Origin of the sequence: Clostridium algidicarnis, from assembly GCF_000703125.1 — a bacterium.
In the GTDB taxonomy this organism is placed as follows: Bacteria; Bacillota; Clostridia; order Clostridiales; family Clostridiaceae; genus Clostridium_L; species Clostridium_L algidicarnis.
The window spans coordinates 1,665,970-1,723,640 of sequence record NZ_JNLN01000001.1 but is presented as its reverse complement, the minus strand read 5'-3'; the positions used below and the strand labels follow the sequence as shown (position 1 = coordinate 1,723,640).

Here is a 57,671-nt window from a genome sequence, read left to right as displayed (position 1 = left end):
TTAATTAAATTTATATGATTTTGTTAGCAATTAGGCAATTTTATATAATGCTATTGTTGTATTTTATCACATAATGTCACGTGGTGTAAACATTTGTATTATTTTTCTTTTTCCCCATTAAACCTTTCCCATGACATATAACCCCTATGTAATTTTCAATTACTTTTAACTAATAATTGTATCATTGCCATCTTTAGCTATTCATTATATAATTTAAAATAAAGAGCTATTTTTGGGAGGTGAGATAATTATGATAAACAAATTTAAAAGTGCTGAAAACCTAAAGGTACTCTATGCAAGGTCTGTATGTATGACTTATGGCAATACTTTGCGTAGGGATATAATGTGTAGTTGCCTTTAAACATTATGAAAAAGGCAACTTAAATATAAGCTTACTTTGTTTAGATGTATCCTTAATAAAAATTCATATATAACACAGGCTTTATTTCCTTAATTTAAAATAAAGATTTAAGGGGCTGAGTCTTGTGAAATATGTAAATGTTCAAACCGTTTTACCAGATAGTTTAATTGAAGAAATTCAAAAGTATATTAATGGTGAATACATATATATTCCATCTAGAGGGGACACACGGAAAAAGTGGGGAGAAACTTCCGGAACACGTGATTATATAAAAAAGAGAAATGAAGATATAAAAATCAAGCATAATAATGGACAGACATTTCTAAATTTAGCTGAAGAATTTTTCCTTTCCGTTGACAGTATTAAAAAAATTGTGTATTCAAAAAATAAATAGAACTAAGATGAAAGCTACTTCTCTTATAACAGGTGGTAGCTTTTTTATCCGATGGCTACCATCCGTAACACCCCTATCCTCTTCAATGTGGGGGATGACGGCTGCTACGCCCCTGGATAAGTTCTTCTAAGACTCAGATAGAGAGGATGTATTCCTTATAAGCAAACTCCACCTGAGTCTAAGAATCACTTGATGTAGAAAACAATACAGAAAAGTTCTTTATCTTTTATCTTAGTACGCTAAAACCTTATAATTAAGCAAGGCTATAGATAATCCTGTAGCTCCATGTACATGAAATATTAAGGAGTGTGATAATAAATGACAAATAAGGATGTTACCAGGGAAATGAAAATCAACAAGTCTTGTTTTGACATATTTCCAGAATTGGAATCTGAAAGATTAATATTCAGGGAGGTAAATTCAAATGATGTAGAAGATATATTTAAAATTTACAGTGACCCTAGGGTGGCTAAATATGATTGGTATAAACCAATTGCTACTATGGATGATGCTCTTTCTATAATAAAGCGTTACAAGGATGAATTTCAAGATAGAGAAGAGATTACCTGGGGGATTATAAAAAAGGATGATAATAAGCTCATTGGTTATTGCTACTTAGGGGATTTTGATAATGATTCAATAAGAAGTGAGATAGGCTATGGATTTAATCGCAAGGAATGGAATAAAGGATATGCAACTGAAGCTATAAAGACTTTAGTAACATTTGGGTTTGAGATTATGAACCTTAACAGAATAGAGGCTACTGTAACTCTTGGTAACAATGCTTCTGTAAAAGCTTTAAAGAAATCTAACTTTACCAAAGAAGGTATTTTTAGAGAAAGAACTATTATGAAGGGTCAGTTTCCCGATGATGTTATACTAGCTATAATAAAAAAGGATTATATTATGAAATATAGACATTTTAAAAGTAATATAGAAAACTTATTTGAGGATTATACAAAAAATCATTACTTTTCAGGAGTAGGATTTGTGAAGATTGGGAATGAAATAATTTATGGTGGAGCAAAAGGGTATGCTCATAAAGGATATAAAATTGAGAATACCTTAACTACTAAATTTGACACAGCCTCAATAACAAAACTTTTTACTACTGTTGCCATTTTGCAACTAGTTGATAGTGGTAAACTAAATTTAAGTGACAAAATACTTGATATTATAGATATTGGTGAAACAACTATTTCAAACGAAGTAACAATACACCACTTATTAACTCATACTTCTGGTATCGCTGATGATGCTGATGAGGAAGCTAATGAAGACTATGAAGATATTTGGAAGGATAAACCATGCTATACTACTCGAGAAACTGTTGATTTTCTACCAAATTTTATTCATAAAGAACCAAACTTCAAACCTGGAGAAGGTCATAGATACAATAATGTGGGATTTATATTACTTGGTTTAGCTATTGAAAAGGTTACTTGTATGAAATATATAGATTATATAGTTGAGAATGTATTTAAAGTTGCTAACATGGCAAATACTGAATTTTGTTCTTTCGATGGCATATTTGAAAATATTGCTGAGGGTTATGGAATGATTGAAAATGAAAATGGAGAATTTATTGGTTGGAGAAAAAATATCTTCTCATATCCACCAATAGGGTCCCCAGATAGTGGAGCATACACCACAGTAGAGGATTTAGATAAATTTATACATGCATTAAAGGATGGATATTTATTGTCACCTAAATTAACTAAGGAAATATTTAAAGATCGAATATTAGTAGAAGATAATGAAATTGTTCGCTATATTCAATGTTATGGACTTGATTCATTTTTTAATAAAAAATATAACTCCCTATCCTATGGTAAGGATGGAATAAATGTAGGCGTTGCAAATATACTAAAGTATTATCCAGAAAATGATATGACAATAGCTATAATGTCTAACCAAGGGGCAAATGTATGGAAAATGTGTAGTGATATACAAGATATAATATTTGAAAATAAATAAGATATATCCATATAAAAAACAGCTAACCTTATTTAAAGATTAGCTGGTTTTTATATAGTTAAAAATGATTTAAAAATCTAAATTGATGTGACAATATCCACCTGGATTTTTCTTTAAATACTTTTGATGATACTCTTCTGCATCATAAAAGCATTTAAGAGGTTCTATTTCAGTAACTATATCTGCTTCATACTTTTCTTGTTGTTTATCTTTAGTCTTTAGTATTGTGTCTAAATCTTTCTCATCTAAATAATATATTCCAGTTCTATATTGAGTTCCTTTATCATTTCCTTGTCTATCCCTTATAGTTGGATCTATTATAGACCAGAATCTATTTAAAAGCTCTTCTAATGTTATAATACTTTCATCGTACTTTACTAGACAAGCCTCTGCATGACCTGTGATTTTTGTGCAAACTTCTTCATAAGTTGGATTTACTCTATCCCCATTTGCATATCCAACCTTTGTTTCCATTACACCTTTTATTTTTAACATGTATGCTTCTATACCCCAAAAACATCCTCCACAAAGGACTATTTCTTTCATGTTTTATCCTCCTCATATTAAAATTAGATTTTAAACAAGTTTTCCATATCTTCTTCTGTCATAGTACTTAAGAGTACTTTATCATGGTTTTCTCCATCAAGAACACTTTTTATTATTTCTTTTTTCTTTTCCTGAAGATCATAAATTTTTTCTTCTATGGTTCCCTTTGTTATTAGTTTTATTACTTCTACAGTTTTTGTTTGGCCTATTCTATGGGCCCTATCTACAGCTTGATCCTCTACTGCTGGATTCCACCAAGGATCAAAGTGTATTACTAAATCCGCTCCTGTAAGATTGAGCCCAGTTCCCCCTGCTTTTAATGATATTAAAAATACCTGTGCATCTCCCTCATTAAACTCATTAACCATGCCCATTCTCTTTTTAGATGGTACAGATCCATCTAAATACATAGATTTTATATTACTTTTGTCTAATCTTTCTTTTATACTTTTTAAGATTGTAGTAAACTGAGAAAATAGCAGAACTCTATGACCATTTGAAAGACTTTCCTCTAATATTTCATCTAAGGTAATATATTTCCCACTATCTCCAGTATAATTATCTAAAAAGCTTGAAGGGTCACAACAAATCTGTCTTAGCCTTGTAAGCAAAGAAAGTATCTTAATCTTACTTCTATTAAAGCCTTTTTCTTTTATTTCTTCTTTTATTTCTTCCTTAAAGGAGGTCACATAAGAAACATAAAGCTTCTTTTGCTCTTCTGTCATATCTACTATTACTTTATGCTCTATCTTTTCTGGAAGTTCTAAAGCCACATCTCTTTTAAACCTTCTTAATATAAAAGGTCTTATAAGCTTTAATAGTTCGTTTAATACTATCTCATCTTTATCTTTTACTATAGGTATTTCAAATTTCTTTGAAAATCTTCCTTGAGTCTTTAAATATCCTGGCATAATAAAGTCAAAAATTGACCAAAGTTCTGTTAGTGAATTTTCAATTGGTGTTCCTGTTAATGCAAACCTTTTTTGTGCCTTTAATTCCTTAACGGACTGTGCATTTAAAGATGATGGGTTTTTGATTTGCTGTGCTTCATCTAAAATACATATACTAAATATTATGTCGTTGTATTCCTCTATATCTCTTCTTATAAGTGGATATGAAGTTATAATTACATCATATTCTAATAATCCTTCTCTTTGAATTAGCCTTTCGTTTTTGCTACCGGAAACTACAAGTATTTGAAGATTTGGTGCAAACTTTTCAAATTCACTAAGCCAATTATATACTAAAGATGTAGGACATACTATTAAAGCTGGAGTATTAAGTGCCCCCTCTTCCTTTTCTGATGCAATATAGCTTATAGCTTGAAAGGTTTTCCCAAGCCCCATTTCATCTCCTAAAATACCACCAAAATCACAGTATGAAAGAGTCTTAAACCACTTAAATCCTATTTTTTGATAATCTCTTAGGTTACCTGTTATTCCTTTTGGTAATTCATAATTCGAATTTTTTATATCTTTCATAGCATTTACTAAATCTTCAAAGGTTTTATTTTTCGAAATAAAATTAAGATTATTAACCTTTATATTTTCATCTATATAAAGGGACGCATATTTAGGTAATATAACCTTACCTTTAGATAATTTATCTGCATCAATATCTAAGGTTTGCATTAATAAATTAAAATCGTGAATTTCTCCTGAATTTAATGGAAGAATATCACCACTTTTAAGCTTATAATATTTCTTTCTTTGTTTTAATGAATTAAATAAGCTTTTAAGTTCTGATTTATCCATGCCTTCTACTTCAAAGTCAAACTCTAATAAATTTGCATTATTTAGTGATATAGAAGACTTGAAACTCTTAGATGACATTACCTGAATATTTTTAAAGCTATCTGAGTAATAAACTTCACCAAGTGAATTTATATTTTCTATTCCTTGGGCTACAAAATCTATTATCATATCTTCGTCTTTTAAGTAATATTTATTATTTTCCTTTTCAAACCCCATATCCTCTAATGTTCTAAGCGCAATATTTTCTTCATTAAGTTTTCTTATAACCACAATAGCCTTGTTATCTTGATCCTTATCTTTTAAATTAAATGAGGTATCTCCATATTTAAAAACTATATCACAGCTTACATAGTCTTTGTCTTTATCTAAATAAAAACTAATTTCTAAAGCCTCTTCTTTTATAATACTTTCTAAGCTTTCATCTGCTATTATGCTTTCACTTATAAATCTAAGTTTCGGTATAATATAAGTTGCTACCTCACTAATTTCGCTCTTTTTAAAGTTTATATTGTTACTACCCTGTTTTTTCATAGTTTTGTATATAGGCATAAGTGATTTTATCTGCTCTTTAGAAGGTAGGTATAAATCCCCCTTATACATATATATCTTGTTTTTTCTATCTACGGATTCTGGAATACCCTCATTTAACTTTAAGCTTAATACATCATCAGTCATAGAAATATTAAAATTAAGTGGTATATCCTTAGTGAATACATTTATACTTTTGTAATCTTTTCCTTTAAGAATAGCATTTATTTTCAATCCACTTTTTAACCTTAAAAATCTAATTAACTGTGACTCTGTTAAATAGGCTCTCTTACCACTAAAAAATATTGATTTATTCACATACATATTGGTATTTACGTGATTATTATTATCATATATTTCTTTAATCAGTAAAAGAACATCATAATCTTCTTTTGAAAAATATTGAGTTTTAGGATAAAATTCAAATCCTTTTCCAAAATAAATTGACTGTTCATTTAAAAACACACTTTCTATAAATTCCTTTAAATTTTTAACCACATAAAGTCTCTCAAGGCCTACCTTAAGTTCTAATGCATATGGTTTATAGAAATCATCGTTAATTTCTATTAATGCTTCCATATTAATAAGTTCATTTGCTTTATAGTTATCCTTTGATTCTTGCCTATAATAATTTAGTAGCTCTGAGCCATCATCTTTAAGTAATTCTCTCATTCTACTTTTTTGCGTAGTACCTTCTCTATTAATCTTTATGAATACAGCCGCAATATGCTTACATTTTCCATATTCAGTGAAATCCAAACAGTTGCAGCTAGAATACATAGCCCCATTTCTCCTATTTGTTAAAATATTTACCTTATAATCTTTTAGATCATAAGCTGACTCCACTGTAGAAATAACAGAAAACGTATTTTGTGAATCCTCTAAAACATCAATTTTCCTTACCTTATTTCTGTAATACATATCAAGACCTGTATTATAAACTATATCTCCTAGTAAATCTTTAATGTCATTATCATCAAAACTAAAAATCATAAGTTGCACCTCTATTAATTCCTTAGGTAACTTCCATAAAGTATCCATCTTTAAGGATACCCTTAATATTTAAAATAGTAAATATATATCAGTATGCCTTTTTATATTTCCCTAAATATTTACTTATATTTAGATTTTCTATTATTTACCCTATAAAATTATACCATAAACTATAGCACAATGAATAAATTTAATGCTTATTACTGTTAATCCTTTTTCTAAACCTTCATCAAGTCTAAGATCTTATTAGAAATAAGTTTAAACATATTAAAAATAATTTTAAACTTATTAAAACTTGTAGTAAATATCTCCTTACTATATTCATTAATATGAAAATTATTGTATCTTTTGAAAATCGTCCTTAATTAATGACTTTCCTTACATTATATGATAAAATTCTCATATAAACATGTACTAAATAAGGGGGTTAATTATATGACCAAAACTAAGAAAAAGGTTAAGTCTATAAGATTTAAAATTTTAACAGTTCCAATTATTATAATCTTTATAATAATTGCGTGCCTAGCTTCTGGCTCTGTGATAATTTCAAAATCCAAACTATTATCCCAGATGGAAGTGGATGGGTCAAACATAGGTACTCAAATTTCTAAGCAAGTTGAAAATAATAGCCTTGCTCTAGATATTCTAAATGAAACTATAGATGATAAAATTAAAAATTTAGGTTCATTTATTTCTATTAACATGGGCTCTGTTAATAACGACTATTTACTTTCTATAGGAAAAGAATTTAAAGTAGATGAAATCTCTGTAACAGACCCTTCTGGTGTAATAATTTATTCTAACATACCTGCAAATATAGGACTTTCATTTGATAAAGATCATATATACTATCCTGTGCTTAAAGGTGATCAAAACTTTTTAATTGAAAATATAAGAAAGAGCCGTGAAACTGGAGATTACTATAAATATGGTTGTGTAAGAACTGCCGATGGTGGCATAATACAGCTTGGTATCGCTGCTAATAACATCCAAAAGTTAACAGACGATCTTGAAATCCAAACATTACTAGATACTACAGTAGAGGATAATGCCATAGTTTATGGTGCATTTATGGATAATAATTTAAAAATAATAGCTCATAGTGATAAAGATGAAGTAGGCTCAACTTTAGACGATGAAAAAATCAAATCATCTATAACTGATGGAAGTACTTACTCATCTATACAGAATTACAAGGATGATTTAAATGTTTACAATGTTATAGTACCCGTAAATAAAAATGGGGTCCATGTAGGTGCAGTAAGTATAGGCCTTTCCATGGATAATCTTAACAAAACTATCTATGATACTATTTCATTTATACTAATTATTAGCGTAATATCTTTTGCAATAGCTATAATAATAATGTTTCAAATATCTAGAAGTATTATTAAACCATTATCTAATTTAGTTTTAGCTTCTACAGATATCTCTAATGGTAATCTAAACAGTAAAATAGATATACATAGTAATGATGAGATTGGTATATTAGCCAATAGCTTTAATCATATGGGTGAAAGCTTAAAAGTTGCAATTACATCTATAAAAGAAAATACATCAACCGTTAATGATATGGCATCTAATTTAAAGTCTATTTCAGAACAGACTTCTTTAGCCACTGGAGAAGTAACCATGGCAGTTCAAGAGGTTGCAAATGGTACAAGCCAGCAAACTAATGATCTTCTAGATATTTCTACTAGTATGTACAGCCTAGCTGAAGAATTAGAAGTTATTGAAAAAAAGGTTACTGAAGTTAAAGATAGTTCTATTCTTACAGAAGAAAAAGCTGTAGTTAGTAAAGATCAAATAAACTTACTTTTAGAATCTATAAACAATGTAAATACTTCTTTTAAAACTATGGTTAACAAAATTAACAGTTTAAATATAAGTGTTTCACAAATAGGGAATATAACAGATGTTATAAATGGTATTTCCGATCAAACCAACCTTTTAGCACTTAATGCTGCTATAGAAGCCGCTCGTGCTGGTGAAGCTGGAAAAGGATTCTCAGTAGTTGCCGAAGAAGTAAGGAATTTAGCCGAACAATCGAAAGATTCCACAGAAAAGATACAGACATTAATTAAATCAATAAGCAATGAAACTACAGACGTAATTACAACTTCAGATGAGGTTATCATTACAGTTGAAAATCAAAATCAAATAGTGAATGATACCTTAAGTGCTTTTAACGATATACTATCTTCAATTCATAATATATCTCCACTTGTGGATAATACCAACACCGCTTTAAAATCCACATTAAAATCAAAAGATATAATATTAGAAAAGATAGACACCATTACCGCTGTAGCAGAAGAAACTTCCGCCTCTTCGGAAGAAATTTCAGCTTCCTCCGAAGAAATACTCGCAAGTTCTGAAACTGTATCAAAATTTGCATCAGACCTTAATATAGTTTCAGAAAAATTAAACATTGAAACAGATCGATTTAAAGTCTAAATGAAATATTTACCTAAATAAAAAATACATACTGATAAAGTTACTTTATCAGTATGTATTTTATTTCCAGCACCCCAGAGGTGCTTACATTAAATTACAGATTGTTTCTTTTGTTTTTTTATGATTATTATTCCAGCTATAATCATAATCATTGATATTACTATCAAAGATTCAAATCCTATGATGTTACCTGTCTTAACAAGTTCTTTTGTATCAATCTTAGATTCAGATTTTCCATCTTGAAGAATCTTTATTGCATTTTCTTTTATATTAACATTGTCTGTCTTTTTAATATTAGCATTTACATCTTCCACGTGTGTGTTATCTGTTTCTTCTTTTAATTCATTGTTTACTTCTGTATTATTATCTTTTTGTTCTTCTTTTACTTCATTATTCCCTTCAGTAACACTATCTTTTTGCTCTTCTTTTACTTCAGTAACATTATCCTTTTTCTCGTCTTTTAATTCATTGTTTACTTCTGTATTATTATCTTTTTGATCATCTTTCACATCTTTTACTTCTTCTGCTTCTGCTTCATTTCCTAAAAGAGTTATAGATTTATAAACAGATTTTTTGTTATATATATCTCCTAAAGCAAGTATTGCTTGTTCAGTACTCATTTTACTTTCTGTTCCCCACTCACTCTTAAATTCAAAGTGATCACCAGTTTTAAATGTCAAAAGTGCATCTAAAAGTGTATTACCACTTTTAATCCACTTGTTAGAGAAGATATCCTCTTCATTTGCTATAAGAGCTTGTATCACTGCAGATAATGTATATGGATTTTCATTTCCATAAGATTCAAATCCGCCACTTTCTAATTGCATGCTACTTATATATTCTATAGAAGAATTTATTATTTTTTCTACCCCTTTTATATCTTTATGGTTTGCCAATGCTGTCATAACCATAGTTGTAGTATCTACATCCGAATAATGACCGTCTTTTGCCATAGATATTATATAATTCACAGCCTTTTCTTTATCATAATCAGCCTTTGACATATCTAGTGCAATCATTGCAAATGCTTGCAAAGTTGGCCAATCTTCATCACCATTTGAAATTACAAATGCGCCATTTTCATTTTGTGAATCCTTAAGCATCTTAACATAATTCTTACCCTTGTAATCTTTTGGATTTTCTCCTGCTGCAATAATAGAAATTATGTTATTTATAGCATCACTAACATTGTCCACTTCAAAAACTTCTATCTTATCTTTTACATTTATATTCTTTGATATATTGCGTAATCCTAATGCTTCTCTAAAACTATAAACGTCTTTTTTTTCATAATATCTAGTGATTTCCATTAGGATATCTTCCAGTTTTACTTCTAGCTTTTTATCTGAATCTATACTAGATAAGAAATAATCACTACAATGTTCTATTTCAAATACTATATATCCATCCTTTGATGTATGTGGTCCACTAATCTTTTCTATATTATGAGTATCGTCATTATAATAATATAAATAAACAGGCTTCACACTATCATACTTCATTGTTATCTTAGCTTTAGCTGGTAATATTCCATTATCTTTAAAGGATAATATTTTAGCATCATTATAATCTTTTAAAATAGATTCTTTGTTTTGGCTATCTTTATTTAAATCAATATTTATAGCCTTTATATTTTCCTTTTTTATGTCTTTTGTTTGAAATTCCCATGTCATATCCTTATTTATGAATTTTAAAATTTTACTCTTTCCTAGGGACTTTTCAAATATATCCGAAGAAATGTTTCCATCCTTATCCATACCTATTGTAATATCTTTTACAACTGGATCTTTAATACCTTCACCCACTTTATTTTCATCATAGGTTGTCTCTAAAATTTGTTCCTCTACCGGAAGGGATACTACATAAGTGTTTGGTACAACGTCTATATGCTTATCTCTTTTACCAATCCTTATATTATATATAGCATTTGGTGCTTTAAAATTAACCTTCCCATTATCATCAGTTTTAAAGTTTCCAATACCTTCGATATTAACATCAATGTTTTTCAAAGCTGTCTTATCTTTTTGCTTTAACACAGTTACCTCGTGATTCTCATCTAAAGACTTCAATGATACTACTGGTATATCTGTATATAGTTTAAACTCTTTGTCAAATTCATAATGAGTCATATAAAATACTATCTCATCATAATTAAATTTTCCTTGTGCATCTTTTATATTAGTAAAACCACTTGCTCCTATCATAGGTTGTCTAATATCTAAGCCTCTTTTTACATAATAACTCCACCCAAGATTCTCACTTTGATTTTCTCCGAGTATTCCAGTTACTATGTACCCTTCTCCATTTCCGGTTCCATTAACATTTTCTTTGCCTACAGCCTTCATTAAGACTTCAAGAACATTACTTTGGGAAATGCTTGACTCTACAATATTATTAAATAAAGTCTCTTTGTTACCTTCAACTCTTACCCTTATCTTTTCATAAGGAGGCATGTCTACTATAAAGCTAACTTCTTTTTCTGATTTAACACCTTCTAGTTCTGCTACAACTTTCAGCGTATATTTCCCTGCCTTACTTATATCGCCACCTAAGAAATCTTTTCCATTTAATGTAGACTTCCAGGTTCCTTCATCTGTTGATATATCTATATTTATAGTTTCTGTATATATCTTTCCTTCTTTTACGCCTTCAACTGATATAACTGCTGGTTCTTTTATTTCACTCATAGAATCATTTTTTATTTCAAATATTGATTGTCCATAATATAGGTCAACTAATGCCCCAATTACATGTGACGTAGCTACCATTTCATATGCTCCACCTTCAAACTTTGCAAAGCCACCATATTTATTATTACCTCTTGGTGCTGCCTTAAATTTCAAAAGTGCATCTAGCATACTTTTATCTTTAATCCATTCCTTAGAAAGAGGATTTATATTATTCGCAACTAAGCCCTGAATTACTATAGCTAAAGCCCTTGATTTATTACCTGATTCAAAGGTTCCGTCAGGTTTTTGCGAAGCTTTCATTGTAGTAATAATTGTACTTATAGCATTATCAACCCCTTTAATTTCAGGGTGAGAAGCTAATGCTATAAGGGCCATACCATTAGACTCTATATTGCTATAGGTATTACTTGTATTTTTATTATTAAGTATTAAATCTATTAATGCATTAATAGCAAGTTCTTTATCATAATCAGCTTTTGCAGTTTCTAAAGCTATTATAGAATATGCTAGTATAGCAGGCGCATCAATATCTAATTCTTCATTCATTATGAATTGGCCTTGAAACTTTCCAACTTCTTTTCTTTGGGATTTAACTAGCGATTTTATATAATCTTTCCCTTTATAAGCTTTAGGATCTTTCCCTGAACCAACCAATGCCAATATATTTTGAGCATATATCAACGAAGATTCTCCTATTTTTATATAAACCTTGTCTAATATCTTTTGATCTACATTAACCTTACTTAAGGCAATTGGAACCATAGATTCTACAGTTTCCATTTCATAAAACTTCTTTAAATTTTCGATTTCATTTTTTATTTTTGCCTTATCTTCCACACTTATGTCTTCTAATGAACTAGGCTTTTTAATATTAAAGCTTTTTGCTATCTTTATATTCTGATCATTATCTAGTTGTGCAAATACTGTTATAATACCTTCTTTGCGTGCTTTTAAAAATCCATCGTTATCAATTGAAGCTAGCTTTTTATTATCCACACTCCAAATCAAATTTGCATTTTTAATATCTTCGCCATCCTGGTCTTTTACCATAGATTTTAAAGGTATGCTATCTCCAATTTCTATAGATTCTTCAGTATTTAATATTTCTATAGATTTTGCTACAGGAGAATACACACTTATACTTATATCACTACTTATATCTTCATTCCCTTTTATCAAAGCATGAACATTAGTTGTTCCGTGAATTTTAGCTTTTAATATACCTTTTTCGTCTATGGATGCAATATTTTCATCATCTATAGTCCATATAATTTCATTACCTTGTACTATATCTTTATCTTTATCTAAAATCTTTGTTTCTAAAGATAGAGTTTTACCTTCTTTAATAGAAGTATTAGCTGCTACTATCTCTATAGAATTCGCTTCTTTTTGTTCTTGCTTTACTGTCTTATATGCTGACTTGCCCGTTTCCATACTCTTTAAAGCTAGTATTGAAAGAGATGTGGCTTCATTTTCTGAAACTTTTCTATAAGTACTATTGAATATAAACTTGTCTTCTTCTTTAAAAGATAATAGAGCTGTTAAAAGATTTGTACCATCTTTAACCCATTCATCCTCTAGTGGATTTTCCCCAAGTGCTACAAGGGCATGTATTACCATAGCTGTAGCTACTGCATTTCCTTCTGAATCTGAATCATCATCTGCTAAAGAATTAATTGAAAAACTACCATCATAAAGCTGTTCACTTTTTAAATATTCCTTTAACTCTTCAATTAACGCATTAACACCTTCTACATCTTTATGTGAAGATAAAGCAATTATTGCAAGAGATGTTTTTACAACATTGTCATCAAAACTCTTACCTTCTTCAGATTCTTTTGCAAAGCTCATTAATAACTTAACTGCTGATACTTTATTATATTCAGCCTTAGTCATGTCCATTGCAATAATGGCATTTGCCATATTTTCAGGATATGAATCTTCCTGCTCATTATTTACTACAAAAAGTCCACTTTCTGTTTGTCCATCTAAGACTTCTTTTACATAATTTTTGCCTTCATAATCTTCAGGATTCTTACCTGCTGCAACTAAATTTATAATATTCTTTGGATAAGTTTTAAGACTCTTATATTCATAAATATTTATTTTATTTGAATCTATATTTTCCCCTAATAAATTTAAGGCTAATGTATCATTATCTTCATACTTTGAAAGTGACTTTATATTACCTTTTGTTGTTTCTATAGCTTCTTCTATTAAATCTTCCTTGTCTTCTGCCAAAGCTTTAACCGGAACATATGATATGATATTTAAAAGTATAGAAAAAATTAAAACGATACTTAAAGATTGGAATTTATTTCTTTTCATACTAACACCCTTTCTTTGTTTAAGATTAAAACGATTTTTTAATTTCAGTTTTTAATACCTCCTTATTAGATAAACTCATTTACCTAAATTTATGTTATTTATATAAAAGGTCCTAGTTAAAAGCAAAATGCACCTATCACTTAGCTTTTCACTGTGAATAGGTGCATTAAAATTATTCTATAATAATAAAAAACCTTAGCTTTAAAGGCTAAGGTTTAACTAATATATACAAACCCTATATAAATATACTTATAGTATAATAGTAAACTTATATAGAAATCTTAATATCTTGTGTTAAACCTTTAATCGGAAGGCCCCTACTACACTTTCAACTAGTTAGATGTCCTGACTTATGGTTCATAGCATCCTTCCGCCTTCCCAGAAAAATAAATTCCAGTGACTTTATAATAACATTGAAGTAGCTCCCCAAATACAGTGGCCGTACCGTCCAGGATTTTAACCTGGTTCCCTTTTAACTTATATAATCTTATAAATTCGTAGTTGATTTAGTCTTATTTAATTTTCTATATCTATTTTAATATATTTAATAGTTTATTCAAAACTTGTTAACTTTTATATAAGCAATCTAGCTCCTTGCTATAAGGTCTAACTTCTATTTACTCTTTATATATTAACAATATATTAACGACTTTAAAAAAACTCCCAAAGGAGTTTTTTTTAAGTTATATAAACAAGATTCTAAACTTCTAACAGCATCTTAATTATTTCCATAAATGCATACCTTATTTTAAATTAGACATCTCAATAGACTTTTTAGTACAGTTTCTCATAGCTGAAATAACTGCTGTTCTTAGTCCCTTTTCTTCAAGAGTTGCTACAGCCTCTATGGTTGTGCCACCTGGAGAACAAACCATATCTTTTAAAGCTCCTGGATGCATCCCTGTTTCTAATACCATTTTTGCAGACCCGTATACTGCTTGAGCTGCGAACTTATAAGCTTGGTTCCTTGGCATGCCATCTAATACTGCAGCATCCGCCATAGCCTCTATAAACATATACACATAAGCTGGCGCTGATCCACTTACAGCGGTTACCACATCCATTAATTTTTCACCAACTATTTCTGCTTTCCCAAAGCTTTCAAATATAGTAACCATATACTCTAATTCTTCTTTAGTTACCATGTCATTAGGACATATTGCAGACATACCTTCTCCAACAAGTGCTGGAGTATTAGGCATTACTCTAATTACCTTTAACTTTCTCCCAAATGTTTCTTCTGTGCCCTTAATATCTTTTCCCGCTGCAATAGTTACAATTATTACATCTTCTTTTACTACATCTTTTATTTGATTAATTATCACCTTGTATAAATTTGGTTTTACGGATAATATTAATATATCTGAAATTTTAGCAACCTCATTATTATCAGTAGTTGTATTAATATTATACTTTTCTTTAGCTGCGTTTAAACTTTTCTCATTTAAATCTCCAACTATTATGCTATCTGAAGAAACTATATTACTTTTAATAATTCCTCCCACCATAGCAAGTCCCATGTTTCCACATCCTATAAATCCTATTGTCTTTTTCATAATTACATCCCCTTATATTTTAACAGAGCTACACTATGCAAAGGTTTGTTCAGTTCTGTCAATTATTTCATTTTGTAATACCTTATCAAGATTATTGAAATAGTCACTGTATCCTGCAACTCGTACTATAAGATTTTTGTATTCATCAGGGCTTTTTTGTGCCTCTATTAGTACTTCTTTGTTCACTACATTAAATTGAATATGGTGTCCATCTAATTTAAAGTATGACCTTACTAAATCTGCCATATTATTAAGACCCTTTTCTCCCTCTACAACGGATGGTGTAAACTTTTGATTTAACAAAGTTCCACCTGTTTTTAGATGATCCATCTTAGCTGCTGATTTAATAACTGCTGTAGGCCCTTTTAAGTCTGCCCCTTTTTCTGGTGAAATCCCTTCTGAAAGTGGAACATAAGCCTTTCTTCCATTTGAAGTTGCTCCTATAACCGATCCAAAATAAACATGGCATGTAGTTGGGAGCATATTTATTTTAAACACTCCACCCTTACCATTTTTCCTACCATCTACTTCTTTAAAGAATGCTTCAAATATCTCCTTCATTACGTCATCTGCATAGTCATCATCATTTCCGTACTTAGGAGTTCTGTCTTTTAAAAGTTTTAACACATCTTCATGGCCCTCAAAATTATCCTTTAATGTTTCAGCCAATTCATCCATAGTTATATTCTTTTTATCAAATACTTGATACTTTATAGCTGTTAGAGCATCTGTGATTGTACCTATGCCGACACCTTGTATATAACTAACATTGTATCTAGCACCACCTGCATTATAGTCTTTTCCATTGGAAATGCAATCAGACGTTACAATTGAAAGAAATGGTACTGGCATCATAGTTGCATATATTCTTTCAATAACCCTATTACCTCTTACTTTAATATCAATAAAATGCTTAAGTTGTTTTTTGTATGCTTCAAATAGTTCATCATAAGTTTTAAGTTCATTAACATTTCCTGTTTCAATTCCTAACTTTTCACCAGTCATAACATCAATACCATTATTTAAAGTTATTTCCAATATCTTTGGTAAATTAAAGTATCCTGTAAGAATATATGCTTCCTTACCAAAGGCACCGGTTTCAACACATCCACTATTTCCACCACATCTAGCATCTTCTAAAGATTTGCCTGCATTAATAAGTTCTTGAATTACAGCATCAGTATTAAACATAGATGGTTGACCCCATCCTTTTCTTGAAATCTCACAAGCTCTTTTAACAAACTTTTGTGGACTCTTCTTACTTATTTGAACATTTGAACTTGGTTGTAAAAGTTTCATTTCATCTATAACATCTAATAGAATATAACTTACATCATTAATTCCATCTGACCCATCAATCTTCACTCCACCTACATTAATGTTAGCAAAGTCTGTATAGGTTGCACTTTCCTTTAATGTTATTCCAACCTTTGGTGGTGCAGGTTGATTATTAAATTTAACCCAAAAGCATTGTAATAGTTCTTCTGCCTCATCATGAGTTAATGTACCCTCTTCAATTTCTCTTTCATAAAAAGGATTTAAATGTTGATCTAATCTTCCTGGATTATAAGCATCCCATGGATTTAATTCAGAAATAACACAAAGATGAACGAACCAATACATTTGAAGCGCCTCTCTAAAGTTTCTTGGAGCATTTGCTGGAACATGACTACACACCTTAGAAATTTCAAGAAGCTCTTCCTTAGCTACTAAATCAGTTTCTTTTTCTGCAAGTTCTTTTGCATACTCAGAATAACGTTTACCTAGTATCATTATTGCATCGCAAGCTATACTCATAGCTTCCAACTGATTCTTTTTATCTAAAGCTTCATTATCCTCGTTAAAATCAAGACTTTTTATGGACTCGTCAATATCTTTTTTAAAATCTAAGAATCCTTTTTTATATATCTTATCATCACAAACCGTATGTCCAGGACCTCTTTGTTCCATAAACTCTGTAAATATACCTGCCTTATAACAAGCTTTCCATTCTTCTGTCATATTTTCTAATATCTTATGTCTTATTGATCTCTTTTCCCAAAAAGGAATTATAACGTCTTTTTGAATCTTTACATCTTCATCTTTGACCTTAAAGGATATATTTTCACGCTTATTCATTATTTCCATATCCGTAGTAGTGTGACAACATAATTCCGGATAAGTAGGTGTACATGCTGGCTCTTCACCTCTTTCTCCAACTATTAATTCACCCTCATTTATGCAAAGTTTCTTTGTAGACATAAATTCTTTCAACACTAAAGCTCTAAGAACTGGTATAGGAACCTTACCTTCGTAAAGTTTATATACTCTATCTACTACCTGTGCTCTTTCCATAGAAATACGAGGAACTGCATTTAAACTCTCTTTTCTTAATCTTTTTACTCTGCCAGTTATCATAATTATTATCCTCCTATTTTTACTTTAATACCTGCCTTGATAAATTTATTTTTTATTTCTTCCATCCTTGCATCAGATGGCTTTTCCATGCCAGATAGCTTATACTTCATGTCTAATCTTTTATATTTATCCATACCCATTTTGTGATATGGTAATAAATTAACCTCTATTATGTTTAATTTTGATAAATAAGTAACACTCTCATCTATATTTAAATCATCATCATTAATACCTGCAATAATAGGTATCCTAACTAATACATTAGCTTCAATCTTTGATAACCTTTTCAAATTTTCAAGAATTAGTTCATTGCCAACCCCTGTGTATTTTTTATGTCTTTTAGTATCCATGATTTTAATATCATATAAAAATAAATCTACATTATCTTTTATTTCATCAAAACTTTCAAAGGATGCCTCACCACTTGTATCTATGGCTGTATGAATCCCTCGAGTTTTACAAGCTTTTAATACTTCATTTAAAAAATCTTTATATAACATGGGCTCTCCACCTGAAAATGTTACTCCCCCTCCTGATTCTTCATAAAATACTTGATCTTTTATAATTTCTTTCATAATCTCTTTAACTGATACATCTTTTCCTACGTATTCTTTAGCACTTGTAGGACAAAAGTCTGAGCATTTTCCGCAAAGTATGCATTTGTGTTTATCTGTTACTGGATACCCACCTTTGATTTCAATAGCATTTTCAGGGCATCTTTTAATACATACACCACACCCAGTACACCGCTCCTTAAAAAACAGGATTTCATGTTTTATATTTTGACTTTCTGGATTATGACACCACCAACAATTTAAAGGACATCCTTTTAAGAAAACTGTGGTACGAATTCCCGGACCATCGTGTACGGAGAACTTTTGGATATTTATTGTAGTTGCTAAAGTCAATGAAATCACCTCCCGTAAGTTAAATATGTAACAATAACTCCCTGTGTTATTGAATAAGTCCTAGTATAACCCCACTAATTATTTAATTAAATGTCGCACCATTCTCTACTTTTTGAGAATATTAGGTGTGTGAACAGCTATAAGCTTAACGGTTTTACTAGTATGGTTAGACCAGTTGTGAAAGGTTTTAGAACTGTAGTGAGCACTATCTCCTGGAAATAATTCAAACTGCTCATGGTTAATAACTAATGTTAGTATACCTTCTATAACATATATAAACTCTTCACCTTCGTGATTATAAGTTTCAACATCTTCCTTACTATTAGTAGGAAGTATTTCTATATATCTTGGCAAAAGCTCCTTATTTTCTATGTCATTAGTTAAATTATAATATATAAATTGGTTGCTATTTATTTGGAATACTTCTTTTTCATAACTACGAATTATTGGCTTTTTGCTTTGATTTGGACTTGATAAAAAATAAGATAAATCTACACCTAAAACTTCTCCTAAATTACTTAAGGTATCAATAGCTATAGTTGTTAATCCTCTTTCTAATTGGGACAAAAACCCAATAGACATTCCAGATTTAACACTTAAATCTTTAAGAGTTAAATTATTTTTAGTTCTTAATTCCTTTATCTTTTTACCTACATCATCCATCATAATCTTTTACCTCATTTCTCTATTTGTATTACTTATACCACGACTCTAAATTTGAGGTAAAATATAAGTGTGGAGCCTTACCATATTTCATATACATGAAGCATTTTTCACTATATAATATATATATGTCATTTATTTATTATGATGACTCCATTAAAACAAATACATACATTTATATTCCTTGCTCATATCAACCTTATGCCTACGTTGTGGTGTTAAAGGTTTTATCTGTTAATTAATTATATCATAATATATTAAATTTGCTTTGTCTACATCTTTTCATATATTTGAAAACTAATCTTTCTCCATAAAAAAAAAGGGACCTTGAATATTTTCAAGATCCCTTTATCTTATTAGAATATTATTATTAAAGAGCCAACTTATGACATAGTCTTTTAATTTATGCTCTTCATATTCATGCCACTTATCCAGTTCATGGTGATTCTCAAATAATACACTTTTAAAACTTCTAAAGGCTGAATCACCACTTAAAGCCTCTTTAAGTTTATCTTCAATCTCCTTAGAAACTATATTTTCATTTACAAAACTTATCATAGCATTGTTTATATAGTCTTCTGGAATAGTAGGTATAATTATGTATCTACCATTGTTGTCTTTTTTAATTTTAAATGCCTCTTCTACCAATTCTTTTTGCCAATCTTCTAATTTTGATTCTTCAAAGCTTCCTTTAGCTATACCCTCTAATTCAGAAGGAATGTTGATAACCTCACCTGTATTAGTATCTAAATATTCTTTCCCTAGCTCATCTTCATTAATTGAAAATGATTCTAAAAGTAAATCTAAATCAATATTAAGTTCTTTCATTTCTTTATATACTCCTATTTTTTTAATTTATAATATATTAAATATTGTCTTTTTGCTCTATAATATTTAATATATTATAGCATATAAAATTATATCTTTACTAATAAATATATACCTACAATTAAAAAGGGACTAGAATAAGCGTCTAGGTCCCTTTTAACTTTCATTCTTAATCAACTTCTAAATCTTATGTTTTTATTAATCTTTAGAAGTTAGTTTCATCTGTTCTTTCTTTATTTGTTAATATTTTTTCCACTCCAACTAGTATTAAAGCTATACCAGCTATGCAAAATGTAATTAAACTTATGCCGCCTGTTTTAGGAAGTCCCCAAATGTTATTTTCCTTAGGCTGCTCAACCTTTTGATTTTCATCTACATTTGCTGTAAATATCCACTGTGACTTAATATATTTATTTTGATACTTATTATCCGTTTCTTGTCCTTGAAGATACACCTTAATATCTATATCCTTACTCTCCCCTTTTTGAAAATCCCCTAAATACAAGTTTTCCTTTGAGAAGTCGCCTAAACTTCCACTATATAATTCTTCATTATCATAATCCACAGTCATTTGAAGCTGTTTAAATAAGTCTCCTTCTATATCTATTTCACTGTCTTTTTTATGGGTTAAATACAACTTAATATTATTATCCTGTGAGTTTTTTATAGTTATTTTAGAGGTTTCAATATCTCCTGGGTCAATATCTTTAATATCAAATAAGTCTTCAGAGCTTATATTAAATCCATTTGAATCACTATTTAATTCAATAACCTGTGCATATACCTGGGTCTTTACAAGTGCAATCATAAAAAAAGATATTAAAATAAATAATTTTATAACAATTTTATAATTTTTCTTCATAATCCTCCTCCTCTAATTCCATGGAAGGGAATTTAAATTCCATATACTTTTATACATTTCATTAGATGACTGCACCCCTTCTGCATAAACCCTTAATTTTAATCTCTTTCCTTTATAATCTGAAATATTATCTTCTTTATAGTCTACATTAATATTAAGTTTTGGAGTTGTAATTTCCCCTGATTCTAAAATACCTTTATAATAATAAAAGTCTTCAGAAAAAATCCACTTCTCCTTTGAAATTTCACCCATATTAATAATTACATTTTCTAAACTTAAAGAGGTATCTATCCACTGACCATTTATTTCTTCTTGCCAAACCGGTATTAATTTAACTCTTACATATGACTTTTTTGTACCCATATTCTTTATCTGAATATCCTTTACCGGAGGATTAAATTCTTCTATAATCTTTATATCTACGGTTCCCGCTTTAAGACTACTTTCAGTTTCTTTAGCATCTGTAAAATATGCCACAGTATTAAACTTAGCACCGATGATTAAAAGAGTTACTATAACTAGTGTAAATGTTAAAATTACACCTTTCTTCTTCATAGCTCCCTCCTTTTTAGATTTATTTTAAAACTATACTTAAGTTATATTCTAAATTTGACCATTACCTCCTCTAATATAAATCTAATTACAACATTATATTATTAGTACGATAATGGTCATATACTATTATCTAAATATTACTTTGCTTTATATCCTTCTAGTTCACTTTTTACTGCATCAGAAATATTCCATGCAGATAATATTGCATCATTAGAAGCTTGTATAGCTTCTACATCTAACTTCATATTAAAGGTATCTCCTTGATAGTCATTTCCAGTTCCTTCTCCATCTAATTCAACCTTTAACTTCATAAGTGCCTTCTCTGCTGTCATATCATTACCATCTTTATCTTTACTTCCATCTAATATCTCTTTGTAATAATAATAAGTATGTTCTTGACCTTCATTTGTTTTGGTTTCTCCCATTACCCAGTTAGAGTCTGGACTTAACTTTACATTCCCAATCATTTCACCCATCTTATCCCAGTTCATTTTAGTAACCTTTACTCTTACATACGCTCTTTTAGTCCCAAGATTTGGAACATCAAAATTAAACACGTTAGAATCTCCAGGATTCCAATTTTTGATTAGTTCTAATTTTTCACCATTTACATCTTTTTCACCTTGTTTTATTCCAACTGCAACTGTACCTGCCTTAAACTTACCATCAGTTTTAGCATTTCCTGTAAACCATGCTAATGTTCCCCCTGCTATTAGCGCAACTGATATTGTAACCACTGATAGGCTAGCTATTAATTTCTTTTTCATAATGAATACCCCCTAATTTTTATTTTTAATATTTACTCTTTAAAGCTCTTATCTTTTTTAATAACTTTTATTATTTTTATGGATTCATGTATTATCAGTATCCCACCTATAAGTGGTGCTAATATATAAACTCCAATCTTTTCATTTAAAAATTTCATACCCCCACCAACTTTGGGGATGGACATCTTTACAACTCCTAGAACATCTTCGTAAGGTACATATTTAGGATCATTTACCTCATTTGCATCACCCTTTGTTATATAAGAAACACCATTGTCATCTTCTTTAATTTCCACAATTCTATGAGTTGTAGCATCTTCACTTTTAGAATCTTTGAAGGTTATAACATCCTTAACCTTGATATCTTCTACAGGAGTACTTTTAGATACAATTAAACTACCTGTGTCAAAGCTAGGATTCATACTTCCACTTAAAACTATATAAATGCTATATCCCATAACACTTGGTGGCTTATCTTTGCCAATGTTACATATTGCCAAGTAAGAAAGAATTACTGTAATTAATAATAAAAATACAATTATTATATTTTCCACTATATTTAAAATTGTTTTTATTGTCGGTGTTTTCTTATCTATTTCCATATATATCTCTCCTATTATTTAATCACTGGAAATTCATTATCTATAATATCCTTATCTGTAAATCCACCTGTCTTATTAATCTTAAGAGTTACTATTACTTCTTCTTTTCTATTATTATTTGACAGTGTTATCTTTCCTTTTGAGGTTATGTCATTACCTGAAATATCTTTTATACTTATAAGATTATAATACTTTGATATATAATCAGGTAATATGCTATAATCACCTAGTTCAAGGCCCTTGTATATCTTTTCTTCCTTTGGTTCCATTATAATATTCCACTTTTGATTGTTTATTCCCTCAGCTTTTAGATAAAATTCATCTATTATACTATCAGATATATCTTTATTATCTTCATCTAAAACCACAACCTTAACTTTAACCTCCCCAACTCTTTTAACGGTTATATTAACTTCATCAGTAGCAATACATTTTCCAAAGGTGTCTTTTACTTCTAACTTATATTCAGTACTATTTGAAGGGTTAACTTTTGGATTTTCAAGAGATGAAAATTCTATCCACGTAGATTCACCTGGATTTCTACTTGACCATTTATAGCTATATTCCCCTGTAGTATTTAAATTATCTTTGTCCCAGGTTACAGTTTTATTTTCAAGGGTAGTCCAATTAATCTCACTATCAAATCCACCTGTAGCTGCAGGGTTTCCACCTAGAACTATACTATCACCTTCATATATAGTCATGTCATCTCCTGCAATAGCTGTTAAAGTACCTGGAACCTTTATATAAGGCACTGGAAATAGTTTTTCTTTATTATTACCCAAAGTATCCTGATATTTAACTTTGGCATTTTCATTTGTATCAATAAACTCACCCTTACTTCCTTCATAAGAAGCCTTAGCCTTAATAACATAAGTAAGGGTTTTACTCTCCTCACCTATTGTACCTAAGTTCCAACTTATGGTTCCTGTCTTAGCATCAAATAAAATTCGGTTTTCTGCTCCATCTAGCTGAATACTTACACCATCAAGTTTGAAGCTACCTAGGTTTAAATCAAAATTTTCTCTAACCGTCTTAGATAAAACATCAGTAACTACAACTTCTTTAGCTGCAAAGTTAATTAAACTTGCTATCTTCAAATAGATTTCAGTAAGCATATTTTCTGAATATGAGTCATAATAATTACCTTTATTAGCTATAGAAGTTAAAGTATTAACAGCAGTGATTTTTTCTGTATCTCCCATTTTATTAAAAAGCCCTACAGTAAATAAAAGATAGTTATTTTTTTTAGATTTACCAGCTTCATCTATAGCATTTTGAATTGGTCTATTATACCAAGGTTCATTTGCTATTCCATCAGATAATAGCACTATAGATTTCACTGAATCCCTATTTTCTTTAGATAATACTGAATTAGCTTTTACTAGTCCATCATAAATATTTGTGTTACCACTGGCTCTTAAATTATCTATAGTTTTATTAATAGTCTTTAAGTCATTTGTAAGTCCTAAATTCACTCTTCCCAAATCACCAAAGCTTACTATAGACACTCTATTATTAGGGTTATCTGAAATAATCTTTGTTGAAAATTCCTTAGCTGCGTTTTTTCCATTTTCAAATCTATTCCCATCCATACTTCCTGACCTATCTATTACAAGAACGGTATCTACAGGTTTAATATTTTGAAGTTTCCCTTTTACATTTAGTTCAACTTCATATTCCCTATTACAAGGAGATAAAAGTTTGGACTTTTTATCAACTTCTATGGATTCGTTATTTTCTAAAGCTTTGGTGTGTATAGAAGTATTTGTGCCCATTATCACCAACGTCATTATTAAAAACACTGATATAGCTTTTACTACTTGTAGCCTTGTCATAATTTTCACCTCCTTCTATTTACACATTGCCCATTTTATAAGCTTATTCATTATTAAATATAGGCTATAATATGGCACTCTTAAATATATTGAAATTATTCCATTAATATGCACATTAAAAACACCTAGGATAATATTAATCCTAGGTGTTTTTATATTTATTATATATTTATAAGTCTTACTCTATAATCTTTTATTAAAAAGCTGCTTTATATATACTTAATACATCTTTTGAATCTAAAGGTAGGAAATTACCAAGACTGCCTCTTACAGTTGCTTGCTTTGCCATCTCTTCTAACTTTTCTTCTTCTATACCAACTTCTCTTAATATGGAAGGTATACCTAAAGATATAAAGAACTTCTTTGTTTCTTCTATTGACTTATGTGCTATTTCATATTTGTCTAAATTCTCATCAATATTCCAAACATTAACTCCATACTCCACAAATTTATTTAATGTATCATCATTTAAAACATATTCCATCCAATGTGGTGTTAATATTGCAAGCCCTACACCGTGAGTAATATCATAAAATGCACTTAACTCATGTTCCATTGGGTGAACACTCCAGTTTGTTTCTTTTCCATAAGTTAAAAGACCGTTTATTGCAAGACTTGAAGCCCACATAAGGTTAGATCTAGCTTCATAATCTTCAGGATTTTCCATGGCCTTTGGTCCATAATTTATGCAAGTTTTAAGTAATGCTTCTGCCATTCTGTCTTGAAGATAAACTCCCTTTGTATTATTGAAATACACTTCAAAAATATGGCTCATTATATCTGCTGTACCTGCTGCTGTTTGACTCTTTGGAACAGTAAATGTATTTGTTGGATCTAAAATCGAAAACTTAGGAGCCATATCTTTATGACCTGTTCCAAGTTTTTGATTAGTTTCTAAATTTGTAATTACTGCACCTGCATCCATTTCAGATCCTGTAGCAGATAATGTAAGTATGCTTGCAATTGGAAGAACCTTTTTTATTTTTCTTGGGTCTATAACTAAGTCCCATGGTTCTCCATCATAGCATGCAGCTGCTCCTATAACTTTTGAACAATCAATTGAACTTCCTCCACCTACAGCAAGTATAATATCTATATTATTTTCTTTGCAAATTTCTGCACCTTTTCTTACACTTGTTATTCTTGGATTTGGCTCTACACCAGGAAGTTCCCAAAAACTAATGTCATTTTTATTGAAAATATCCACAACCTTACCATATAGTCCGCTTTTCTTTATGCTTCCACCGCCATAAACAAGTAGAACCTTAGAACCATAATTTTTTATTTGCTTTCCCAAAACATTTATCTGATCTGTTCCAAAAAATATTTTTGTTGGAATTGAATAATTAAAATTTATCATATTGAACTCTCCTTTTTATTATATATTATTAAGTTTGAATTTTTTTATAATATATAACTACCTTTAAAACTTAATTTTCTATTGTTGTATATCATAATCTTACTACAATAAGTATCATAATTAAATATATATTTTATAAACATTTAATTAAATAAGACCAGGGAATATTTCTACTCCCTGGCCACAAGATTAGTGAATATATGGAGACTTTAAAATCATTTTCGGTATAAGCCTAAATAATCATACTTAAAATCTTTTTCCATCGGAATCACCTCTCTATAATAATATTGTGTGCATAATACAAATTAATATTCCTGGTAATTTTAGCTAAATCATATTTTAATTTTAATATCGCTTATTTTTTGTTAATGAAGTTTCTATATAATATTTTTTACTTTCATGATCATATTTTTTTAAAACTTGTGGCATTTTTATATTTAATATAGTATACTATATATATGATAACGTTTAAATGTGATATACAATATCTTTTTTTATGGCTAAATAGTATATTTGCATTAGATATTTGTATATTATTAATAATTTTTGGAGGTATGTTTTTATGAGTAACGGTACTTTTAAGATTTCCGAAGAAATATTAAATCAGGTTAAGCATTTAGCAGAAGAATCTGGCATGTCAAAAGAAGATTTTGTACATTGCCTCGCTAAATTTTATGATGTGAACGACTCTAACGATTGTCGTTGCTATTACGACAGCTTCACAGCTTAGGTTTTTACTTTAATTTTAACATTTATATACTCCAAATATGGCAACTACTTAAAAAAGTCACCTTAAGTAGTTGCCATATTTTTATTTTGACCTATTATTCTTATTTTAACTTTTCTATAATATACTATAAAAATAATCCTTTAATCAAAATGAATTTACTTCTACCTCAATAATATTATTTTATAAACAAGGTTTAATTGACAATATTTCATTACTACTATGGTGTATACTTATATAATTACTATAATATATAGTATACACAAATAAGTCCATCGCACTTAATCAGTAATAAAATAAAAGGGAGATGTTATACATGAACTTACTAGAAGTCATAGGTAAAATTTCAGATTTTATTTGGGGTCCGCCCTTACTAATTTTACTTGTAGGTGGTGGTATTATTCTTACTGTTACACTAGGCTTTTTTCAATTTAGATATCTACCTTTCATATTAAAGGAAACCTTTGGAAAAATGTTTAAAAAGCCTACTGGTGAAGGTACTATAACCCCCTTTCAAGCAGCGTGTTCAGCATTAGCATCTACTGTAGGTGCTGCAAACATCGTAGGTGTTCCTGTTGCAATAGCTTTAGGTGGTCCTGGAGCAATATTTTGGATGTGGGTAGTTGCTCTTTTGGGACAAGCTACTAAATTCTCTGAGATTATACTTGGCATAAAGTATAGAGAAAAAAATAATCTAGGAGAATATGTTGGAGGTCCTATATATTATTTGAAAAAGGGATTAAAGTCTCCAATATTAGGTGTGATGTGTTCCTTCTTTTTTATGCTTGAAATAATTCCATCTATTTCAGCACAATCCCTTTCAGTATGTCAAACTGTAGAAACTATAGGAATACCAAAGATTATAACAGCCATTGTAATGGCATCATTAGTTGCCCTAGTAGTATATGGTGGCATTAAAAGAATTGGCCAAGTAACAGAAAGATTGGTTCCTTTTATGGCATTAATATTTATAATTTCAACTATGATTATTATCATAATGAACATTTCAAATCTTCCTCATGTATTTTCTTTGATCTTTAAAGGTGCATTTTCTCCTATGGCTGCTATAGGTGGCTTTGGTGGTTCTGCTATAGCCTCAACAATAAGGTGGGGTATGGCAAGAGGTCTTTATTCAAATGAGGCTGGTATGGGAAGTGCTCCAATAGCGCATTCAGCAGCTATTACAGATCATCCAGTTCGTCAAGCCTTATGGGGTGTATTTGAAGTGATAGTAGATACACTTGTAATATGTACTATGACAGCCTTAGCAATTTTAACTACTGGTGTCTGGGAACAATTACCTGCAGATAAGGCAGCTTCAATGCCAGCACTAGTCTTTCAAAATGCATTTGGTCATAACTTAGGTGGGATAATTATATCAATAAGCTTACTACTTTTTGTATTATCCACAATCATTGTAATAACATTTTATTGTGAAAAGATGGCTGAATCACTTTTTGGATTAAAATTTTCAAAGTTTATTAGGCTACTTTGTATTATATCCATAATATGGGGAGCAGTTGGTTCTCTTGAATCTTTATTTTCTATATTAGATTTGTTATTAGCTCTTGTTGTTATACCTAATATGATAGGAATTGTATTAATGAGACATGAAGTAAAAGAACTAAAAGATGAATTTTTTAATGATCCTAATTTTTATCCTGGAGCAAAGATAAAATAAAAAAATTAAAACAAGGTTCTACATTCTAGTGAACCTTGTTTTAATTATGAGCTTAGTATTCCTATAAGCCATTCATAACAGGAATCTTTAGCTGTATTTGCCTTTCTATCATATTTAGAAGGTTTTTATCTTTTGGATCTACAAATAAATATGAACATCCAAGCTCACCAGCTCTTCCTGTTCTTCCTATACGATGTATATATCCTTCAGCAGTTTCTGGTATATCATAATTATATATATGAGTAACGCCAGTTATATCTAAGCCCCTTGATGCTACATCTGTAGCTATTAAATATTGAATCTCACAATTTTTAAAAGACTTCATTATCTTTTCTCTTTTTGATTGAGTTATATCAGAATGTAGCTTTTTACAATTGTATCCTCGTTTAAAAAGCGCCATTTCAAGGTCATCAACTCTTCTTTTAGTCCTACAAAAAATAATGGCCATAAATGGATTATTTTCATCTAAGACTTTACATAAAGCATCTTGCTTCTTTCTATCTGTAGTTTCCACCAAAAATTGCTTTATATTTTTAAGGGTTACTTCTTCTTTCTCAATTACCACTACCTTAGGATCAATCATATATCTATAAGCTAGCTTTTTAACATCGGAATTCATAGTTGCTGAAAAGCAAAGAGTCTGCCTGTTTTTGGGTGTTTCCTTTATTATAGCTTCTACATCACCTTTAAATCCCATAAGAAGCATTTGATCTGCCTCATCTAATACTAATGTTTTTAACTTATCAAGCTTTACAGTTCCCCTTGAAAGATGATCTATAAGCCTTCCTGGAGTTGCAATTATAAGGTGAACATTGCCTTGTAGTTTTTTCAATTGGGAACCTGTATCTTTACCGCCATAAATAGCCAATATGTTTAAATCTTTTGCTTCTTTAAGTTTCATCGCTTCCTCTGTTATTTGAATAGCTAGCTCTCTTGTTGGCGTAACTATTAATCCCTGAATGCTATTTATGTCAGAAGACATATTTTCAAACATGGGTAATAAAAACGCTAATGTTTTTCCTGTTCCTGTTTGCGCCTCCGCTATAACATCCTTACCATCTTTTATAATTTTTATACTACCTTCTTGAATTGGTGTGGGCTCTGTTATTCCTTGAAGCTTTAAATTCTTTATAATACTCTCACTAATACCTAAACTGTTAAAATTTATCATTATTTTGATTACCCCTCTATTTTAAACCATATTTAAATTTATCTACTATAATCTAGTTAAACTTTTACCTACATAATGTTCTCTATAATATCTTTTCTACATATTCTACAGCTTCATCCTCGATTTTATAATTACCTCTATTTTCTTGCTTTTTTATAAAGTTCTTTGATATTAAGGATTCAAGAGAAGCCTTTAGTATTTTTTTATCAACTCTGTCCTCTTCTAGATTAGCTGCATATCTTATCTTAGCTAAACTTTGTGGTGATTTCAACTTGTTTTCATAAAGGTATCTCAATATATTATCTTCTGTTTCCTTTATCTTATCATTCATAAATCCACGTCCTTACAACTATATTTTAGAGACTATCTATCTCCAATTTCTATTATGTTTGAAGCACAACACTTCTTATATTTTTTTCCACTGCCGCAAGGACAAGGATCATTTCTTCCTATCTTTTCTACCTTTTGAGTATCTTCCATAGACATTCTAAGTTCATTTGGACTATATCCTTTAATTAGCCATTGCTTTGTACTATTTGCAAATTTAGTTACCTCGCTCGTAACGATATTAATAAGTTCAACATCTTCTTTATCAAAGCTTTTTAAGAATTCTAACATATACTTTGAAGGCAATTCACCATTTTGTATATCCACTAATAAATCAAATATTAAATCTTCTGCATCCTCTTTGTCCATGTCAAAATTTTCCACTAAAAACTTTTTGATATTTTTTTGTGCCTTTGTTTCACGTATATTACCTAAGGTTGCAACATCTAATATTTCTTTTTTTGTAAAATTGTAAAAGTTCAAATCTTCCCTAGAACTTTGTTTTTCTAGGATATAATTTGAATTCTGTACAGTTATATCTGCACCTATATATCCGTTACAATCAAATTCTCCATAATAAATAGCAGCATCAATTAACATAATTTCAAGGGGCATCTCTGATATATCATAGTCTATATACCTTTTTACAAGTTCTTTAAAGTCATCTATTAGTAAAACTCCATAATGATAGCACATTCCCCAAAAAAGTTTTATTACCTCTTCATTCTTCTTCATCTCAGCTCTAAATTCTTTATTATCATAACTTAAAATTATAGGTTGTAGTTCTTTTGGCATTATAACCACATATTTATCTTTTATAATCCCTGTAAATATAAATGCTCTATCAGAAAGATAGTATGCAGTATCTATGTCTACATCTATAATATTATCATATTCTTTGTATCCACCTGATTTTGCTAAGTCTAAAAGATATTCAAACCTAAGGTTATCCATATTTTCAGTGAGCATAATTACTCTATCTTCATATAGCTCAATTATATTATTTTTCAATTCTTCTTTATTTAATTTACTTACTTTATTTATATAAAGATTTTTAGCTATATATAAAAGCTCTTCTTTCGTTATTTTGCTTAAATTATAATCTAACGTTGCATCTTTCTCCGTTGACTGCCACTTTTTATTTTCCATCTTTTTAAGTTTAGTCAGTTTATCCTGTAAATATTTTATTTCTATAAGATCCTTATCTGATTGTGATTCTAATTCTTTATCCAAAACTTTTCTCCCTTTTGCATTCTTCTATTTTGATGTGTTGATTAACTATAATCTTCACAAATTGCTATTTTAATATTATACCATAAATATTTTTTCTCATATATAGTACAACTCTAACACAATAATGCAAAATCAATTTAAAATATATTTATAAACTTTTTATGAGACTTAACTTTTACTAAATTATATCTAGTAAATTAACCATTTCCATAGCTTTAATAGCTGCATTATATCCATTGTTTTCAGATTCTATTCTGGACTTTTCAATAGCTTCTTCAATTGTATTTGTAATTAAAATACCGTTTATAACTGGTTTTTCTGCGCTTAATGAAACTACTGAAATTGCTTTACATACCTCTAAACAAACATAATCAAAATAAGAAATAGATCCTTTAGTAATAACCCCTAAACATATTACCGCATCATACATTTCATTATTTGCCATCTTTTTAGCCACTAGCGGAATCTCAATATCACTAGGCACCCAGGCTACTGCAATATATTCATCCTTTATTCCATGTTTTTTTAATGCTTCTAACGTACCACTCAATAATTCTAAAGCTATCTCCTTATTTAATGCGCTTACCACAATGCCAATTTTTATTCCTCTTCCTAGCAATTTACCTTGAAGTATCTTCACATTAATTCCCCCTTGTATAATGTAGTTATAACCTTCGTATGAAACTAAACACATATTTGTCAAATATTATAATTATTGTTTTAATTTATTTCATAATTATATTATATACATAATCTCACTTACTTTGTTAATAAATAAACAGAATTTTCAAATAAACTGCATTTTGTGAATCTTATTTGATTAATTGCTAAATCTTAGTTATAATTTAATTGTATTATTGAAATATATCTATTGAGATGTGTTTCATAGTAACGCGTTCTTTCATAATAACCTTTTAAACCTGAATGTTAATCTTATAACGAATAATGGAGGTCAAAAGTTATGATATACGTAGTTAATAATAGTAATAACTCTTATTTTAATCACGCTGCCGAGGAATATTTATTAACGAATTTTCAAGATGAAATTTTTATGCTTTGGATAAACAAACCTTCAATATTAATAGGTCGAAATCAAAATACCTTATCAGAAATAGACTCTGATTACATAAAGTCAAACAACATAGATGTGGTTAGAAGGCTTTCTGGAGGAGGCGCTGTATTTAATGACTTAGGTAATATGAACTTTACATTCATAACTAATAGATCTAATTCTAACATTGCAACTAAAGATGGATTTGAAAGATTTGCTCTTCCAGTTATAAAGGCTTTAGATTCATTAAATGTAAAGGCTGAATTTACAGGCAGAAATGATATCACTATAGATGGTAAGAAGTTTTCTGGTAATGCACAATACTTCAGCAAGGACAAGCTGCTTCACCATGGCACTTTGATGTATAATTGCAATCTTGACTCTCTCTCTAACGCCCTTAAATGTAAACCTTTAAAATTTAAAGATAAGGGTATTAAGTCAATATCTTCAAGGGTTACAAATATATCACCTCACATGAATAGTCCAATGAATTTATATGAATTTAAAGACTATCTTATGAACTTTGTAATGAAGTGCAATGATATAACCACCGTTTATGAACTTACGGATCAAGATATAGTTGAAATAGAAAAAATAATGAAATCAAGATTTGAAACCTGGGAATGGAATTATGGAAAGAGCCCTACCTACTCCTATGAACATTCTTCAAAATATCCCTGTGGATCTATTGAGTATCACGTTAATGTTAATAATGGCATTATCACTAACATCTCATTATACGGAGACTTTTTTGGAGAAAAAGATATTAGTGAATTAGAATCTAAAATTATAGGTATAAATCATAATTTAACTGATCTTAGTGAAGCTTTAAAAGACGTGGTAATGGATGAATATGTGAAAGGTCTTTCAACTTTTGAATTCTTAAATGGGTTAATGAATATATAAACTTAATTACATAAGGGGGTATTTTATATGATAAGAAAGCCAGAATGGATAAGGGTAAAAATGCAAGGAGGAATTAAGACTAATGAGGTTAATGCCTTAGTATCAGACCTTTCTCTTAATACTGTATGTTCCGAAGCAAACTGTCCAAATAGAATGGAATGTTTTGAAAGAGGCACTGCAACCTTTATGTTGCTAGGTAAAAACTGTACTAGAAACTGCACCTTTTGCAACGTTACTAGGGAAGCTCCAGAACCCGTAGATCCTATGGAACCTGAAAATGTAGCAAAGGCTATTAAGAGGCTTGGATTAAAACACGCTGTTATAACCTCCGTTACTAGGGATGATTTAAAGGATCAAGGTGCTATGCAATTCGTAAAAGTTACAGAGGAAATAAGAAAACTTACACCTCATGTATCAATTGAACTTTTAATACCTGATATGAGGGGAAATAAAGATCTTATAGCCCTTATTATAAATTCTGAACCTGATGTTTTAAATCATAATGTAGAAACAGTTCCTGAACTTTATTCTAAAGTAAGACCTATGGCAGTGTTTGAAAGATCCCTAGGTCTTCTTGAATATGTAAAAATTCAAAAACCAAATATGAAAACTAAATCTGGAATTATGCTAGGACTTGGAGAAACGGAAGATCAAATAATTAGAGCAATGAAAAGACTTGTAGACGTACATTGCGACATGTTAACTCTAGGACAATATCTACAACCTACCTTAAAACATCTTGATGTTGTAGAATATATAACCCCAGAAAAATTTGATTACTATAAAGATGTTGCTCTTTCTTTAGGTTTTAAGAGAGTTTCCTCTGCGCCTTTAGTTAGAAGCTCTTACCACGCAGATGCAATAGATTTTTAGTTCTTTAGATTTTTAAATAAAAGCCCTTTGTTAAAAATTTTAACAAAGGGCTTTTATTTAAAGTTTTATGTTCAAATACAAATACTTATCTATTTATGATCTATAACTTCATCTGCGATTTAGCCTTTGGCTCTGTGTTAATTACTATTATACCTAGTATGACCAATATAACAGCAATTACAACATTAGTTCCAAGTGATCTTTCACCAAGAAAGACGTAGGATAAAAGCACGCCAAATAAAGGTATAGAAAACTTATATATAGTAACCTTACCAACACCATTATACTTAAGTAAAACTGTCCATATAGAAAAAGCTGCAGCAGATATAAATCCTAGATATAAAAGAAGTACTGAACCTTTAGGTGTAAAGTTAAGTCCTCTAGCTCCCCCCATAAATCCTGATAATATTAAAAATATAGATCCAATAAATAATTGGTATGCTGAAATAGCAAAGGGCGATATGTCTTTTGCTATCTTTTTAGTATATATACCCGCTAAAGCACCTACTAAACTAGATATTACAACAAATCCTTCTCCTGTAAATGTAAATCTGCCTTGAATCTTACCACCATTCATATTTACAATAGCTACACCCATAAAACCAAGAACTACACCTACTATTCTTCTAAAACTAAGCTTATCTTCTTTATAAAAAAAATGAGCAATAATGACACTAAAAAATGTATTTGTAGCCGCTAATATAGAGCCCTTAGTACCTGTAGTATTTGAAAGCCCTATATAAAAAAATACATATTGTATTGATGTTTGTACAACTCCTAAAAAAGCAACCTTTGATAGATCTTCTTTCTTTACCTTTAAAGTTCTACCTGTTGCGATGCAAAATATAAATATCATAATAGATGATATTAAAAATCTAAACCCCGCAAAAATTATCTTCTGATATGTATCATCTCCGCCTATTGAAAACATTTCATAACCTACCTTTACTGAAGAAAAAGCACTCCCCCATAAAAAGCAGCTTATTAATGCTAAAATCATAATCATATATGATTTATTAAATATTATCTCTTCTTTATCATTACTCTTATTTTCAATTGTTTTATTTTGAGTATCATCTTTTTTTTCATTAGTACCCTTATAATTATTAAGTTTCAATAGTATCTCTCCTTTTGATTATGAACAGGTTGTAATTTGAAAAATGTATGAGATTATAAATCAATAAAATTTTGTATCATAAGCAAGGCCTTAATATCAATCTTTTTATTAGATTTAAGCACTTCTTTAGCTTCATCTTTAGAAAGTAGCATAATATCAATATCTTCATCAGCTTCTAGGTAGTTCTTTGATATACTTCCAGTGCACGTACAATATACTAAAGACACAGATTCATCCGTCATTCCAGTTGAAATATATACCTTAGACTTTGTCTTCTCATAATCAATTTCAAGTAGGTCTAGTCCAGTTTCCTCTTTTAGTTCACGTTTTGCTGTGTCTTTAAAATCTTCATCCTTGTCTATAAGCCCTGCCGGCAATTCGTAAACATAATCATTGATAGGTACCCTAAATTGTTTTATAACCACAAGTTTTTTCTCTTCTACATGTGTTGCTATTATTATAACAGCATCAACGGTATCCTCTTCTTCATTAAAGAACTTATCCCTTAATGTACTTAAATCTTTTCTAGATGCAATAGACCAATTTCTAGTATCACCGTTTTTGTTTACATATTCCGCATTATATAACTTTAAATACTTTGTATCTGCTAGAGTTTTAATATCTTTTATTTTAACCTTACTCATAAAATCCTCCTTTGTTACACTATAATATATATAATACAATTATAAATCACCTATATACAACCCCGCAACCCTTTGTCATGTTATCATCTATTTTAGATAATGTTAGTGTTAATCCTTTGAATTCTCATTATTTACTTCTCTTACTAATATATTATTATAAGCACTACCAAATAGTAACATATTGCCTCTCTTCCATCTATCCTCTATTTCATCTATACCTCTTGATCTAATATATATTATAAGCACATCTTTTTCTTTAGTATTTCTAACATTTATATATCCTTTATTATCTAAATAATAAAGAGCTGCTAAAACATTTGATATATTTTCTGATTCTATTTTATACCTTTGAGTTTGAATTTCTCCATAGTAACAAACATTAAATAGACTTTGGTAAAGTTCCCATAGTATCTTAAGCCTTAATAAATCATTTTCTAGTGGTAATAAACTAACACCCATAATACTATTGGTCTAACCATTGGCTAAAAGTTAAAGGTGACCATCCGCCTATTGCTTTAGGTGCCTTTGGTGGGTTTAATGGTTTTTCACTAATTAGAGGTTTTGGAGGTGGAAGTGGTTTATATGCCTTTAATGGCTCTTCTACCTCAGAAAGTCCACCTATCACTGGTGAATCTGGATTCCAAGCAACTACTTTTCCATCCCTATCTAAACAATTTGTATTCTTAAGTTTGCCAATCCAATTAAGTTTCTTTACAGACCAAACATATCCGTTATTTATATATGCTACCCAATTAAGCTCAGTATCAAATATATGCTCTCTATTATAGAGCCACCCTACAAAATTTGCCCTTTTATCAAACAGAGCCTCTAGAAATGTTTCCATCACCATCACTCCCTCTTATATCTTCCTCTACAGGTATCAATACATCTTTATAAATATTGGATAATAGTAGCTCTCCACTTTCTTGAATAGCCCTCTCTATTTCATCTATGCCATTACCTAAAATATAAGCTGACACAGTTTTATCTTTTTCTATATTAAAGAAAATCCACCTTCTAAAGTTTATATAGTAAAGTGCAGCAATTACATCTATTCTACAATCCTTCGGTACCCTATAGTTTATATCAACGCAAGATTCGTATCCATAAGTAAAAAAGTCATAATATAATTGTATTAACAATCCATATCTTAATAATTTTTTTGATACTAAATCCATAGCTTCCCCTCATGATTAGTAATATATTATAATATACTCCTAGTTTAACCTAAATATACACTAGATACCTCTAGAGAAAACACTTTATCCGATGGCTACCATCCGTAACACCCCTATCCTCTTCAAGGTGGGGGATGACGGATGCTACGCCCCTGGATAAGTTCTTCTAAGACTCAGATGGAGAGATGTATTCCTTATAAGCAAACTCCACCTGAGTCTAAGAATCACTTGATAATCCCTAAATAATTAAATTCTTCTGTCACCTTTTAAATGTAAATACATACCTTATTATTGTAGTTAAATCTCTTGGAGGTATTAAATGTATTATAGAAACGGTAATAACAACATAGAAAGTACTTTAAACCAAGATCGTCGCAAAAAAAACGAGAAATGTTGTAACGAAAATTATAAAGAAAAATCTAAAGAAGACTCTAAAAAAAGTTGTGATGATGACTTTAAAATGATGCCTTATAATGAGCAATGTGAGATGATGCCCTATAATCAACCATGTCAAATGATGCCTTGCTATTGTTGTCATCCAATAATGCCCTTATGTCCAATGATGATGGATAATCAAATTCCTATGATGAATCCTAATATGATGAAGCCCGACATGATGATTACTCCTATGATAAAGCCTTCTACTCCAATGTGCAATGAAAATATGATGCCAATTACTAAAAATCCTTGCGATAAATGTCGCTCAGAAGATAATATAGAGGAGGATAATCTATATAGAGCTCCTTACCATAATATGAATATGCATAATCAATATAATCCTAATCACAATAATTACTATCATCATCCTTACTATAATAATTACTATCATCCTTATTATCATAATCACATGGATATACCTTGGTGGATATATTTCCTATAGTAAAATACATCTAATTACTTTGCTTATCATACTAAATATTAATTTTTACAAAAATATATACTTTCAAAAAGTAAAGTATGCAAAATAAAATACCCAGTAGATATGTTCTAAATCATCTACTGGGTGTTTTATTATGCCAAGGATATGGTTTCTTTTTCTTTTAAAGAAGTAGCTAATAGGGACTTTTTAAAAACCATCATAGTTATTATAATTATAATAGCTGATATTAACACACAAATAGTAGTAGATATATTATCATAAAGTAACCCAAAGATTAGCTGTGCTAATGGCATTGATGCCATGCATCCTGTATTCATAACAGTACCGACTCTACCCATCATATCTAAAGGGACTATTTGTTGAAACATTATACTTATGGATATATTAACCACTCCCATTGCCATTACTAAAACAAATTCTGCAATGATAAGGCTTATATATGGTACTAAGCTACTATCAAAAAGATTTAAATACGGTTCATAGGGTATTATTGACATTAAGGCTATAAAAAATCCAATACTAAGTAACCCTCCAAATAACACCTTATTAAATTCAAACTTTTTACCTATAAAACTACATAGAAAAGGCGAAATTATCATGGCGGATGTTGCAAAGGTTTCAAGCATTCCATATTGCATATCGCTTATCTTCAATACACTTTTTGATATATATATTAACCCTATAGAAAGAGGTGCTCCTCCAAAATTTACTAAAACAGCTATGCATATTACACTAAATAATATTTTACTATTTTTTATAAACATAATGCCCTCTTTAAAATCTTTGTTAAAACTCGTAATGTTTATAACCTCAGGCTTTTTATTAACTTTAGGTATATCTATAAACATTTCACTTATACTTGACAATATAAAGCTTATAGAGTTTATTACTAATATTGTAAATAACCCATAAACTCCGAATAAGGCACCAGCAATCATAGGAGAGATTAAATTTCCTATATTCATTATAAGCGAATTAATACTATTGGCCTCCACCAATTCCTCCTTCTTCACAATACTTGGAATCACTGTAGATATTGCAGGCTGAAACAATACAGAAATTAATGATAGCAGTATAGCAAATATATATATACTACCTAAAGAAAGCTCTCCATTTATATAAAATAAAATTGCATATATTCCTATTAAAATTCCGTTTACCATATCTAAATAAACTATTATCTTCTTTCTATCTAACCAATCTACAAAAACCCCTGCCATAGGTCCTAGTATAAGTTGGGGAATAATTGTAACCATAAGAACTGTAGCAAATTTTGATGCGGAACCTGTTATTTTAAATACATAAAGAGATAATGCAAAATTTTGCATCTGTGTGCCTACTAATGATACAAGCTTCCCCCACATAAGAAGTCCAAAATTCTTTTCTTTTAATAAACTAACTCTCATAATACCCATGCCCCCTAATTATTTATTTTAATTCTAATTGTTCCCTTATAAAATCTATACTTTTTTCTAAAGTATTTTTGTTCAATAAATAAAAAGCTTTTTTATTTCTTTTATCAATATTAACTAAATTTGCTCCAACTAAAAAACTCATGTGATAGGACACTGTCGCATTGGTAATCCCAAGGATTTCTGCTATTTCTCCTTGAGAGTAATCCTCCTTTTTTGTCAGCAACTTTAGGATTTCAAACCTATTTTTATCACAAAGATTTTTATATACCATAAGGTTAGTTTGAAGTCTATTCTCCTCCTCTCCACCTATCATCTTAAGATGATTTTCATAATAAGCTCCAAGAAAAATATACATAGTATCATCATTCATTACAAAGTTTATACCATACCCTTGACCATAATTAGTTGTAACATATATATCATTAAAGGAATCATAATTTACAATCTTTCTAGTAGTCTTATTTAAAAAATCTAAAGACTTTTTATTGTTATTAATATTTTTCTCTAACCTTTCATTTAACTTTTCCATTAACTTATTTCTTGTACCTTTAAATTGCTCATATATATAAGTGGAGGATCTGATAAATTCAATAAATTCTTTAAATTCAATTTCTGTATCATTAATAAAACAAGACAAATCCCATTTTAGTGATGATGTAAATTCGGAGTTCTTTATAGCTTTCAATATTTCCTCATCGCTTTTACATATTTCCTTTAGTTTATCTTCACACTCTTCCCCTTTAGAATTATGTACCACCGCTAAAATATAGAGTTTTTTGTCCACATTACTTTTGTTTTCTAACATACTAATATATTCTTCTATATCTTTACACTTCCAAAAGTCTTCATTGTTATATAAAAAATCAGCCAAAGAATAATTTTCTTCTGTATGATGCTTAAAATATTTTTCCAAATTCTTTTTATCTACTAAAGATTCCTTTCTAACGTGAACTACAAAGTCCTTTATCTGTGAGTCTATCCTTTCCCCGCTTTCATCTTTTTCTATTTTTTCAATATACTTTTCTAAATTTGCTATCATATCTAATATTAAAAAATAATCTCTTAACTCTCCTGGTAATGCATTAAATACTATTTTCATATTAACATAGTTCCTCCTTTATTTTATATACATCTAATTTAGTGCAATATCATGCATATATCTAACCTAATATAAATTTATATATATACGTAGTCAAATGCCCATTTAGATATTCATCTAATTACTATTGTATTCATATAATTACTTATATTCAACCCTATTTAGGTAAATATCTAAAATGAATCTATATATCTTGATAATAAAAAAAATAAAATAATGTGCTTTTATTAAATCACATTATTTTATATCTAATAATTTTATTTTATATTTATCCAAACATTTTTAACTTCTTTTATCCGATGGCTACCATCCGTAACACCCTCTCCTCTTCAAGGTTAGGGATGACGGCTGCTACGCCCCTGGATAAGTTCTTCTAAGAATCACTTGATAAAAATCTTTTTTCATACAAAAGAATCTATAACTATATTATTATATACATCATACTAATTCTTGTCCAATAACGCTTATCCATTACATGGTAATAGTATTCAAAACTATAATTTCATATAAAAAAATCACTCTCCTTAAAACTTCGGAGAGTGAACTTATTTAAATTTATCCGATGACTACCCGCTCTAAATCAAAGAACTCTATTTATATTATTTTAATGTTCATTATATTGAGTATTCTTGTATTTATTATACTTTTAGTTGGCTTGCTTAAGTGAATTTTTTAAATCATCCTCTGGAGTACTTATTGGCTTAATGTCAAAGGTATCAACTAAGTATTGTAATATCTTTGGTGATATAAATGCTGGTAAACTTGATCCTAAATATATTCCTTTTATTCCAAGTGATAATAGTGCTAATAGATCAGGCACCGCCTTTTGTTCATACCAAGAAAGTACAATGGTAAGAGGTAAAGAATTCACATCCGTATCAAATGCATCTGCTAGCGCTGTAGCTATTCTAACTGCTGAATAAGCATCGTTACATTGCCCTACATCTAATAGTCTTGGAAGTCCTGCCACTGTTCCAAAATCTAATTTATTGAACCTGTACTTTCCACAAGCTAAAGTAAGAATTATACAATCCTCTGGAACCATTTTAGCAAAATCCGTATAATAGTTTCTTCCAGGTCTTGCCCCATCACAACCACCTATTAAAAAGAAATGTCTTAACTTTCCTTCTTTAACTGCATTAACTATAGTCTCAGCATTTGATAATGTTGCATTATGTCCAAACCCTACTAAAATCTCTTTTGTTTCCTCATCTTCTTTAAATCCACCAAGTTCTAATGCTTTATTTATTATTTCACTAAAGTCCTTTGTTCCATCTTCAGAAACTTCAATAGACTTTAAACCATCCCATCCCACAACACTAGTAGTAAATATTCTATCTTTATATGTTTCTCTTGGTCTCATTAAACAATTAGTCGTCATTAAAATGCATCCTGGTATTCCATCAAATTCTTTCTGCTGATTTTGCCAAGCTGATCCATAATTACCTACTAAATGTTTATATTTTTTAAGTTCTGGATATCCATGTGCTGGTAACATTTCTCCATGAGTGTAAATATTAATACCCTTGCCCTCTGTTTGCTGAAGTAACATCTCTAAATCTCTTAGATCATGACCTGATACAACTATAAATGGGCCTTTTTTAATATTAACATTAACCTTATGAGGTGATGGATTCTTCTGAATTTAGTATTTACTATACCCTGGTACTTTATGCTAGATTAATTAACTTCTAATGTTTTATTCATCAAATCCTGTATAAATTAAAATTGCATCTCTTAAAAAAGCAGCTGTGCCAACTTGCTTATTATCGTAATAAGCTTTAAATCTTTCATCCTTTGGATACATTCTAGCAAGATCTGCATGTGCCTTTTTAGTGTATCTCCCCCAATAATTTGCTATCCACTGTCTATGCAAGTCTGCTGCTTTTTGAGCTAATTCTGAGGATGGGTCAGCACTTTTAAAAGCTTCAGCTAAGGTTGTTTTTATTTCCGTCTCAAGCCTTATGGGTTTATCATATTTAGCAGCTGTTATACTAATTACCTTTTCCTTCGCTTTGCTAACTGATCTTTTACCATATCTTTCTCTGGCTTCTTCCCCGTACATATTCTTTTCATCTTCAATCATGTTTTTCTTAAATCCTTTAAATCTTTCTTCATCACTTACAATTATTGCGCCCTCTTTTAAAGCAATAGTATTCTCTACATTAGATATTAGTAAGTCTAATTGTTCTTTTTTTTCAATCAAGTTTTCCTTATGTTCTTTAAGTGCAGTCATACTATCAAATGTAGACGATGTTATAATTTCCTTTATAACATCTATACATACATCTAATTCTCTATATAATAATATTTGTTGCAACCTATCGACTTCCTCTTCACAGTAGATACGATGGCCTAAAGAATTAGTTTTTGAAGGTTTAAGAATCCCTATTTTATCATAATACCTTATAGTTTTAGCTGTTACGCCTGCTATATCCCCTAACTCTTTTACTTTATACTCCATACACTTAACCCCCTTACAATATTATTCTTTATTCTTATGACAATATTAATAAGTTTTTTCAGTATACTTTTCCATGTTAAACTTTCTTTTTAATCCTTTATCATTCATATATCTAACTGTACCAAATACATCTCTTTCACGCCAAGGCCTATCATGCTTTCCAAAGCACCAAGCAACACCAGTAAATGAATTTGGATCCCTTCCATCTAAAAGATATTTATTATTTAAATATATAGCCGAATCAAAGGCTTCCTTTGGTGTCTTACCCCACTCTAGTATCTTCTTACCCCAATACATCCTCATATAGCCATGCATCTTTCCTGTAACAACCATTTCCTTTTGTGCAGTATTCCAATATTCATCATGAGTTTTAGCACTCTCTAATTCCTCTATAGAATAAATAAACTCTCTTTGATCTAATAAATGCTTTTCAAGGGTAGCCTTTGACCAATTCGGAAGACAGTCATAAGAATCATATTTATTATTATAAAAAACAAAGTTCATACTAAGCTCTCTTCTAACTATTAATTCTTCTAAGAAGTCCTTTTTTCCTTCTATATTTACATATATTAACTTATTATATATATATAGTGGTGAAATTTGCCCAAAGTGAAGGTATGGACTTAAATCAGAGGTATACTCTTCCCCTGGATGATTTTTAAGTTGCGTATAATTAGGTAACTTATTTGAAATAAAATCTTCTAATAACAATCTAGCATTCTTAGTACCACCTTTATAATAAGATACCCTCTTCACATTTTTATCAATATCTAAACTAGAAATAACCTTATCAATATCTTCTATATCATAATTTTCAAAGGGAAGGTCCATATTAATAGACATAACATCACATTTTCTTTCACTAAGTGGCAATATATAGGTTTCTAACTTTTTGCTTATCTTACTTCTAAGGGTAGCCACTGAATACTCTTCCTTTGGAGAAACTTCTTCTATAGGCACTATGACATTTGTCTCTACCTCAATTAAGGTGCATTTAGCATTTTCAGCTAAAAAATTCCGCCATGACCTCTCAACTCTTAAATAACCTCTATCCACCACCATTAAAGCAGCCAAAGATGAAATTTCTAAAGCTCCAATTTCAGGAGATAACCTTCTAATGATCATTTTAATATTTCTTTTTGCTAGTTTTTCTTTTACTTCCTTTAATCCTTCTAGCATAAAATAATAATGTCTTTCATTATCCTCTGGAAATCCATCCGTTAATCCAAAATATACGATTAAGGGCTTTTTTAAACTATTAGCCTGAATTATGGAATACTCTAGTGCATGGTTATATTCAGTTCTTTGTGAACTTTGCATCCAATAAACAACGTATGGGTTATCAGTTATAACTTTATTGTTTAGCCTTTTAATTCTTTCATCTAAAATCACTGTCTACATCCCCATCTCTATAAATTATCTATCTTCCCTGTATCACTTATATCAACTAATTCCTCAGGATAAGGTTGCCAGATGGTTTGATCTAGTAAGTAGGATTGCTCATACTTAATTACATATGATCTTAAAAGGTTCATAGGTACACTTAAAGGCACCTTTGAATCCTTGTATTTATCAAAGGTACCTAGTATAAATACCTTTTCATTTGATGAAAGATTATCTGAAAAGTAACCAAATATATGCATTAGAGTATTTATATAATTAGTGTATCTAGGAAGTGTTCTAAATGAATATCCTAGATGCTCCCTATATTCCTCTATTATTTCATCAAAAGACTTTTTATCATGATTTGCAACTATTCTCCCTAGCACCTTTTGCTCTTTTTGATTGTAAGCCATAAGAAGGTATTTATTATCCGATTGAAATTTAACTAGGTTTGCCATAGACTTTATTTCTTTAACCTGACGAAATTTAAACATTATATATAGCTTTGTAAGAAAGTGTTCTCTTATCCTAAAATTAGTGAGCCTGCCCTCTTCTTCAATAGCTAGGTAAGGATATCTTTTTATAACCTCTCTTGCAAAAATTCCAGCACCTTTAGTAGAACCTGAAGACTTTTCCTTTCCTAAATATATCTTTACATCTTTAATGCCACAGGTTGGGGATCTACCTTTAAGAATAAATCCATCAACATCTTTAAGAGAATCTAAAAATTCTAATGAGTAATCTTCCATCTCCTTTGTGTAGGTGTTACCTGTCTTAGGTTGGTATAAAGTTATTTTATACTCTTTAGAAACTAACCTAACAGAATCCCTTGGTACTCCAAGACCAATTCCAACTTCCGGACAAACAGTATTATATTCCACATAATCTTTTAAATTACTTACAAATTTATTTGATACAGTGTCACCATTATATCTACAAGCACTAAAACCTAAGCATCTACTTACTACTACCTTTGGCTTGTTAATTTCATCCATGTATATTCCTCCTATTTATACCATTACAAATAATCGAACTTTTTATAATTATTTGCGAATATCCATATTTATTATTCCATCCTTTATTTCTACTATTCTATCAGCCTTTTCCGCTATTTTTTTATCGTGAGTTATTATAATAAAAGTAGTTTTATACCTTTCATTTATCTCCCTTAAAATGTTATAAATATTTTCTGTGGACTCTGAATCTAAATTTCCTGTAGGTTCATCTGCCAATATTATTTTAGGATTGTTAATTAGAGCCCTGGCTATAGCTGTTCTTTGTTGTTGTCCTCCTGACATCATAGTAGATAGATTATTTTTCACATTATTAAGTCCTAGTAAGTCTAAAAGTTTGTTAGCCCTTTCATAAACCTCTTTAGGTGGATTTACCTTTTTTATTCTATAAGGCATAAGTACGTTTTCTAGCGCTGTAAATTCAGGTAATAAGTAATGAAATTGAAATATAAATCCTATAGTCTCATTTCTTAACTTTGATAATTGATTCTTGCTCATACCTTTTGTATTAGTACCATCTATTATAACTTCTCCTCTAGTTGGAGTGTCTAAAGTACCCATAATATTAAGTAATGTGCTTTTACCACTACCGGATTGCCCTATTATAGAATTAAATGAACCTTCCTCAAAATCAAGACTTAAATCAAATAACACTTGAGTTTTTACTATACTGCCATATGTTTTATCTATGTTTTTCATTTCTATAACTTTAGGCATTTTTTATCACCTCTATCGGACTTAATTTAGATGAGTTTATAGCAGGTATGGCTGATGCTATGGTGGCAGATAATATGGCTATAATTCCAGAAAATCCGATAAATTTATAGTTTATATATATATCTACTACTGGTGTCCCAGCTGAATTTACCGCAAATTTTGTAAACATAAATAAAAGACCTAATCCTAGAGCTATACCGAGTAAAGCTCCAAAAATACCAAGGATAATTCCTTCAAATAAAAAGATTTGACTTGCTGTTTTATCTTGTATTCCCATGGCTTTTAATATACCTATCTGCTTTGATTTTTGAACTACTGTTATAGCTAAAATACTAGCTATGCCTAATAATACTGATATAAGTACAAATACTTGAATCATTATACTAGATATATTCTGACCCTTAAGTCCACTTAAAAGTTGCTCATTTTGTTCTTTCCAGTTTTCTACTTTAACATCTTCACTATTTAAACTTGATTTTATAGTATCAGATAATTCATCAGCTATAAAAGGGTCCTTCACTTGCATCTCTATAAATGAAGTCTTGTTGCCAAAAGAAAATAAATCTTGAGATGTTTTTAGTGTAGTGATAACCCAGTTCTTATTTATACTAGCTACCTTAAAGTCATAAAACCCTACTATTTTAACTTCTCTCTTATTTCCCTTTGCTGTAACTATGTAAACATTTTCGCCCAGCTTAACTTCTGATTCCTTTTGAAACTCTTTTCCAAGTATTATTTCATTTTCTCCTTTAGGATATGTTCCTTCGTAAATCCTATCTTTTATGTTGTATATGTTATCCGAATCCTCTATGTTAAATCCTCTAATTAACAAAGCATAATCATCACTTCCATCATTAAGAAAAGCATTAAAATCAGCGGATACAGATACATTTTCAACCCCTGATACCTCTTTAATCTTATCTACTTTTTCTTCCCAGTTATCTATAAGCTAGCTTCATAATGTTTCTCCTCTCCAAAGCTTTTAATGTCTTGGTAAGTTTGTAGTAGCCTATCTGCCCCTATCTGTTTATATACATCTAGATTAGAATTAAAAGCATAACCCCCTACTAAAATTTCACCTTGGTATTTATTAGTATTCTTTATTTCTTGTATTATATTTTTTGCTGCAATCAGATTGTAATAATTTGTAATACTTATATCTACATACTTTGGCTTTATATAATCTATTGCTTCTATAAAGTCTTCTTTTGGTGTATTGCTTCCTACATATATTGTATCAAATCCATTCATAAGGAAAAAATCTGCAGCCATTAAAGCTCCTATCTCATGGTGTTCCTCTGGAGGACATACCACAACTAACCTGCCTTTATCTGGTTTAATACCATTTTTATTAATTTCCTTTAATATATAAGGATAGGAACATTCTAATATAGTTCTAACTATTGAAGTTCTAACATGCTCCTTCCATACACATATGGTTTTTTCATTTAACTTACAAGTCATATTATTTAGTGATGGCTCAAGAATCTTTGTATATAGGTTAATCACATCAATTTTTCCACTTTCTAACTTTGATAATACAAACTTTACACAACCTTCTTTGTCTTCCTCATCAAGCATATGCAGAAATTCATCATAATAAGCATTCATAAGCTTCACTCCTTTAACTTATATTTAACTATATTATACTATCATTATCTAAAATTTGTATATTACTTTGTACTAAGTATATCTTATTAACTTAAAATAGCTTAAAAAAAATAACCATATTCATTATCAATAGATTCAAGACTCTATATAAATAATGAATATGGTCCTAAATTTATCTCATAATCGCCCCACCTAATGCTCCTATAGAACTCTGTGAAATGGACCTTTTTGATATATAAAAGAATATATAGATAACAATTATTATTAGCACCATTCCTGATAATGCAGAGTTATAAGCTAACTTTGCACTTTTAGGTTTTGTATCCTTCCATAAAAGATATAATATAAGTCCCATTATGGGGAACCAAAAGCTGGCTAGCTTTATTATAATATTCGAATCACCATCAACCTTAGTTGTGCCATGTTCATTTAAGTGTCTGCCAGGGTCAAATGGACTTAAGTTCTCACTAAATGTAGGCATTACCTGGATATGTCTTAAACTTCCTGAACGCTCATTTGCTTGATTTAAATCACTTGCACAATCAGGACAAGAGGTCAGTTTTTTTGTAATCTTTTTGTCGCATTTTGGGCAATACACAATAAACCATCCCCCTATATTTACTATTAAATTTAACATCTTTTATCTGATTAAATTAACATAATAATTTAAAATATTTCTTCCATAAAGTGCTGTAAATAATGTACTTAAAGCTATAAAAGGCCCAAAGGCTATATAGTCTTTCCTGCTTCTTTTTTTGAAAATAATTAATATAACCCCAATTATTGCCCCTATAATAAATGAAAGAAAAATCATTATTATAGAATACTTCCATCCTACAAATACTCCACAAAGAGCTGCAATTTCAATATCTCCCTTTCCCATTCCTCCTGTAATATAAACTATTAAGGCAATTACGCCTCCTGCTACAGCTCCACCTAAAAGATAGTTCCAAAATGGTGTAAAATAAATCACATTTTCAATAATGGCTATAATAACACCAACAATAATACCTGGAATTGTGGTTACTGCATATACATCTTGAAATTTTATATCAATAATGGAAATTATTATTAAAAAGCATTCTAATATTAAATATTTTATAAAATATAAGGATAAGCCATAATTAATATAGGTAAGTAAAAATACCACAGCTGTTAAAAATTCTATACTAGGGTATTTAAGTGATATTTTTTCTTTGCAATACTTACATTTACCTCTCAGTATTAAATAACTAAATATTGGAATAAGGTCATACCATTTTAGTCTTGTATTGCAATTAGTACAGTGAGATGGAGGATAAGATATGGATTCACCAAGTGGTATCCTATATATACATACATTTAAAAAGCTTCCAATAATTGCACCAAGTATAAAAATAGCAATGTATAAAAAAATTTTCTTCGTCTCCTTTCTATTATAAAATTATCTATTTTTGTTATACTTTTATATAAGAATATCTTTAATAAATTTCACTTTTATAATGATTATCCTAATTATACCACATTCATAATAAAAACAATTATTTAAATATTTAATATAATAATCCATTTTAGCTCTTATATAATTTAACTAGTAATTTTACTGTAAATTTACATAAATAAAACACCTAATATTTAATATATGTAAATATCAGATGTTTTATTTCACTTTTATAAATATCAAGTGTTTCTTAGACTCAGGTGGAGTTTGCTTATAAGGAATACATCTCCATCTGAGTCTTAGAAGAACTTATCCAGGGGTGTAGCAGCCGTCATCCCCCACCTTGAAGAGGATAGGGGTGTTACGGATGGTAGCCATCGGATAAATTTGCATACTTAAATGCTAAATATTTATAAGACTTATTCTTTAAAAAAGTCCTGTTATAAAAATTATAACTAATGCTACTGGAATAATAAATTTAACCAACACTCCCCACCATTTATACACCATTAATTGTTTAGCTCCTACATTTGTTTCTTCTCTATATTTGTTGAATTTCCATACAAATACAGTGTAAAAAGATAGTATTAGAGCTCCTAAAGGCATTAATATATTTCCTGAAAGATAATCAGCAAAATCAAAAAGATTTCTTCCGCCAATTTGAATATGAGACCATGGTCCCTGGGCTAATATTGTTGGAAACCCTACTATAAATACAGCTATTAAACATAACCATACTGATTTCTTTCTTTCAACTTTAAATAATTCAGATACAACAACCACTATTGGTTCTAAATATCCAATAACTGAAGAAATAGCTGCAAATAACACTAATAAGAAAAACATGGCCCCAAAAACGTTACCTGCGGGTATTTTAGAAAATAGATTTGACATGGTTACAAATAATGTGCTAGAACCACCGTCAGTACTTAGTCCTAATGCAAATACTGCTGGAAATATTATTATACCAGATAATAAACCCATAGCTGTAACTGCTGATACTATTATTGATGCATCTGTTGGTATATCACTATCTTTTTTAAGATAACTTCCATATATAAATGCTCCACCACTTGCAATACCAACTGAAAAGAAACATTGCCCAAGAGCTGCAAGAAGTATGCTACCATCAATTTTTGAAAAGTCTACCTTTAAGTACCATTTTAGACCTTCCATAGCACCAGGAAGAGTCACTGATCTTATTGCCAAAATAATCATCATAACAAATAAAGCTGGCATCATTATTTTACATGCCTTTTCAATGCCCTTTTCAAGACCTCTTGATGATATAATGCCAGTAATTATTATACAAGCTATTGTAAATAAACTTACACTAAGAGTATTAGATGTAAAATCACTAAAGACTTTCGAATACCCTTCAGCAGTTAACCCTGAAAGCTGCCCTGATACCATTTTAAATAGATAAGCTAATGTCCACCCTGCTATTTGTATATAATAACATAATATTACAAAGGCTGATAACACTCCAAACCATCCAAATAATACCCAAGGACTACCTTTCCTTGTTAAAGACCGCATACCTTGTACTGCGTTTAATTGTGTCTTTCTACCTAAACTCATTTCCATGGTAAAAAGCGGTATACCTATTAAAATACATATTACTACATATACAAACACAAAAGCTCCACCGCCGTACTTACCTGTCAAATATGGGAATCTCCACAAACTTCCAAGGCCTATAGAAAAGCCTGCTGCAGACATAATAAACCCAAATCTACTTCCCCAATTCTCTCTTTTCTCCATACCCTTCACCCTTTCACTTTGATTTAAACGTAAATTGAAAAGTTAAGTTCCGTTTTTATTGATAAACAGAAGTTAGTATTACAAAGTGTTTGATATAATTAATTTGATATTTGTCCTAAGCATATTAGGAGGGTTAATTATGTCAAATAAAGAGTTATGCAAAGGAAAACACCTTATAATAGAAGATCGCCTTATAATTGAGTATGGTTTAGATCAAAATTATACATTAAAAGAAATTGCTGAAATAGTTAAGAAAGACCCAACTACTATCTCCAAAGAGATTAGAAGAAATAGATTTCTTAGAGTAAGTAAGAGAAAAGAAAATGATGTACAACCATGCCAACATCGGAGAAGTTGCACTAAGACAAACTTGTGTAATAATAGGTGTGGTAAGCAATGTAAGAAGTGTAGCTTTATAAATTGTTATCGAACTTGCAATGAATATTCCACTAAGAAATGTACCAAGATTAACCGTTACCCATATGTTTGTAATGGTTGCAGCACAGTAACTACGTGTATGGCTGAAAAAAGCTACTATAAAGCTAAAGTTGCAGATTCAAAGTATAGAGATTTATTAACATCATCTAGAGAAGGTTTGAATATAACCTCAGAGGATTTGAAAAAGATAGATGATATAATTTCACCACTTATTTCTAAAGGACAATCACTATCCCATATTTTGACCCATCATAAGAATGAAATAAACTGCTGTGAAAGAACTTTATATTATTATTTTGATAAAAATGCTTTTACTGCTAGAAGCATTGATTTGCCTAGGAAAGTTAAATATAAACCTAGAAAAAAACATAAACAACCTGTGACTAAAGAATCTACAGATAGAGTTGGAAGAACATTTGATGACTTTGTTAAATTTGTTGAAGATAATCCTAATATTCCTGTAGTAGAGATGGATACTGTCCACGGCACACGAAGTGGTAAAGTTCTTCTAACATTTCTTTTTAGGAATTGCTCATTAATGCTAGCTTTCATTATTGAAAGCTGTAGCCAGGTAGATGTAAAGGAAGTTATAGATAAGCTATATGCGTTATTAGGACATGAAGTATTTAATAAATGCTTTCCTGTTATTTTAACAGACAACGGCTCAGAATTTAAAAAACCTGAAGCTTTAGAATTAGATGCTGAAGGAAATCAAAGAACTAAGATATTCTACTGCAATCCTATGGCTTCTTATCAGAAGCCACATGTGGAAAAAAACCATGAATACATAAGGTATGTAATACCTAAAGGAATATCATTTAATAATCGTACTCAAGAAGATATAACCTTAATGATAAATCATATTAATAGTACAGCAAGAGCTAGTTTAAATGGGAATACACCATTTAAACTGGCCCAAATGTTATTAGATAACTCACTGTTAGAGAAACTGTCATTAAAACATATCTCAGCAGATGAAGTACATCTAAAACCTGCACTTTTTAAAAAATAAGATATCAAAAATTTAGGGCAATTATCAGCGGAACTTAATCATGCAAAAATAAAGCAAACGGAAGTTAGTTTTGCAAGCCAATTCCGTAGGCTTAATAAGCATACTTAAAAACCCCTAAAAAATGATTATCTTATATAAATTATAGCCTATTTTAGGTATTTTAACTACTAAATTTAACTCAAAAAACTGACTTAACCCTTGCAGTTCCAATTGCTTATGCTAAAACGGAAGTTAGTTTTTCATTCAACCACTTTGATTTAAATACAAAAATAATGTTCAAAATTTAAATAAATTTAAGTAAATAAATATGTATAATTTACTTCGGAATACTTTTAAAAATATTCCGAAGTAAACTTAGTTCTATTTATTCAAATTGAGTTATTTCAGTTATTTCTGTAGCCAAAGCATTTAAAGCTTTTTTAACCATATCTCTTCTTAGCTCTAATTCGCCTTCAGGTTTTAAACTTGGGTCTCCTACTGGATATGGGATTGCAATTGTAGGTACTATCCTATTTGCTCCTACAGATTCTGAAATTGTAGTTATAGTAGCCATATGGATTATAGGGATACCATATCTTTCAATTTCTTTTACCATTGTTGCACCGCAACGTGTACAAGTTCCTCATGTAGAAGTTAATATAACCCCATCCACACCTGCAGCCTTAAGTTCAGCACCTATTTCTTCACCAAACTTAATGGAATTTCCAACGGAAGTTCCTGTTCCTGTTGTAGCGTAGAAGTAATCGTATACCTTTCCAATGTAACCTTCACCTTCATATTGTTTCATAATATCAAGTGGTGCTACTCTATCTGGCTTTTCATTTGCATAAACTGGGTCATATCCACCATGAATAGTAAAGTAGTCTGATCCAAGTTCACTTTTATTGCTTATATCATATTTACCCCACTTTTGTGCACTTGCTGATTGAATTCTGTCCGGATTGCCAATAGGTACTATTCCACCACTAGTTACAAGTGCTATAGTTGCCTTACTTAAATCCTTTATTGCATGGGCTGGAGTTACCTTATCAAATACTGGCATTGGAAGTTCAGTTTGAAACTCTTCACCCTTTAGTCTAGCCAAAAGCATATCTACTGCTCTTTGTGATCCTCTTTTTTCTGAAAACACTGTTAATCTTCTTCCTTGAGGTATGTATCCCTCATGTTCTGGTAATCCAAGTTCTATTCCCTTTACAATCTTTTTAGCTATAGCAGCCATAACAGGTAATGCTTTTCGCATACTTCCTGCTGAGTCTGTGGTTTTTACAATTATAACCTTGTCTTTACATGTATCAATACCTGGATTTTCTATATACATTCCTGTAATTGCTGGGATATTTAATTTTTCTACAATTGCTTTAGATATTTCACCACAAGCCATTCCATACCTACCTGCATTAAATGCTGGTCCCGCTACAACAATATCCGGTTTAGTTTCTTTAACTACATTAAGAATATAATTTAAAGCTTCCTCTTTATTTTCATTAAAATAATTATCCCCACATATTATGGTTCCAACTATTTCTCCTTCATCCTTTATTAATTTACTAAATCCTTGAGCTGGACCTATGATTTTCTCATTAAATACAGGCTTCATTCCAGCCTTTTCCTCTCCGCCTACCTGTCCGAAGAACTGATTTACATAATATAATACCTTAAATTTATCTGACATAATTAATCCCCCTTTCTAAAATAATTAATACAAATCAACTGTGCAATTATGATAGCCTATTTCTGACGTAGCACCTATCACAGCATTTAATTCACACATTAAGGTTCCATCTTCTAATAAAGAACCGTCCCATCCACCAGCTAAGGTTTCAATAGCTTTTGCGCTTCCTATTATTCTATCTGCAGGTGAAAGAGTTACAACATGGCTAACATTTCCTGCAGATACCACTGCAACAGCTTCAGGTGTTGTATCCGCCAAAGGTTGTGACATTCCATCTCTTCCAGAACACTCATCTGTAATTAAAACAGTTTTAATTCCAAAACCCTCTAGTCTTTTACAAATCATTAAAAGGTCCGAATCAGGGTTTCCATATCCTTCTTCTGATATAATTACACCATCTGCACCTAGCATTTTGCATAACTTAGTAGTGTAATCACAGGTTCTAAACTTTCCTTCAAGGGTTGTAAGTTCTGGAGTTAATACTACTCCAAGGAAGTTTATTTCCTTACCATGCTTTGAATACAAATCCAAAATTGCTGAGTTATTTTGATGTTGATAAGTTGTGATTTTATCGCAAGCTGCAACACAATTACCACTAATTACTGCACCATCAAGCTCTTCATTTGGATGGATTAAGGTTGGAAGTATTAACTTACTATTTACACCATATATATATCCATCATGAAGTAATCCTTGAGAAATTAACATTTCTACATATAAAACCTTAGGTAACTTAGGATACTTTTCTTTTTCATCATCTATACTACCCATTTCATAGGTCAAAATCTCATCAACTTTAGCTTCTTTTCCAGCCATTCCTACAAATTCAGCTGCCTTAAGTCCAGCCATTCTAACAGTTGCTTCATGTTCGTGTGGATCAAGTCCTTCAATAGGTGAAATATCCACAACTAAATTATAAGTACTTGAAAATGGTGTCCACTTTGCTCCCTCGCCCCACATATCAATTACGCCTTCTTGAAATCCTACTATGTCACCCACCGTAACTATAGCTGCCCCATAAAGTACATTAACCTTTCCATCTCCAAGTTGTGCAATTTTTGTTGACACTCCTGGAAATCCATTACCTTCACCTTCAACTTTAACTCTAGGTTCTATAACATCTTTTACAGGTATTATTCTTACCTTTTCTCCAGGCCTTGCAATATCCACCTTAACTTCCTTGATCTTTTTGTCTTCCTTAAGCCATAATATTAATTCTTCTTTGTTTACTGTCAAAACTCCATGATTTACAGCAGTTTTTTCCCCAAACTGCATATCTTTTATATGAATTCTTCCAAGTTCCAATTTCAAAAAAATCACCTCCAAATAAATTAGACACATTTACTAACATATTCCTTTTCAAAAGACTCTAATGTTGATATTAAAAGTTCTCTATCAACTAAAGAATAATCATCATCATTTTTTCTATCCGCTACCCTCCCTTCAGTAAGATTTTTTAAACTAATGATACTGTTTTCAATAATTCCCACATGAATAGGATTAATTTTATTATTCCTTTGTCCAATTATTATTGAACGAAAAGGAGAAAAAGCTATTCTTATACTTGCACCTAGTGGATGACTAATAAGATCGTACCCCTGATGAACCATATCTCTAACTTTAACCATTACCTCTTGAAAATCACCATCAACAAAATATACATTTTCAAATTCATTCTTTACCACTGGGTTGTTGGTAATTATTTGATAATCCAAGTAATCCCTCCTTACAAAATCCTTTTCATATTTCAGCTCATCCATAAATTATTTTTTAAACATACATACATTTTGAATACCTTTAGTATACCCATTGTATTTTATATGTTCTCTAGTAGTATATTCTATATGTAAATCAATAATCCTTTTTTATTTTAAAAAACTTTTTAAATTTATATATAATAAAAATAAAAAAAGCCTGAAAGCAGCTTGTTTTTAAATTACAAGCTAATTTCAGACTTTAATATTAATTTTCTAAAAACCTAAGGGAATTTATACCTAATATATTTTATAACATTTCTTGTTTTATCTTTTCAACAAATGCATCTATATGCTCTCTTGCATACTTTTCTGCATCTTCATAATTTTTCTCTTTTATAGCCTTTAAGACCTTTCCTAAGGTATCTGTAAATATATCCATGCTATCAATATACTGCTCAGAATAATGCCAAAGTCTTTCAGTATGTAAATGTAAGCCTTTTAATAAATCCGCAAGACACTGATTCCCACTACTTAAAAATATAATGTCATGAAATCTCTCATCATCATTAATTGCCTTTTGGTAGTCTTTGTCCAAATCATAATTTTGAAACCTATCCATTATTTCTTCAAGATCTTCAATTTGAGCTTTTGAAATCCTGCTTGCTGCAAGCCTTGCTGCAAAAGGGTCAATCTGCCTTGTTACTTCAAATACAGATTTCATATATTTAAAGTCTATAGGCGTAACTTGAGCCCCAAACCTTGGAATTATATTAATTAGTTTATCCGCATTTAGTTGTTGGAATATCTTTCTTATAGGAGTTCTGCTAACCTTAAACTCAGTTGCAATATCCTCTTCATTAAGAACTTGCCCTGGTTCATATTCTATATTAACAATCCTCTTTTTTAAAATTTCATATATTTCATCCGTGTTTATAATTTTATCCACAATATCAAGCCCCTTATGCAAAATAGTAACAATAATAATAACACATGTTATACTTTATTTAAACATTAAATAAAAACCTTTAAGGTATTATATCCTACATAATCTAATACTTTTTTAATTAAACTTTACTATATCTTTTAAACTTTTCAAGGTAATCAGCAATTTTATAAGACACATATATGTTAAACGTATCTTCATTATCTAAAACATCTAAGTGAGTTACATCAACAATTTTTTGAATTCTATACCTTGTAGTATTCCTATGGATAAGAAGTTCATCTGAAGTATTTTGTATGCTTTGGTTATTTTTTAAATAAACAAACAAGGTGTTGTAAAAATCTGTCTTATTAATCTTATCATATTCCTTCAATTTAAACAAAGCAGGATGATAATATTCTTCATAATTTAATTCATCTGATTTAAGAGATAGTAAATCATAAAATTGAATATCACTGTAGTTAATAATGAAATCTTTAGGATTTCTTATCTTACCTATCTTTATTGCTTTTATTGATTGAAAATAATACTTTTGACATTCAATCATATTAGAAAACTCTTTGCTAATTCCAAGATAAATTTTATTTTCTGTTAAAAATTCTTTTAACTTTTCTTGTTCTTGTAAAGGTTCATCCACCTTTTCATTATCATTTATTAATATAATATTATCTTTATAGTATACTAAATCTTTTAAAGGAAATAATAAATTAAAAGTATCTGTAAGATAATTTGATTGCCTCCTATAAGAGCTATAGTTAGAAATATCAAACACAAATACAGATATCCTTTTTGGAAATTTTGTATTTGAATTTTTTATTCTTTCATTAAATACTTCTTTATTACTTAGTTTTCCATCAAGGATATCATAAAT

48 protein-coding genes, 1 pseudogene and 1 riboswitch (1 of these 50 running past the window's edge) are annotated in these 57,671 nt (G+C 30.0%); of the genes and pseudogenes, 9 read left to right on the top strand and 40 right to left on the bottom strand.

Features of this window, described 5'->3' with window-relative positions; translation table 11 throughout:
* Window positions 1–485 precede the first annotated feature (485 nt).
* Both BV55_RS0108355 and BV55_RS15345 read left to right on the top strand, forming a co-directional pair.
* Window positions 486–755, top strand: coding sequence for a CD3324 family protein (locus BV55_RS0108355; RefSeq protein WP_029452376.1), 270 nt, complete (start codon window positions 486–488; stop codon window positions 753–755).
* Window positions 756–1,073: 318 nt separating this feature from the next.
* The gene (locus BV55_RS15345) at window positions 1,074–2,732 is read left to right on the top strand and encodes a GNAT family N-acetyltransferase (RefSeq protein WP_084170521.1); all 1,659 of its coding nucleotides are present in this window, start codon (window positions 1,074–1,076) and stop codon (window positions 2,730–2,732) included.
* A 69-nt stretch (window positions 2,733–2,801) separates the two neighbouring features.
* Here BV55_RS15345 and msrA read toward each other — a convergent pair whose 3' ends face one another.
* Window positions 2,802–3,278, bottom strand: coding sequence for a peptide-methionine (S)-S-oxide reductase MsrA (gene msrA, locus BV55_RS0108345; protein ID WP_029452374.1), 477 nt, complete (start codon window positions 3,276–3,278; stop codon window positions 2,802–2,804).
* 23 nt (window positions 3,279–3,301) lie between these two features.
* The gene (locus BV55_RS0108340) at window positions 3,302–6,601 is read right to left on the bottom strand and encodes a DEAD/DEAH box helicase (protein WP_242850864.1); all 3,300 of its coding nucleotides are present in this window, start codon (window positions 6,599–6,601) and stop codon (window positions 3,302–3,304) included.
* A 387-nt stretch (window positions 6,602–6,988) separates the two neighbouring features.
* Here BV55_RS0108340 and BV55_RS0108335 point away from each other — a divergent pair, with 387 nt between their 5' ends.
* The gene (locus BV55_RS0108335) at window positions 6,989–9,010 is read left to right on the top strand and encodes a methyl-accepting chemotaxis protein (protein ID WP_029452372.1); all 2,022 of its coding nucleotides are present in this window, start codon (window positions 6,989–6,991) and stop codon (window positions 9,008–9,010) included.
* 89 nt (window positions 9,011–9,099) lie between these two features.
* Here the strand turns inward: BV55_RS0108335 and BV55_RS0108330 are convergent, their stop codons facing one another.
* From BV55_RS0108330 to BV55_RS0108275, 12 genes are all read right to left on the bottom strand, one after another.
* Window positions 9,100–14,028, bottom strand: a complete 4,929-nt coding sequence (locus tag BV55_RS0108330) for an Ig-like domain-containing protein (protein ID WP_029452371.1) — start codon at window positions 14,026–14,028, stop codon at window positions 9,100–9,102.
* A gap of 322 nt (window positions 14,029–14,350) precedes the next feature.
* A riboswitch (cobalamin riboswitch) is annotated at window positions 14,351–14,537 on the bottom strand.
* A 234-nt stretch (window positions 14,538–14,771) separates the two neighbouring features.
* Entirely contained in the window at window positions 14,772–15,584 is an 813-nt protein-coding gene (gene proC / locus BV55_RS0108325) for a pyrroline-5-carboxylate reductase (RefSeq protein ID WP_029452370.1), read from the bottom strand.
* A 33-nt stretch (window positions 15,585–15,617) separates the two neighbouring features.
* Window positions 15,618–17,981 (bottom strand): trans-4-hydroxy-L-proline dehydratase, encoded by a 2,364-nt coding sequence (hypD, locus tag BV55_RS0108320; protein ID WP_029452369.1) that lies wholly within the window; start codon window positions 17,979–17,981, stop codon window positions 15,618–15,620.
* A 5-nt stretch (window positions 17,982–17,986) separates the two neighbouring features.
* Window positions 17,987–18,889, bottom strand: a complete 903-nt coding sequence (locus BV55_RS0108315; protein WP_029452368.1) for a trans-4-hydroxy-L-proline dehydratase activase — start codon at window positions 18,887–18,889, stop codon at window positions 17,987–17,989.
* Between the two features lie 105 nt (window positions 18,890–18,994).
* Window positions 18,995–19,555 carry a helix-turn-helix domain-containing protein gene (locus BV55_RS0108310; RefSeq protein WP_029452367.1) on the bottom strand — a complete coding sequence of 187 codons (561 nt, stop codon included), beginning with the start codon at window positions 19,553–19,555 and terminating at the stop codon, window positions 18,995–18,997.
* Between the two features lie 345 nt (window positions 19,556–19,900).
* Window positions 19,901–20,380, bottom strand: coding sequence for a UPF0158 family protein (locus BV55_RS0108305; protein WP_029452366.1), 480 nt, complete (start codon window positions 20,378–20,380; stop codon window positions 19,901–19,903).
* A 205-nt stretch (window positions 20,381–20,585) separates the two neighbouring features.
* On the bottom strand, window positions 20,586–21,242 hold the full coding sequence (locus BV55_RS0108300) for a hypothetical protein (protein ID WP_029452365.1): 657 nt from the start codon (window positions 21,240–21,242) through the stop codon (window positions 20,586–20,588).
* Between the two features lie 12 nt (window positions 21,243–21,254).
* Window positions 21,255–21,797, bottom strand: coding sequence for a hypothetical protein (locus BV55_RS0108295; protein WP_029452364.1), 543 nt, complete (start codon window positions 21,795–21,797; stop codon window positions 21,255–21,257).
* 137 nt (window positions 21,798–21,934) lie between these two features.
* Entirely contained in the window at window positions 21,935–22,564 is a 630-nt protein-coding gene (locus BV55_RS0108290; RefSeq protein WP_029452363.1) for a TasA family protein, read from the bottom strand.
* A gap of 32 nt (window positions 22,565–22,596) precedes the next feature.
* Window positions 22,597–23,166 carry a signal peptidase I gene (locus BV55_RS0108285; protein ID WP_029452362.1) on the bottom strand — a complete coding sequence of 190 codons (570 nt, stop codon included), beginning with the start codon at window positions 23,164–23,166 and terminating at the stop codon, window positions 22,597–22,599.
* A 14-nt stretch (window positions 23,167–23,180) separates the two neighbouring features.
* A complete protein-coding gene (locus BV55_RS0108280) occupies window positions 23,181–25,004 on the bottom strand; it encodes a vWA domain-containing protein (protein ID WP_029452361.1) in 1,824 nt (607 codons plus the stop codon).
* 196 nt (window positions 25,005–25,200) lie between these two features.
* Window positions 25,201–26,364, bottom strand: coding sequence for an iron-containing alcohol dehydrogenase (locus BV55_RS0108275; RefSeq protein ID WP_029452360.1), 1,164 nt, complete (start codon window positions 26,362–26,364; stop codon window positions 25,201–25,203).
* Between the two features lie 562 nt (window positions 26,365–26,926).
* Between BV55_RS0108275 and BV55_RS15585 the strand changes: the two genes are divergently transcribed.
* The gene (locus BV55_RS15585) at window positions 26,927–27,094 is read left to right on the top strand and encodes a ribbon-helix-helix domain-containing protein (protein ID WP_146076370.1); all 168 of its coding nucleotides are present in this window, start codon (window positions 26,927–26,929) and stop codon (window positions 27,092–27,094) included.
* Window positions 27,095–27,407: 313 nt separating this feature from the next.
* Entirely contained in the window at window positions 27,408–28,772 is a 1,365-nt protein-coding gene (locus BV55_RS0108265; RefSeq protein WP_029452359.1) for an alanine/glycine:cation symporter family protein, read from the top strand.
* A gap of 61 nt (window positions 28,773–28,833) precedes the next feature.
* Here the strand turns inward: BV55_RS0108265 and BV55_RS0108260 are convergent, their stop codons facing one another.
* The 4 genes from BV55_RS0108260 to ribH form a co-directional block, all read right to left on the bottom strand.
* A complete protein-coding gene (locus BV55_RS0108260) occupies window positions 28,834–29,943 on the bottom strand; it encodes a DEAD/DEAH box helicase (protein ID WP_029452358.1) in 1,110 nt (369 codons plus the stop codon).
* A gap of 82 nt (window positions 29,944–30,025) precedes the next feature.
* Window positions 30,026–30,274, bottom strand: a complete 249-nt coding sequence (locus tag BV55_RS0108255) for a hypothetical protein (protein ID WP_029452357.1) — start codon at window positions 30,272–30,274, stop codon at window positions 30,026–30,028.
* 32 nt (window positions 30,275–30,306) lie between these two features.
* Window positions 30,307–31,503: an SEC-C metal-binding domain-containing protein gene (locus BV55_RS0108250; protein ID WP_051652460.1), complete on the bottom strand. Its 1,197-nt coding sequence runs from the start codon at window positions 31,501–31,503 to the stop codon at window positions 30,307–30,309.
* A gap of 178 nt (window positions 31,504–31,681) precedes the next feature.
* A complete protein-coding gene (gene ribH, locus BV55_RS0108245; RefSeq protein WP_029452355.1) occupies window positions 31,682–32,143 on the bottom strand; it encodes a 6,7-dimethyl-8-ribityllumazine synthase in 462 nt (153 codons plus the stop codon).
* 321 nt (window positions 32,144–32,464) lie between these two features.
* Between ribH and lplA the strand changes: the two genes are divergently transcribed.
* Window positions 32,465–33,460 carry a lipoate--protein ligase gene (gene lplA, locus BV55_RS0108240; protein WP_029452354.1) on the top strand — a complete coding sequence of 332 codons (996 nt, stop codon included), beginning with the start codon at window positions 32,465–32,467 and terminating at the stop codon, window positions 33,458–33,460.
* Between the two features lie 27 nt (window positions 33,461–33,487).
* Window positions 33,488–34,333, top strand: coding sequence for a lipoyl synthase (lipA, locus tag BV55_RS0108235; RefSeq protein ID WP_029452353.1), 846 nt, complete (start codon window positions 33,488–33,490; stop codon window positions 34,331–34,333).
* 100 nt (window positions 34,334–34,433) lie between these two features.
* On the opposite strand, the gene BV55_RS0108230 is transcribed toward lipA, so the two are convergent.
* The 5 genes from BV55_RS0108230 to BV55_RS0108210 all read right to left on the bottom strand — a co-directional run bounded on the left by BV55_RS0108230 (window position 34,434) and on the right by BV55_RS0108210 (window position 37,272).
* On the bottom strand, window positions 34,434–35,450 hold the full coding sequence (locus BV55_RS0108230; RefSeq protein WP_084170520.1) for a DMT family transporter: 1,017 nt from the start codon (window positions 35,448–35,450) through the stop codon (window positions 34,434–34,436).
* Window positions 35,451–35,503: 53 nt separating this feature from the next.
* Window positions 35,504–36,094: an NUDIX hydrolase gene (locus BV55_RS0108225; protein WP_029452351.1), complete on the bottom strand. Its 591-nt coding sequence runs from the start codon at window positions 36,092–36,094 to the stop codon at window positions 35,504–35,506.
* A gap of 108 nt (window positions 36,095–36,202) precedes the next feature.
* Window positions 36,203–36,553: a hypothetical protein gene (locus BV55_RS0108220; RefSeq protein WP_029452350.1), complete on the bottom strand. Its 351-nt coding sequence runs from the start codon at window positions 36,551–36,553 to the stop codon at window positions 36,203–36,205.
* Window positions 36,554–36,557: 4 nt separating this feature from the next.
* Entirely contained in the window at window positions 36,558–36,938 is a 381-nt protein-coding gene (locus tag BV55_RS0108215) for a 4-fold beta flower protein (RefSeq protein ID WP_029452349.1), read from the bottom strand.
* Window positions 36,910–37,272: a hypothetical protein gene (locus BV55_RS0108210; protein ID WP_029452348.1), complete on the bottom strand. Its 363-nt coding sequence runs from the start codon at window positions 37,270–37,272 to the stop codon at window positions 36,910–36,912. The genes BV55_RS0108215 and BV55_RS0108210 overlap by 29 nt, the downstream gene beginning before the upstream one ends.
* A 319-nt stretch (window positions 37,273–37,591) precedes the next feature.
* Here BV55_RS0108210 and BV55_RS0108200 point away from each other — a divergent pair, with 319 nt between their 5' ends.
* Complete coding sequence (locus tag BV55_RS0108200) at window positions 37,592–38,152, top strand: hypothetical protein (RefSeq protein ID WP_029452347.1); 561 nt, start codon at window positions 37,592–37,594, stop codon at window positions 38,150–38,152.
* 131 nt (window positions 38,153–38,283) lie between these two features.
* Here the strand turns inward: BV55_RS0108200 and BV55_RS0108195 are convergent, their stop codons facing one another.
* The 12 genes and pseudogenes from BV55_RS0108195 to BV55_RS0108135 all read right to left on the bottom strand — a co-directional run bounded on the left by BV55_RS0108195 (window position 38,284) and on the right by BV55_RS0108135 (window position 51,038).
* Complete coding sequence (locus tag BV55_RS0108195) at window positions 38,284–39,558, bottom strand: MFS transporter (RefSeq protein WP_051652459.1); 1,275 nt, start codon at window positions 39,556–39,558, stop codon at window positions 38,284–38,286.
* A 22-nt stretch (window positions 39,559–39,580) separates the two neighbouring features.
* Window positions 39,581–40,666 carry an ArsR/SmtB family transcription factor gene (locus BV55_RS15130; RefSeq protein WP_051652458.1) on the bottom strand — a complete coding sequence of 362 codons (1,086 nt, stop codon included), beginning with the start codon at window positions 40,664–40,666 and terminating at the stop codon, window positions 39,581–39,583.
* A 646-nt stretch (window positions 40,667–41,312) separates the two neighbouring features.
* Window positions 41,313–42,305: pseudogene (gene hcp, locus BV55_RS0108185) on the bottom strand (hydroxylamine reductase); the annotation flags it as partial.
* Between the two features lie 60 nt (window positions 42,306–42,365).
* Window positions 42,366–43,130 carry a MerR family transcriptional regulator gene (locus BV55_RS0108180; protein ID WP_029452343.1) on the bottom strand — a complete coding sequence of 255 codons (765 nt, stop codon included), beginning with the start codon at window positions 43,128–43,130 and terminating at the stop codon, window positions 42,366–42,368.
* Between the two features lie 45 nt (window positions 43,131–43,175).
* Window positions 43,176–44,522, bottom strand: a complete 1,347-nt coding sequence (locus BV55_RS0108175) for a deoxyribodipyrimidine photo-lyase (protein WP_029452342.1) — start codon at window positions 44,520–44,522, stop codon at window positions 43,176–43,178.
* A gap of 17 nt (window positions 44,523–44,539) precedes the next feature.
* The gene (locus tag BV55_RS0108170) at window positions 44,540–45,508 is read right to left on the bottom strand and encodes a YbgA family protein (protein WP_029452341.1); all 969 of its coding nucleotides are present in this window, start codon (window positions 45,506–45,508) and stop codon (window positions 44,540–44,542) included.
* Window positions 45,509–45,556: 48 nt separating this feature from the next.
* Window positions 45,557–46,243 (bottom strand): ABC transporter ATP-binding protein, encoded by a 687-nt coding sequence (locus tag BV55_RS0108165; protein WP_029452340.1) that lies wholly within the window; start codon window positions 46,241–46,243, stop codon window positions 45,557–45,559.
* Window positions 46,236–47,075, bottom strand: coding sequence for an ABC transporter permease (locus tag BV55_RS0108160; protein ID WP_051652457.1), 840 nt, complete (start codon window positions 47,073–47,075; stop codon window positions 46,236–46,238). Before BV55_RS0108160 ends, BV55_RS0108165 begins: the two co-directional genes overlap by 8 nt.
* Before the next feature lie 110 nt (window positions 47,076–47,185).
* Window positions 47,186–47,854 carry a cobalamin B12-binding domain-containing protein gene (locus tag BV55_RS0108155; RefSeq protein WP_029452338.1) on the bottom strand — a complete coding sequence of 223 codons (669 nt, stop codon included), beginning with the start codon at window positions 47,852–47,854 and terminating at the stop codon, window positions 47,186–47,188.
* Between the two features lie 172 nt (window positions 47,855–48,026).
* Entirely contained in the window at window positions 48,027–48,452 is a 426-nt protein-coding gene (locus tag BV55_RS15125; protein ID WP_051652456.1) for a hypothetical protein, read from the bottom strand.
* A gap of 42 nt (window positions 48,453–48,494) precedes the next feature.
* The gene (locus BV55_RS0108145; protein ID WP_341349711.1) at window positions 48,495–49,214 is read right to left on the bottom strand and encodes a prepilin peptidase; all 720 of its coding nucleotides are present in this window, start codon (window positions 49,212–49,214) and stop codon (window positions 48,495–48,497) included.
* Window positions 49,215–49,700: 486 nt separating this feature from the next.
* Complete coding sequence (locus BV55_RS0108135) at window positions 49,701–51,038, bottom strand: sodium-dependent transporter (protein WP_029452335.1); 1,338 nt, start codon at window positions 51,036–51,038, stop codon at window positions 49,701–49,703.
* A 139-nt stretch (window positions 51,039–51,177) separates the two neighbouring features.
* On the opposite strand from BV55_RS0108135, the gene BV55_RS0108130 reads away from it, so the two are divergent.
* Window positions 51,178–52,488, top strand: a complete 1,311-nt coding sequence (locus BV55_RS0108130; RefSeq protein ID WP_029451831.1) for an IS30 family transposase — start codon at window positions 51,178–51,180, stop codon at window positions 52,486–52,488.
* A 364-nt stretch (window positions 52,489–52,852) separates the two neighbouring features.
* On the opposite strand, the gene grdB is transcribed toward BV55_RS0108130, so the two are convergent.
* The 5 genes from grdB to BV55_RS0108100 all read right to left on the bottom strand — a co-directional run.
* Entirely contained in the window at window positions 52,853–54,160 is a 1,308-nt protein-coding gene (gene grdB, locus BV55_RS0108120; protein ID WP_084170518.1) for a glycine reductase complex selenoprotein B, read from the bottom strand.
* Between the two features lie 24 nt (window positions 54,161–54,184).
* Entirely contained in the window at window positions 54,185–55,471 is a 1,287-nt protein-coding gene (locus BV55_RS0108115) for a glycine/sarcosine/betaine reductase component B subunit (protein ID WP_029452332.1), read from the bottom strand.
* A 20-nt stretch (window positions 55,472–55,491) separates the two neighbouring features.
* Window positions 55,492–55,875: a GrdX family protein gene (locus tag BV55_RS0108110; RefSeq protein WP_029452331.1), complete on the bottom strand. Its 384-nt coding sequence runs from the start codon at window positions 55,873–55,875 to the stop codon at window positions 55,492–55,494.
* 289 nt (window positions 55,876–56,164) lie between these two features.
* The gene (locus BV55_RS0108105; RefSeq protein WP_029452330.1) at window positions 56,165–56,803 is read right to left on the bottom strand and encodes a GntR family transcriptional regulator; all 639 of its coding nucleotides are present in this window, start codon (window positions 56,801–56,803) and stop codon (window positions 56,165–56,167) included.
* A 118-nt stretch (window positions 56,804–56,921) separates the two neighbouring features.
* Window positions 56,922–57,671, bottom strand: partial view of a PucR family transcriptional regulator gene (locus tag BV55_RS0108100; protein WP_029452329.1) — the 3' portion only. Its footprint extends 816 nt past the window's final position; 750 of the gene's 1,566 nt are visible here — the last part of the coding sequence; its start codon lies off the right edge, out of view — the gene reads right to left on this strand; it ends in the stop codon at window positions 56,922–56,924.

Bases quoted from the DNA above. Each gene is read 5' to 3' on its own strand.
- BV55_RS15345 (WP_084170521.1), top strand. From the start codon at position 1,074: ATGACAAATAAGGATGTTACCAGGGAAATGAAAATCAACAAGTCTTGT.
- BV55_RS0108330 (WP_029452371.1), bottom strand. From the start codon at position 14,028: ATGAAAAGAAATAAATTCCAATCTTTAAGTATCGTTTTAATTTTTTCT.
- msrA (WP_029452374.1), bottom strand. From the start codon at position 3,278: ATGAAAGAAATAGTCCTTTGTGGAGGATGTTTTTGGGGTATAGAAGCA.
- BV55_RS0108130 (WP_029451831.1), top strand. From the start codon at position 51,178: ATGTCAAATAAAGAGTTATGCAAAGGAAAACACCTTATAATAGAAGAT.
- BV55_RS0108300 (WP_029452365.1), bottom strand. From the start codon at position 21,242: ATGAAGAAAAATTATAAAATTGTTATAAAATTATTTATTTTAATATCT.
- BV55_RS0108265 (WP_029452359.1), top strand. From the start codon at position 27,408: ATGAACTTACTAGAAGTCATAGGTAAAATTTCAGATTTTATTTGGGGT.
- BV55_RS0108225 (WP_029452351.1), bottom strand. From the start codon at position 36,094: ATGAGTAAGGTTAAAATAAAAGATATTAAAACTCTAGCAGATACAAAG.
- BV55_RS0108290 (WP_029452363.1), bottom strand. From the start codon at position 22,564: ATGAAAAAGAAATTAATAGCTAGCCTATCAGTGGTTACAATATCAGTT.
- lipA (WP_029452353.1), top strand. From the start codon at position 33,488: ATGATAAGAAAGCCAGAATGGATAAGGGTAAAAATGCAAGGAGGAATT.
- BV55_RS0108215 (WP_029452349.1), bottom strand. From the start codon at position 36,938: ATGGAAACATTTCTAGAGGCTCTGTTTGATAAAAGGGCAAATTTTGTA.
- BV55_RS0108200 (WP_029452347.1), top strand. From the start codon at position 37,592: ATGTATTATAGAAACGGTAATAACAACATAGAAAGTACTTTAAACCAA.
- hypD (WP_029452369.1), bottom strand. From the start codon at position 17,981: ATGATAACTGGCAGAGTAAAAAGATTAAGAAAAGAGAGTTTAAATGCA.
- BV55_RS0108285 (WP_029452362.1), bottom strand. From the start codon at position 23,166: ATGGAAATAGATAAGAAAACACCGACAATAAAAACAATTTTAAATATA.
- lplA (WP_029452354.1), top strand. From the start codon at position 32,465: ATGATATACGTAGTTAATAATAGTAATAACTCTTATTTTAATCACGCT.
- proC (WP_029452370.1), bottom strand. From the start codon at position 15,584: ATGAAAAAGACAATAGGATTTATAGGATGTGGAAACATGGGACTTGCT.
- BV55_RS0108155 (WP_029452338.1), bottom strand. From the start codon at position 47,854: ATGAATGCTTATTATGATGAATTTCTGCATATGCTTGATGAGGAAGAC.
- BV55_RS0108195 (WP_051652459.1), bottom strand. From the start codon at position 39,558: ATGAGAGTTAGTTTATTAAAAGAAAAGAATTTTGGACTTCTTATGTGG.
- BV55_RS0108280 (WP_029452361.1), bottom strand. From the start codon at position 25,004: ATGACAAGGCTACAAGTAGTAAAAGCTATATCAGTGTTTTTAATAATG.
- BV55_RS0108165 (WP_029452340.1), bottom strand. From the start codon at position 46,243: ATGCCTAAAGTTATAGAAATGAAAAACATAGATAAAACATATGGCAGT.
- BV55_RS0108180 (WP_029452343.1), bottom strand. From the start codon at position 43,130: ATGGAGTATAAAGTAAAAGAGTTAGGGGATATAGCAGGCGTAACAGCT.
- BV55_RS15585 (WP_146076370.1), top strand. From the start codon at position 26,927: ATGAGTAACGGTACTTTTAAGATTTCCGAAGAAATATTAAATCAGGTT.
- BV55_RS0108220 (WP_029452350.1), bottom strand. From the start codon at position 36,553: ATGGGTGTTAGTTTATTACCACTAGAAAATGATTTATTAAGGCTTAAG.
- BV55_RS0108275 (WP_029452360.1), bottom strand. From the start codon at position 26,364: ATGATAAATTTTAATTATTCAATTCCAACAAAAATATTTTTTGGAACA.
- BV55_RS0108210 (WP_029452348.1), bottom strand. From the start codon at position 37,272: ATGGATTTAGTATCAAAAAAATTATTAAGATATGGATTGTTAATACAA.
- BV55_RS0108310 (WP_029452367.1), bottom strand. From the start codon at position 19,555: ATGATGGATGATGTAGGTAAAAAGATAAAGGAATTAAGAACTAAAAAT.
- BV55_RS0108335 (WP_029452372.1), top strand. From the start codon at position 6,989: ATGACCAAAACTAAGAAAAAGGTTAAGTCTATAAGATTTAAAATTTTA.
- BV55_RS0108340 (WP_242850864.1), bottom strand. From the start codon at position 6,601: ATGGATACTTTATGGAAGTTACCTAAGGAATTAATAGAGGTGCAACTT.
- BV55_RS0108170 (WP_029452341.1), bottom strand. From the start codon at position 45,508: ATGGATGAAATTAACAAGCCAAAGGTAGTAGTAAGTAGATGCTTAGGT.
- BV55_RS0108295 (WP_029452364.1), bottom strand. From the start codon at position 21,797: ATGAAGAAGAAAGGTGTAATTTTAACATTTACACTAGTTATAGTAACT.
- BV55_RS0108260 (WP_029452358.1), bottom strand. From the start codon at position 29,943: ATGATAAATTTTAACAGTTTAGGTATTAGTGAGAGTATTATAAAGAAT.
- BV55_RS0108135 (WP_029452335.1), bottom strand. From the start codon at position 51,038: ATGGAGAAAAGAGAGAATTGGGGAAGTAGATTTGGGTTTATTATGTCT.
- BV55_RS0108305 (WP_029452366.1), bottom strand. From the start codon at position 20,380: ATGAAAGAACTTAATATTGATTTAGATTTACTTTTAGAATCATTTTCA.
- BV55_RS0108255 (WP_029452357.1), bottom strand. From the start codon at position 30,274: ATGAATGATAAGATAAAGGAAACAGAAGATAATATATTGAGATACCTT.
- BV55_RS15130 (WP_051652458.1), bottom strand. From the start codon at position 40,666: ATGAAAATAGTATTTAATGCATTACCAGGAGAGTTAAGAGATTATTTT.